The 57,671-nt window shown below is 72.1% G+C and carries 46 protein-coding genes, 2 tRNA genes and 1 pseudogene (2 of these 49 running past the window's edge); 25 read left to right on the top strand and 24 right to left on the bottom strand.

Translation table 11 applies throughout. The features are described from left to right. Positions 1-2,118, bottom strand: partial view of a Pls/PosA family non-ribosomal peptide synthetase gene (locus tag AC1DPN_RS15865; RefSeq protein WP_477085731.1) — the 5' portion only. It extends 1,731 nt beyond the left edge of the window; 2,118 of the gene's 3,849 nt are visible here — the first part of the coding sequence; it begins with the start codon at positions 2,116-2,118; the stop codon falls past the left edge of the window. A 179-nt stretch (positions 2,119-2,297) separates the two neighbouring features. On the opposite strand from AC1DPN_RS15865, the gene valS reads away from it, so the two are divergent. Then, positions 2,298-4,913: a valine--tRNA ligase gene (valS, locus tag AC1DPN_RS15860; RefSeq protein WP_477085730.1), complete on the top strand. Its 2,616-nt coding sequence runs from the start codon at positions 2,298-2,300 to the stop codon at positions 4,911-4,913. 53 nt (positions 4,914-4,966) lie between these two features. On the opposite strand, the gene AC1DPN_RS15855 is transcribed toward valS, so the two are convergent. The 8 genes from AC1DPN_RS15855 to AC1DPN_RS15820 all read right to left on the bottom strand — a co-directional run bounded on the left by AC1DPN_RS15855 (position 4,967) and on the right by AC1DPN_RS15820 (position 13,041). Then, positions 4,967-6,163 (bottom strand): baeRF2 domain-containing protein, encoded by a 1,197-nt coding sequence (locus AC1DPN_RS15855; protein ID WP_477085729.1) that lies wholly within the window; start codon positions 6,161-6,163, stop codon positions 4,967-4,969. A 125-nt stretch (positions 6,164-6,288) separates the two neighbouring features. Further along, on the bottom strand, positions 6,289-6,603 hold the full coding sequence (locus AC1DPN_RS15850) for a chorismate mutase (protein ID WP_477085728.1): 315 nt from the start codon (positions 6,601-6,603) through the stop codon (positions 6,289-6,291). A 42-nt stretch (positions 6,604-6,645) separates the two neighbouring features. After that, positions 6,646-7,926 carry an ATP-dependent Clp protease ATP-binding subunit ClpX gene (clpX, locus tag AC1DPN_RS15845; RefSeq protein WP_477085727.1) on the bottom strand — a complete coding sequence of 427 codons (1,281 nt, stop codon included), beginning with the start codon at positions 7,924-7,926 and terminating at the stop codon, positions 6,646-6,648. Between the two features lie 297 nt (positions 7,927-8,223). After that, positions 8,224-8,925: an ATP-dependent Clp protease proteolytic subunit gene (locus AC1DPN_RS15840; protein WP_477085726.1), complete on the bottom strand. Its 702-nt coding sequence runs from the start codon at positions 8,923-8,925 to the stop codon at positions 8,224-8,226. 58 nt (positions 8,926-8,983) lie between these two features. Further along, positions 8,984-9,601: an ATP-dependent Clp protease proteolytic subunit gene (locus tag AC1DPN_RS15835; RefSeq protein WP_477085725.1), complete on the bottom strand. Its 618-nt coding sequence runs from the start codon at positions 9,599-9,601 to the stop codon at positions 8,984-8,986. 236 nt (positions 9,602-9,837) lie between these two features. Next, positions 9,838-11,268, bottom strand: coding sequence for a trigger factor (tig, locus tag AC1DPN_RS15830; RefSeq protein WP_477085724.1), 1,431 nt, complete (start codon positions 11,266-11,268; stop codon positions 9,838-9,840). Between the two features lie 124 nt (positions 11,269-11,392). Further along, on the bottom strand, positions 11,393-12,685 hold the full coding sequence (locus AC1DPN_RS15825; RefSeq protein WP_477085723.1) for a glycosyltransferase: 1,293 nt from the start codon (positions 12,683-12,685) through the stop codon (positions 11,393-11,395). Between the two features lie 282 nt (positions 12,686-12,967). Continuing rightward, a tRNA-Pro gene (locus AC1DPN_RS15820) sits at positions 12,968-13,041 on the bottom strand. Positions 13,042-13,146: 105 nt separating this feature from the next. Between AC1DPN_RS15820 and AC1DPN_RS15815 the strand changes: the two genes are divergently transcribed. The 13 genes and pseudogenes from AC1DPN_RS15815 (at position 13,147) to AC1DPN_RS15755 (ending at position 23,898) form a co-directional block, all read left to right on the top strand. Beyond that, a tRNA-Gly gene (locus tag AC1DPN_RS15815) sits at positions 13,147-13,217 on the top strand. A 110-nt stretch (positions 13,218-13,327) separates the two neighbouring features. Beyond that, positions 13,328-14,110 carry an SDR family NAD(P)-dependent oxidoreductase gene (locus AC1DPN_RS15810; RefSeq protein WP_477085722.1) on the top strand — a complete coding sequence of 261 codons (783 nt, stop codon included), beginning with the start codon at positions 13,328-13,330 and terminating at the stop codon, positions 14,108-14,110. A 342-nt stretch (positions 14,111-14,452) separates the two neighbouring features. Next, positions 14,453-14,782 (top strand): annotated as a pseudogene (locus AC1DPN_RS15805) (carbohydrate ABC transporter permease); the annotation flags it as partial. Positions 14,783-15,120: 338 nt separating this feature from the next. After that, a complete protein-coding gene (locus tag AC1DPN_RS15800) occupies positions 15,121-15,540 on the top strand; it encodes a hypothetical protein (protein ID WP_477085721.1) in 420 nt (139 codons plus the stop codon). Between the two features lie 56 nt (positions 15,541-15,596). Continuing rightward, complete coding sequence (locus AC1DPN_RS15795) at positions 15,597-16,061, top strand: GyrI-like domain-containing protein (RefSeq protein WP_477085720.1); 465 nt, start codon at positions 15,597-15,599, stop codon at positions 16,059-16,061. A gap of 87 nt (positions 16,062-16,148) precedes the next feature. After that, a complete protein-coding gene (locus tag AC1DPN_RS15790; protein ID WP_477085719.1) occupies positions 16,149-16,568 on the top strand; it encodes a VOC family protein in 420 nt (139 codons plus the stop codon). An 839-nt stretch (positions 16,569-17,407) separates the two neighbouring features. Next, entirely contained in the window at positions 17,408-18,343 is a 936-nt protein-coding gene (cysK, locus tag AC1DPN_RS15785; RefSeq protein WP_477085718.1) for a cysteine synthase A, read from the top strand. An 82-nt stretch (positions 18,344-18,425) separates the two neighbouring features. Next, on the top strand, positions 18,426-19,010 hold the full coding sequence (gene epsC / locus AC1DPN_RS15780; protein WP_477085717.1) for a serine O-acetyltransferase EpsC: 585 nt from the start codon (positions 18,426-18,428) through the stop codon (positions 19,008-19,010). Between the two features lie 104 nt (positions 19,011-19,114). After that, positions 19,115-19,465, top strand: a complete 351-nt coding sequence (locus AC1DPN_RS15775) for a GntR family transcriptional regulator (RefSeq protein ID WP_477085716.1) — start codon at positions 19,115-19,117, stop codon at positions 19,463-19,465. Further along, on the top strand, positions 19,462-20,457 hold the full coding sequence (locus tag AC1DPN_RS15770; RefSeq protein ID WP_477085715.1) for a DUF1648 domain-containing protein: 996 nt from the start codon (positions 19,462-19,464) through the stop codon (positions 20,455-20,457). The genes AC1DPN_RS15775 and AC1DPN_RS15770 overlap by 4 nt, the downstream gene beginning before the upstream one ends. Before the next feature lie 45 nt (positions 20,458-20,502). Next, positions 20,503-21,537 (top strand): LLM class F420-dependent oxidoreductase, encoded by a 1,035-nt coding sequence (locus AC1DPN_RS15765; protein ID WP_477085714.1) that lies wholly within the window; start codon positions 20,503-20,505, stop codon positions 21,535-21,537. A 5-nt stretch (positions 21,538-21,542) separates the two neighbouring features. Further along, complete coding sequence (locus AC1DPN_RS15760; protein ID WP_477085713.1) at positions 21,543-21,872, top strand: MGMT family protein; 330 nt, start codon at positions 21,543-21,545, stop codon at positions 21,870-21,872. Between the two features lie 94 nt (positions 21,873-21,966). Continuing rightward, positions 21,967-23,898 (top strand): acyltransferase family protein, encoded by a 1,932-nt coding sequence (locus AC1DPN_RS15755; protein ID WP_477085712.1) that lies wholly within the window; start codon positions 21,967-21,969, stop codon positions 23,896-23,898. Positions 23,899-23,907: 9 nt separating this feature from the next. Here the strand turns inward: AC1DPN_RS15755 and AC1DPN_RS15750 are convergent, their stop codons facing one another. Further along, the gene (locus AC1DPN_RS15750; RefSeq protein WP_477085711.1) at positions 23,908-24,999 is read right to left on the bottom strand and encodes a PP2C family protein-serine/threonine phosphatase; all 1,092 of its coding nucleotides are present in this window, start codon (positions 24,997-24,999) and stop codon (positions 23,908-23,910) included. A gap of 77 nt (positions 25,000-25,076) precedes the next feature. Between AC1DPN_RS15750 and AC1DPN_RS15745 the strand changes: the two genes are divergently transcribed. Then, the gene (locus AC1DPN_RS15745; RefSeq protein WP_477085710.1) at positions 25,077-26,345 is read left to right on the top strand and encodes a GNAT family N-acetyltransferase; all 1,269 of its coding nucleotides are present in this window, start codon (positions 25,077-25,079) and stop codon (positions 26,343-26,345) included. Here AC1DPN_RS15745 and AC1DPN_RS15740 read toward each other — a convergent pair. Then, positions 26,342-26,791, bottom strand: coding sequence for a ribose-5-phosphate isomerase (locus tag AC1DPN_RS15740; RefSeq protein WP_477085709.1), 450 nt, complete (start codon positions 26,789-26,791; stop codon positions 26,342-26,344). The genes AC1DPN_RS15745 and AC1DPN_RS15740 overlap by 4 nt on opposite strands. A gap of 95 nt (positions 26,792-26,886) precedes the next feature. Between AC1DPN_RS15740 and AC1DPN_RS15735 the strand changes: the two genes are divergently transcribed. Further along, entirely contained in the window at positions 26,887-28,875 is a 1,989-nt protein-coding gene (locus tag AC1DPN_RS15735) for a M13 family metallopeptidase (protein ID WP_477085708.1), read from the top strand. A gap of 37 nt (positions 28,876-28,912) precedes the next feature. Here AC1DPN_RS15735 and AC1DPN_RS15730 read toward each other — a convergent pair whose 3' ends face one another. The 3 genes from AC1DPN_RS15730 to AC1DPN_RS15720 all read right to left on the bottom strand — a co-directional run bounded on the left by AC1DPN_RS15730 (position 28,913) and on the right by AC1DPN_RS15720 (position 31,759). Further along, positions 28,913-29,434, bottom strand: coding sequence for a hypothetical protein (locus tag AC1DPN_RS15730; RefSeq protein ID WP_477085707.1), 522 nt, complete (start codon positions 29,432-29,434; stop codon positions 28,913-28,915). 89 nt (positions 29,435-29,523) lie between these two features. Then, positions 29,524-30,135, bottom strand: a complete 612-nt coding sequence (locus AC1DPN_RS15725) for a mycothiol-dependent nitroreductase Rv2466c family protein (protein ID WP_477085706.1) — start codon at positions 30,133-30,135, stop codon at positions 29,524-29,526. A 70-nt stretch (positions 30,136-30,205) separates the two neighbouring features. After that, positions 30,206-31,759, bottom strand: coding sequence for a phytoene desaturase family protein (locus AC1DPN_RS15720; RefSeq protein WP_477085705.1), 1,554 nt, complete (start codon positions 31,757-31,759; stop codon positions 30,206-30,208). A 130-nt stretch (positions 31,760-31,889) separates the two neighbouring features. On the opposite strand from AC1DPN_RS15720, the gene pepN reads away from it, so the two are divergent. Then, positions 31,890-34,490: an aminopeptidase N gene (gene pepN / locus AC1DPN_RS15715; RefSeq protein ID WP_477085704.1), complete on the top strand. Its 2,601-nt coding sequence runs from the start codon at positions 31,890-31,892 to the stop codon at positions 34,488-34,490. A 66-nt stretch (positions 34,491-34,556) separates the two neighbouring features. On the opposite strand, the gene malQ is transcribed toward pepN, so the two are convergent. Further along, positions 34,557-36,686 carry a 4-alpha-glucanotransferase gene (gene malQ, locus AC1DPN_RS15710; protein WP_477085703.1) on the bottom strand — a complete coding sequence of 710 codons (2,130 nt, stop codon included), beginning with the start codon at positions 36,684-36,686 and terminating at the stop codon, positions 34,557-34,559. 113 nt (positions 36,687-36,799) lie between these two features. On the opposite strand from malQ, the gene AC1DPN_RS15705 reads away from it, so the two are divergent. Then, positions 36,800-38,944, top strand: coding sequence for a prolyl oligopeptidase family serine peptidase (locus AC1DPN_RS15705; RefSeq protein WP_477085702.1), 2,145 nt, complete (start codon positions 36,800-36,802; stop codon positions 38,942-38,944). Continuing rightward, entirely contained in the window at positions 38,944-40,035 is a 1,092-nt protein-coding gene (locus AC1DPN_RS15700) for a mechanosensitive ion channel family protein (protein ID WP_477085701.1), read from the top strand. Before AC1DPN_RS15705 ends, AC1DPN_RS15700 begins: the two co-directional genes overlap by 1 nt. Positions 40,036-40,038: 3 nt before the next feature. On the opposite strand, the gene AC1DPN_RS15695 is transcribed toward AC1DPN_RS15700, so the two are convergent. Together AC1DPN_RS15695 and AC1DPN_RS15690 are read right to left on the bottom strand one after the other, a co-directional pair. Then, positions 40,039-40,500 carry a PTS sugar transporter subunit IIA gene (locus AC1DPN_RS15695; protein ID WP_477085700.1) on the bottom strand — a complete coding sequence of 154 codons (462 nt, stop codon included), beginning with the start codon at positions 40,498-40,500 and terminating at the stop codon, positions 40,039-40,041. 22 nt (positions 40,501-40,522) lie between these two features. Then, the gene (locus AC1DPN_RS15690; protein WP_477085699.1) at positions 40,523-40,798 is read right to left on the bottom strand and encodes a PTS sugar transporter subunit IIB; all 276 of its coding nucleotides are present in this window, start codon (positions 40,796-40,798) and stop codon (positions 40,523-40,525) included. Positions 40,799-40,935: 137 nt separating this feature from the next. Between AC1DPN_RS15690 and ptsP the strand changes: the two genes are divergently transcribed. Genes ptsP through AC1DPN_RS15665 form a run of 5 tightly spaced genes read left to right on the top strand, consistent with a single transcriptional unit; the run spans position 40,936 to position 46,582 of the window. Continuing rightward, positions 40,936-42,636 carry a phosphoenolpyruvate--protein phosphotransferase gene (gene ptsP / locus AC1DPN_RS15685; RefSeq protein WP_477085698.1) on the top strand — a complete coding sequence of 567 codons (1,701 nt, stop codon included), beginning with the start codon at positions 40,936-40,938 and terminating at the stop codon, positions 42,634-42,636. A 48-nt stretch (positions 42,637-42,684) separates the two neighbouring features. Continuing rightward, positions 42,685-43,077: a globin gene (locus tag AC1DPN_RS15680; protein WP_477085697.1), complete on the top strand. Its 393-nt coding sequence runs from the start codon at positions 42,685-42,687 to the stop codon at positions 43,075-43,077. Beyond that, the gene (locus AC1DPN_RS15675; protein WP_477085696.1) at positions 43,077-43,934 is read left to right on the top strand and encodes an acyl-CoA thioesterase; all 858 of its coding nucleotides are present in this window, start codon (positions 43,077-43,079) and stop codon (positions 43,932-43,934) included. The genes AC1DPN_RS15680 and AC1DPN_RS15675 overlap by 1 nt, the downstream gene beginning before the upstream one ends. A 36-nt stretch (positions 43,935-43,970) precedes the next feature. Next, positions 43,971-44,945, top strand: a complete 975-nt coding sequence (locus tag AC1DPN_RS15670; protein WP_477085695.1) for a DNA topoisomerase IB — start codon at positions 43,971-43,973, stop codon at positions 44,943-44,945. 56 nt (positions 44,946-45,001) lie between these two features. Next, positions 45,002-46,582 carry an SDR family oxidoreductase gene (locus tag AC1DPN_RS15665; RefSeq protein WP_477085694.1) on the top strand — a complete coding sequence of 527 codons (1,581 nt, stop codon included), beginning with the start codon at positions 45,002-45,004 and terminating at the stop codon, positions 46,580-46,582. Here the strand turns inward: AC1DPN_RS15665 and AC1DPN_RS15660 are convergent. From AC1DPN_RS15660 to AC1DPN_RS15630, 7 genes are all read right to left on the bottom strand, one after another. Then, positions 46,579-47,058: an acyl-CoA thioesterase gene (locus tag AC1DPN_RS15660; protein ID WP_477085693.1), complete on the bottom strand. Its 480-nt coding sequence runs from the start codon at positions 47,056-47,058 to the stop codon at positions 46,579-46,581. The genes AC1DPN_RS15665 and AC1DPN_RS15660 overlap by 4 nt on opposite strands. Before the next feature lie 9 nt (positions 47,059-47,067). After that, on the bottom strand, positions 47,068-48,684 hold the full coding sequence (locus AC1DPN_RS15655; protein ID WP_477085692.1) for a GTPase: 1,617 nt from the start codon (positions 48,682-48,684) through the stop codon (positions 47,068-47,070). Beyond that, on the bottom strand, positions 48,660-50,486 hold the full coding sequence (locus AC1DPN_RS15650; RefSeq protein ID WP_477085691.1) for a GTPase family protein: 1,827 nt from the start codon (positions 50,484-50,486) through the stop codon (positions 48,660-48,662). The genes AC1DPN_RS15655 and AC1DPN_RS15650 overlap by 25 nt, the downstream gene beginning before the upstream one ends. 162 nt (positions 50,487-50,648) lie before the next feature. After that, on the bottom strand, positions 50,649-52,331 hold the full coding sequence (gene ettA, locus AC1DPN_RS15645) for an energy-dependent translational throttle protein EttA (RefSeq protein ID WP_477085690.1): 1,683 nt from the start codon (positions 52,329-52,331) through the stop codon (positions 50,649-50,651). A 143-nt stretch (positions 52,332-52,474) separates the two neighbouring features. After that, positions 52,475-52,996 carry a single-stranded DNA-binding protein gene (locus AC1DPN_RS15640; RefSeq protein ID WP_477085689.1) on the bottom strand — a complete coding sequence of 174 codons (522 nt, stop codon included), beginning with the start codon at positions 52,994-52,996 and terminating at the stop codon, positions 52,475-52,477. A 130-nt stretch (positions 52,997-53,126) separates the two neighbouring features. Then, positions 53,127-54,584 carry a GTPase gene (locus tag AC1DPN_RS15635; protein WP_477085688.1) on the bottom strand — a complete coding sequence of 486 codons (1,458 nt, stop codon included), beginning with the start codon at positions 54,582-54,584 and terminating at the stop codon, positions 53,127-53,129. Continuing rightward, a complete protein-coding gene (locus AC1DPN_RS15630; RefSeq protein WP_477085687.1) occupies positions 54,581-56,305 on the bottom strand; it encodes a GTPase in 1,725 nt (574 codons plus the stop codon). The genes AC1DPN_RS15635 and AC1DPN_RS15630 overlap by 4 nt, the downstream gene beginning before the upstream one ends. Positions 56,306-56,443: 138 nt before the next feature. On the opposite strand from AC1DPN_RS15630, the gene AC1DPN_RS15625 reads away from it, so the two are divergent. Beyond that, positions 56,444-57,671 carry the 5' portion of an MSCRAMM family protein gene (locus AC1DPN_RS15625; protein ID WP_477085686.1) on the top strand. It continues 488 nt past the right edge of the window, so the window shows 1,228 of its 1,716 coding nt (coding positions 1-1,228); it begins with the start codon at positions 56,444-56,446; its stop codon lies beyond the right edge, outside the window.

The following is a 57,671-nucleotide window of genomic DNA, read 5'->3' as shown; positions in this document are numbered from 1 at the left end:
CGCGCGGGCGTACGCGGCGGTCCACGGCGCGCACGACAGGTTCTCGGACCCGGCCGCGGCCGCCCAGGACTCGGTGAACCAGATCCTCAGGTGCACGGAGCCGCCGCGGGCGAACCAGCCGGGGCGCAGGTCGCGCAGCAGCCACCGCGCCATGAGCACCGTGGTCCCCATCCGGCCGAAGGGACTGATGAGCACGAGCCAACCGAGCGCGACCCACCACCAGACGCCCGGGACGACGGGGACCCAGGCCACCTCCGTCGTCGCGCGCAGGACGGCGTCGGCGGCCAGCAGCCAGGTGAGCCAGCGGAGCCCGACCAGCAGGGCGAGCGGCAAGGCGAGCATCGTCTGGATCACCTGTGCCCGCAGAGGCGTCGGGCGGACGATCCGCTGCGCCGCGACGCCCACCGGCTCGAACTCGTCGAGCGTGCGCGCGAGGTCCCCGATCCGCGGGTACTCGTAGACGTCGGCGACCGTGACGGTCGGGAAGCGCTCGCGCAGGGCGGAGACGAGCTGCGCGGCGACCAGGCTCCCGCCGCCCGCGTCGAAGAAGTCGTCCTTGGGGCCCGCGACGGCGACGCCGAGTGTCGCGGTCCACCGCTGCGCGACCCATTGCGCCGTCTCGGAGAGTCCGGCAGCAGGCGGAGTGTCGTCGTCGGCCCGCGCCAACGGCCACGGGAGCGCATCGCGGTCGACCTTGCCCGAGCCGCGGGTCGGGAACTCCTCGACCGGCGCGAGCAGCGGTACCAGGGCGGCCGGCAGGACGCCGCGCAGCACCTCCCGGCTCGCCGTAAGGTCGAGCTCCACGCCCGCCTCGGGCAGGAGGTAGCCGACGAGCACCGCGGTCCCGGCCGGGGTGCGGCGGACCGCCGCGGCGGCGTTGGCCACGCCGGGCAGGCCGAGCAGGGCAGCGTCGACCTCGCCGAGCTCGATGCGCCGGCCACCGACCTTGACCTGGTCGTCGGCGCGACCCTGGAACAGCAGCCCCTCGGCCTCGAACCGGACGAGGTCGCCGCTGCGGTAGGCCCGCTCCCAGCCGAGGGTCTCGACACCCGCGTACTTCTCGGCGTCCTTGACCGGGTCGAGGTACCGCGCCAGCCCGACGCCGCCGATGATCAGCTCGCCGACCTCGCCCTCGGCCACGTGCAGCCCGTCGGGTCCGACGACAGCGAGGTCCCACCCGTCGAGCGCGTGCCCGATCCGGATCGGCCCCTCGCCCGTCAGCAGCGCGCCGCACGCGACGACGGTCGCCTCGGTCGGGCCGTACGTGTTCCAGACCTCGCGACCGTCCCCGACCAGCCGCGCGGCCAGCTCGGGCGGGCACGCCTCGCCACCGAAGATGAGCAGCCGCACACCCGCGAGCACCTCGGGGCGCCAGAGCCCCGCGAGCGTCGGGACGGTCGAGATGACCGTGATCCGCTGCGCGACCAGCCACGGGCCGAGGTCCATGCCCGTCCGCACCAGGGCGCGCGGTGCCGGGACGAGGCACGCGCCGTGCGCCCAGGCGAGCCACATCTCCTCGCAGCTCGCGTCGAACGCGACCGACAGGCCGGCGAGCACCCGGTCGCCCGGTCCGAGCGGAGCGTCCTGCAGGAACAGGCGCGCCTCGGCGTCGACGAACGCGGCAGCCGACCGGTGCGTGACCGCGACGCCCTTCGGCGCGCCGGTCGAGCCGGACGTGAAGATGATCCAGGCGTCGTCGGTCAGCTCCGGCGCACGAGGCGGTGCCGACCTCTTGGTGAGGATCGCCAGGTCGCCCTCGGTGAGGACCCGCGCGACGCCCGCCTCGCGGAAGACCGTGCGGGCACGCTCGTCAGGGTCGTCGACGTCCACGGGGACGTACGCGGCACCGGCTGCGAGGACACCGAGGATCGCCGTGTAGAGCTCCGCCGAGCCGGACGGGATGCGCACACCGACGCGGTCGCCCGGACCGATCCCGGCGGCGGCTAGCCCACCTGCGGCCCGTTGCACGGACTCCCACAGCCGGCGGTACGACAGGCTGACGCTGCCGTCGTCGAGCGCGGGGCTCTCGGGGTGGGCGTCGACCGTGGCTCGCAGGACGTCGAGGAGGGTGCGAGGGTCGGCGGCGAACCCGGACCGGAGGAATCCCGCGGTCGTCATCGCCACCTCGTGTTCTTCGCGCGTGTGTGTCTCCTGATCATGGCCCCAGGACCGGCGAACGGTGATCCTGCCATCCCCGCGTACCAGGAGAGGCATCGTTCACGTGGTCGCCGCCTCCCGTTCACGCGTGCCATGGACGCGGACGCCGCGACCGCGCCGATCTGGGAAGATGTGGCCCCATGAGCTCTGAGTCCCCCCTGCGCATCACGGCCCCGCGACACGTTCCGGACAAGGTCTCCCTCGACGGCGTCGAGGACCGCTGGGATGCGGCGTGGACCGAGCAGGGTCTGCACACGTTCGACCGCACTGCCACGCGCGAGAAGGTGTACTCGATCGACACCCCTCCGCCCACCGTCTCGGGCTCGCTGCACGTCGGCCACGTGTTCTCCTACACGCACACCGACGTCGTGGCGCGATTCCAGCGGATGCGCGGCCGCGAGGTGTTCTACCCGATGGGCTGGGACGACAACGGCCTGCCCACCGAGCGCCGGGTGCAGAACTTCTACGGCGTCCGGTGCGACACGTCCCTCCAGTACGACGCGACGTTCGAGCCGCCGTTCGCGGGCGACGTCCCCAAGGGCGCCCAGCAGGTGCCCGTGAGCCGCCGGAACTTCATCGATCTCTGCGAGAAGCTGACGATCGAGGACGAGCGCCAGTTCGAGGTCGTCTGGCGTCGGCTCGGCCTGTCGGTCGACTGGGACATGACCTACCAGACCGTGTCCGCGGAGTCCCGGGCGGTCGCGCAGCAGGCCTTCCTGCGCAACCTCGCGCGCGACGAGGCCTACCAGGCCGAGGCACCCGGCCTGTGGGACGTGACGTTCCAGACGGCGGTGGCGCAGGCCGAGCTCGAGGCTCGCGACTACCCGGGTGCGTTCCACCGGGTCGCCTTCCACGGTGCGGACGGCCCCGTCTTCATCGAGACCACGCGTCCGGAGCTGCTGCCCGCCTGCGTCGCCCTGATCGCGCACCCCAACGACGAGCGCTACCAGCACCTGTTCGGCACCACGGTGCGCTCCCCCCTGTTCGGCGTCGAGCTGCCCGTGCTGGCCCACCCCGGCGCCGAGCCCGACAAGGGCGCGGGCATCGCGATGTGCTGCACGTTCGGCGACCTGACCGACGTGCAGTGGTGGCGCGAGCTCCAGCTGCCCACGCGCTCGGTCATGGGCCGCGACGGCAGGCTGCTCCGCGAGACGCCGGACTGGATCGTCGCTCCCGAGGGCCGGGTCACCTACGAGGAGATCGCCGGCAAGACGACGTTCTCCGCGCGTGAGGCCGTCGTCTCGGGCCTGCGCTCCTCGGGCGACCTCGATGGCGAGCCCGTGCCCACCCAGCGCAAGGCGAACTTCTACGAGAAGGGCGACAAGCCCCTCGAGATCGTGACCAGCCGGCAGTGGTACATCCGCAACGGCGGTCGCGACGAGTCGCTGCGCGAGGCTCTGCTCGCCCGCGGCGCCGAGCTCGGGTTCAGCCCCGACTTCATGCGCGTGCGGTACGAGAACTGGGTCGGCGGCCTGAACGGCGACTGGCTCGTCTCGCGGCAGCGGTTCTTCGGCGTGCCGTTCCCGGTCTGGTACGCGCTCGACTCCGACGGTGAGCCCGACTACGACGCCCCGCTGGTGCCGACCGAGGACCAGCTGCCGATCGACCCGTCCTCCGACGTTCCCGCCGGCTACACAGCCGAGCAGCGTGGCGTCCCGGGCGGCTTCATGGGCGACCCCGACATCATGGACACGTGGGCCACCAGCTCGCTGACCCCGCAGATCGTGGGCGGCTGGCGCACGGACCCCGACCTGTTCGCGCGCGTCTTCCCCATGGACCTTCGCCCGCAGGGCCAGGACATCATCCGCACCTGGCTCTTCTCGACCGTGGTGCGCAGCCACCTCGAGCACGGCTCGCTGCCGTGGTCCTCGGCCGCGATCAGCGGCTGGATCCTCGACCCCGACCGCAAGAAGATGTCGAAGTCCGTCGGGAACGTGGTCACGCCGCTCGGCCTGCTCGAGGAGCACGGCTCCGACGCGGTCCGCTACTGGGCCGCGTCCGCACGCCTGGGCACGGACGCCGCGTTCGAGATCGGGCAGATGAAGATCGGCCGCCGTCTGGCGATCAAGATCCTCAACGCCTCGAAGTTCGCGCTCTCCTTCGGCGGCGAGGACGCCCCGCTGTCGCTCGACCCGGCAGACGTGACCGCCGAGATCGACCGCGCGATGCTCGCCGGCCTCGCCGACGTCGTCGAGAAGGCCACCGCCGCCCTCGTCGCCTACGACCACACGCGGGCGCTCGAGCTCTCGGAGACGTTCTTCTGGACGTTCTGCGACGACTACCTCGAGCTGGTGAAGGACCGCGCGTACTCCGACGGGGCCGACGCCCGGTCCGCCCGGACGGCGCTCGCGCTCGCGCTCGACGTGCTGCTCCGTCTGTTCGCGCCGGTGCTGCCGTTCGCGACGGAGGAGGTCTGGTCGTGGTGGCGCGAGGGCTCGGTGCACCGCGCCGCGTGGCCGGACGCCGCTCCCCTGCGAGCCGCCGCCGGCTCGGCCGACGCGAACGTCGTGGGGGCCGCCGGGTCCGCGCTCGCCGCGCTGCGCAAGGTGAAGTCCGAGGCCAAGGTGTCGATGCGCACCGAGATCGCCGCGGTCACGCTCGCCGTGCCGGCCGGCCTGCGCGCCGGGGTCGAGATCGCTCTCGACGACGTGCGCTCCGCCGGACGGGTCACGGGCACGCTGGACCTGGTCGAGGGCGACACGGACGCCGTCGTCGCCTCGAACGCCGACCTGGTCCCCCCGACGCCGGCCCTCTGAGAACCGCAGCGTCCGCACCCGTGGGGTCCCACGGGTGCGGACCTCGGCGGGTGCTAGACGACCGTGCGCAGACGCGCCTGGTCTGCTGACTGGGTGGGGACCGCTTCGCTCGGGGTCGAACCGTCCGACCAGCGCAGGACCGCGCCGATGCCGTCGACCAGGTCCACGGAGCCGTTCTCCGCGAACGTGAGGCCCGCGTCCTGACCGATCGCCGCCCGGACGAGAGCGACGTCCGCAGGGAGCTGGCGCGCTCCGTCGCTCACGCCGATCGCCGCGAGGTCGGCCGACGACGACGCCAGCTGCAGCGGCTCGTCACCGACCCAGAGCTGCCGCTCGGAGAGCCCCTGCGCGAGTGCGTCGACGTGCAGCACCAGCTCGGACACCTGCCCGCGTCGCAGCACCTCGATGACGTCGTCCAGGGTCGTCACAGCTCCCTCTCCGCGCCCCTGAGCCTCCCGGAAGCGATCCAGGACCGCGTCACGGCGTCGGGTCCGGAAGCTCTTCAGAACACCCGCGACCCGCACATCGAAGGCGTCCTGGTTGACACCGTCCCCGCGCGCTCCGCCGGGCACCTCCACGAGCACCTCGCCCACGTGCTGCGCGACCGCGTCGCGGACGAGCCCGACGGCACGGCCGTCCCCGGTCAGCACCACGACGTCCGGGCTGCGCTCGGCCACCCGCTTGTCGAGCACGACGGCGACCGCCTCGGCGTTGCGCTGCCACGAGTCCTCCGCCCGCGTCTGGCTGCGCCGGTCGAGCCCACCCTCGCGGGTCTTGTGCACGTCGTCATGCCCACCCTCGACCGTCTCGACCTCCGGGCCACCCGAGGTCCGCACGCTCCCGCCCGACGCCCAGGTGAGGTCCGCTCCGTTGCGGTCCACCTCGACGAGCAGGTACGTGACGGTCTGGTCGGCTGCGCGCACCGCCGGCAGGAGCGCCGGGACGGGACCGTAGACGGCGTGCGCCTGCGCGGGCGGCTCAGCAAGGACCCGGTCGACGACGACCGAGTGCGCGTCCGAGACGATGACTCGACCGTGCGGGCCGCGCACGCCGGTCGGGGTGGCGACGAGCTCACCGATCTCGTCGAGCACGCCGGCGGGCGCACCGTCGCGCTCGAGCTGGCGTCGGACGGCCTTCCACCGATCGGCCGCCTCCGCCTCCCCTGCCGCGTCAGCACGGGTCACGTCCAGGTAGACGGTCGTGAACGGCGACGGGCGTCCGAGCAGGGGCTTGAGCCAGTGCAGGTCCATGGGCAGATCCTCCGGGATCGACGCTCCCCAGCGAACGCGGGATCCCCCCGTGCGTTCCGCCGGAGCTGACGCTGCCTACTTTCCGCCACCTGCGGACCCGGCGCTACCCAGGCGAACGATTCATCTCAGGATCGCGTCGCGTGGTCCTGCGCGATCTCCTCGTGGTGCCGGATGACCTCTTCGACGATGAACGCCAGGAACTTCTCCGCGAAGACCGGGTCGAGGTCCGCCTCGTGCGCGAGCTGCCGCAGACGGGCGACCTGCTGGACCTCGCGGCCCGGGTCCGACGGCGGCATCCCGCTGGTGGCCTTGAGCATTCCGACCTGCTGGGTCGCCTTGAAGCGCTCGGCCAGCATGTAGATGAGCGCGGCGTCGATGTTGTCGATGCTGCCGCGCAGCCGCGCAAGCTCGGCCGGGATCGGGGTGGGGAGGTCGCTCACGAACGCGATCCTAGGCGGTGGTCCACCCTGGACCGTCGACGGTCAGGCGCTCTTCTCACGCGGCGTGCGCTTCTCGCGCGGGCTCTCACGCGGGATGAGCGTCGGGTTCACGTTCTCCAGGACCACAGCGCGCGTGATGACCACGCGGGCGACGTCGTCGCGGCTGGGGACCTCGAACATGACCTGCTGCAGGACCTCTTCCATGATCGCGCGCAGGCCACGCGCGCCCGTGCCGCGCAGCAGCGCCTGGTCGGCGATCGAGGCCACGGCCTCGTCGTCGAACTCGAGCTCGACACCGTCGATCTGGAACATGCGCTGGTACTGCTTCACGAGCGCGTTCTTCGGCTCGGTGAGGATGCGGACCAGGGCGTCCTGGTCGAGCCGGGCGACCGCGGCGACCACGGGCAGGCGGCCGATGAACTCCGGGATCAGGCCGTACTTCTGCAGGTCCTCGGGGCGGACCTCGGAGAACAGGTCGCCCTCGTCGACCTGGTCCAGCAGCGGGGCACCGAAGCCGACGACGCGCTTGCGGGCGCGTGCCGCGATGATGTCGTCGAGACCCGAGAACGCACCCGCGACGATGAACAGCACGTTCGTTGTGTCGATCTGGATGAACTCCTGGTGCGGGTGCTTGCGGCCACCCTGGGGCGGGACCGAGGCGGTGGTGCCCTCGATGATCTTCAGCAGCGCCTGCTGGACGCCCTCGCCGGAGACGTCACGCGTGATCGACGGGTTCTCGCTCTTGCGGGCGATCTTGTCGATCTCGTCGATGTAGATGATGCCCGACTCGGCCTTCTTGACGTCGTAGTCAGCGGCCTGGATGAGCTTGAGCAGGATGTTCTCGACGTCCTCGCCGACGTAGCCGGCCTCGGTCAGTGCCGTGGCGTCCGCGATGGCGAACGGGACGTTGAGCATGCGGGCCAGGGTCTGCGCGAGGTACGTCTTGCCGGTGCCGGTGGGGCCCACGAGCAAGATGTTCGACTTCGCGATCTCGATCTGGTCGTCGGTCGACGTGCGACCGGCCTCGCCCGCCTGGACGCGCTTGTAGTGGTTGTAGACCGCCACCGACAGCGCTCGCTTGGCCGACTCCTGGCCGATGATGTACTGCTCGAGGAACTCGAAGATCTCCTTCGGCTTGGGCAGCTCGACCAGGCCGACCTCGGTGGCCTCCGCGAGCTCTTCCTCGATGATCTCGTTGCACAGCTCGATGCACTCGTCGCAGATGTAGACGCCAGGGCCGGCGATCAGCTTCTTGACCTGCTTCTGGGACTTCCCGCAGAACGAACACTTCAGGAGATCGGCCCCGTCTCCGATACGAGCCACGTCGATCCCCTTCCTCGTCTCGCCTCCGCCCGACGGGCGGTGCGTCAGCGCACCAACGACCGGTGCAGCCAATCAGTGCAGTCCAGCGTGCAGTCGAGCAGTGCAGTTCATCAGAGCGGTCGAGCAGCGCGGCGCGATCCAGAAGGGAGCGCGTCCTCCCCCATTGCACACCACACCGGCCGCGATGTCAGCCGAACACACGGGACGTGGTGCGCCGGGGTTGGAAAACTCCCCGGATGGTCCACGGACCGGGCAGCTCGACAGCCGCCCGGTCCTGGACACTCGTTCTACTGACTACTACTTCGGCTGAACCGTCGTCGCGATGACACCTTTTCGGCTCTCAAGAACCTGGTCGACGATCCCGTACTCCTGCGCCTGCTGCGCCGTGAGGATCTTGTCGCGCTCGATGTCCTTGCGAACCAGGTCGATGTCGCGGCCCGTGTGGTGCGCGATCGTCAGCTCGAGCCACTCGCGCATGCGGATGAGCTCGTTGGCGTGGATCTCGATGTCGGAGGCCTGCGCGTAGCCGCCGCCCTCCATCGCGGGCTGGTGGATGAGCACGCGCGCGTTGGGCAGAGCCAGGCGCTTGCCCGGCGAGCCCGCCGCGAGCAGCACGGCCGCGGCCGAGGCGGCCTGCCCGAGGCAGACCGTCGTGATGTGCGGCTTGATGTACTGCATCGTGTCGTAGATCGCCGTCAGGGCCGTGAACGATCCGCCCGGCGAGTTGATGTACAGCGTGATGTCGCGGTCCGGGTCGGTGCTCTCGAGCACCAGGAGCTGCGCCATGACGTCGTCGGCCGAGGCGTCGTCCACCTGCACGCCGAGGAAGATGATGCGGTCCTCGAACAGCTTGGTGTACGGGTCCTGGCGCTTGAAGCCGTAGGCGGTGCGCTCCTCGAACTGCGGCAGCACGTAGCGGGCCGCGGGCGAGGACGGCGCCAGGCCACCAGGCCCGGCGAGCATCCCCGCGCGGGACATGAACTGGGACTCCATGCTCACGAGATTCTCCTCAAGATGGTGAAGGCTGCACCAGGCGCGTGGCGCCCGGACGACTCGCTCAGTTGGTGCCGCCGCCGCCGGCGACGGAGTCGGCGCGCTCGACGACGTGGTCGATGAACCCGTACTCCAGGGCCTCGCTGGCCGTGAACCAGCGGTCACGGTCGGCGTCGCTGTTGATCTGCTCGACGTCCTTGCCCGTCTGCGCGGCCGTGAGCTCGGCGAGGACGTTCTTCATGTGCAGGATCAGCTGGGCGTTGATCCGCACGTCCGTGGCCGTGCCGCCGATGCCGCCCGAGGGCTGGTGCATCATCACGCGGGCGTGCGGGGTCGCGTACCGCTTGCCCTTGGCTCCCGACGACAGCAGGAACTGGCCCATGGACGCCGCCATGCCCATCGCGATCGTCGCGACGTCGGGCTGGATGAACTGCATCGTGTCGTAGATCGCCATGCCCGCGGTGATCGAGCCACCGGGAGAGTTGATGTACAGCCAGATGTCCTTGTCGGGGTCCTCCGCAGCCAGAAGCAGCATCTGGGCGCAGATCGCGTTCGCGTTGTCGTCGCGAACCTCCGAGCCCAGCCAGATGATGCGCTCACGCAGGAGGCGGTTGTAGATGGAGTCATTGAGGCCGAATGCCGGGGACTCGGCCCTGGCCAGCGTCGGCACGTGCTCGTTCACGAAGGCTCCCTCGTCTGACGGGTGACATCTGTCCTGCACCGCCGATGGGGCGCCCGGATCGACCGGTCCCACCTGTGCGATGCAGTGACCCTAACGCGCACCAACACCCCTCTACGTCCCCGCCGCGAGTGTTTTCGCTGACGGCAGAGCCTGGCGCCTGGATCGTGCCCGGATGCGCGAGGACCCCGCACCGAGCATCCGGTGCGGGGTCCTCGGACGGGCCTGTTCCAGGCCTGTCAGGCCTTGGCGTCCTCGGTGAACGCCGAGATGTCGGCCGCCGCGCTCGTGTTCGGCTGTGCCTCGCCTTCAGCGTCCGCCTCGGACTCGACGTCAGCCAGGACGGCCGCCTGCTGGGCGAGCTCCTCGGCCGCGTCGTCCTCGTCGGTACCGATGAAGTCGCTCAGGTCCACCGCGTTGCCCGCGGCGTCCTTGACCTCGACGCGGCGCAGCGCGACCGCGAGGGCCTTGGAGCGCGCGACCTCGGCGACCATGGTGCCGATCTGGCCCTGCTGGTCGATCGTCTGGATGAAGGTGTTCGGGTCCATGCCGTACTGGCGCGAGGCGCTGACGAGGTAGTCGAGCAGCTCGGGCTGGCTGACCTTGATCTCCAGCTGCTCCGCCAGGGTGTCCAGGAGGATCTGGTTGCGCAGCGCGGTCGTGGCCTGCTCGCCCACCTCGGCACGGTGCTCGTCGTCCTCGAGACGACCCTCGCCCTCGAGGTGACGGTGCACCTCGGCCTCGACGACGCCCTGCGGGATCGGGATCTCCGTGCCGGCGAGCAGCTGCTCGAGCAGCAGGTCGCGGGCCTGGACGGCCTGGTTCGAGATCTTCGTCTTCGACGCCTGCTCGCGCAGGTCCGCCGTCAGCTCCTCGAGCGTGTCGAACTCGCTCGCCAGCTGGGCGAAGTCGTCGTCGGCCTCGGGCAGCTGACGCTCCTTGACGGTGGTCGCCGTGACGGTCACCTGGGCGGTCTCGCCCGCGTGGTCGCCGCCCGCGAGGGCCGTCTCGAACGTCGTGGTCTCGCCGGCCGACAGGCCCGTGAGCGCCTCGTCGAGGCCCTCGAGCATGTTGCCCGAGCCGATCTCGTAGCTGACGCCGCTGACCTGGTCGACCTCCTCGTCACCGATCTTGGCGACGAGGTCCAGGACGACGAAGTCCTTCTCGGCGGCCGGGCGGTCGACGCCCACGAGGGTGCCGAAGCGCTCGCGCAGAGCGTCGAGGCGAGCGGCCAGGTCCTCCTCGGAGACCTCGACGTCGTCGACCGTCACCGCGATGCCGTCGAACGCGGGGACCGTGATCTCGGGGCGGATCTCGACCTCGGCGGTGAAGTGCAGCTCGCCCTCCTCGCCGGCGGGCGCGGCGGTCAGGCCGGGAACCTTGGTGACCTCGACCTCGGGCTGACCGAGCGGGCGCAGCTTGTTCTCGCGGACGGCCTCGGCGTAGAAGCCGGAAAGACCCTCGTTGATCGCGTGCTCCAGGACGGCCGGGCGGCCGACGCGCTGGTCGATGATCCGGGGCGGGACCTTGCCCTTGCGGAAGCCGGGGACGACGACGTCCTGCGCGATGTGCTCGTAGGCGTGCGCGATGCTCGGCTTGAGCTCGTCGTACGTCACCTCGACGGTCAACTTGACCTTGGTGGGGTCCAGGGTCTCGACGGCGCTCTTCACTTCGATGGTCTCCAACTGATCGGGTCCGGCGCCGGTGACTCCGGCGATCTCCGTGGTTCTCCGTTGATGCAGGCCGCGCGCAGGCCCGATCGACGGGCGCGCAATAGCGACCCTCGATCCTACGTCACGGCACGCGGTGGCCCAAAGCCAGCTCCTCGACCACGGCGGTTGCCCGCGCGACGCCGTCGTGACGTGCGTACTCGTCGGCGAGCTCGGCGGCCCGGCTGCGGTACGCAGGGTCGTCGAGGACCGTGAGGACACCCGCACGGACCGCGCCCGCGGTCGTCGCGTCGGTCGCACGGTGCGTCTTGAGGACCACGCCGACGCCGGACCACACGACGCGCGCGCCGACCTCGGCCTTGTCCTCGGTCCGCCCGGCGACGACCACGGGGACGCCCGCGGCGAGCGCCTGCTGGACACCACCGAACCCGCCGTTGGTGACCAGGACGTCGACCAGCGGCAGCAGCCGGTCGAAGGGCACGAACGGCTCCGCACGCATGTTGTCGGGCATCGCAGCGGCCGGCGCGGCGGTCGCGACGACGAGGACGTCCTCGAACTGCAGTCCTTCCGCCGCCGGCCACACGAGCGTCTCGGGGTCCGTCGCCACCGTCCCCTGCGTGACCAGCACGACCGGGCGGGCGAGCCGACGCGCGGTGACGACGTCGCCCCACCACTCCGGCGGGTCGAAGTCGTCGATCCCCGCCGGCAGGAACGGACCGACCAGCTCGACGTTCTGCGGCAGGTCGCTGCGCGGGTACTCGAACGAGGGCACCGACGTGTGCAGGACCTTCGTCGCGGAGGTCTGGGCCCAGTCCAGGAAGAACCCGGCCGGGACCTCGAGCCCGGCGTCCCGCACGACGCGCTGCGCCGCGTGCTGCGCCCTGCGGAAGAGCACCCGCCGCGTCAGGGCCGCGAGCGCCGCGTAGCGGATCCGCTGCGAGCGCGTCGTCGGCGGCTGCAGCCCCAGGCCGAACGGGGCGGTGTCGCGGCTCGAGAGCGACAGCGGCGTGACCGAGAACACCAGGGACGGGATGTCGTGAACGCGCGCGGCGATCCCACCGGCGATGAACGCGTTGTCCATGACGATGACGTCCGGGCGCTCGGCCGTGATGACGTCCTCGAGGTCCGTCAGGTACCCGGGCACCGGCGCGACGAACAGGTTCAGGACGTCCCACTGCAGTCGCCTGATGCCCGGCTTCGGAGCGCCGTTCTCCGCCGCCCACACGCCGGTGAGGTCCATGTCGCGACCGTCGACCATCGGCGACGCCTTGGCACCGACCTCCGAGATCGACGCCCTGAACGCCCGGCCCGTGTACACGACGACTTCGTGCCCAGCCTCGACGAGTGCGCGTGCCAGAGGGAGCGCCGGCCGCACATGGCCCGCGACGGGGGTAAGGGCGATCAGGATCCTGCTCACGTTCGGGTTCTCCCGGGTGTCGGAAACGTACCCACGTGAGGGGAGTCTGGCGCAGCTGGTGATACCCGGACCATCGAGTTTCCGTACCGGATCGCGCCACGCCCGCCCGCCTCACCCCCGGCGATAGGTCGTCCGGGCGTTGAGGAACGTGGTCTACGCAGCACTCGCGAGCTTCGCGACGTTCTTCCAGAACCTCACGTCATGACAGACGTCCGACCACGTGGCCGGCACACACCCGCGGGTGACGCACCCGACGAGACCGACGAGGTCCGAGCCTCTCTGTCGGGATGGCGGGATTCGAACCCACGACCTTCCGCTCCCAAAGCGGACGCGCTACCAACCTGCGCCACATCCCGGCGCACCCGATCGGGCCCGGGGGCCGACGGGTGCACGTTGCGCCCTCACACACCCGGTACCCTAGGTGCCGCGGTCCGGACTGCTCACACAGAGCCCGGACCAGTGCGGACGTAGCTCAATGGTAGAGCCCCAGTCTTCCAAACTGGCTACGCGGGTTCGATTCCCGTCGTCCGCTCACTCACTCGCTGTTCCCTACCCCGGCTCGTCGACGCCTCCGAGTCAGACCCGGCTCGAGGAGAAGATCGGGCGCGCCGGCCCCGCGACGGCCCGCTCTACGGTGGTGCCGTGGGTACCGCACTGATCACCGGGGCAGCCGCCGGGCTGGGGGCCGAGTTCGCCTGGCAGCTGGCCGCCGCGCGCCACGACCTGGTCCTCGTCGACCGGGACTCCGAGCGGCTCGGGCGGCTGGCCGGCCAGCTGAACGCCGCTGCGGGCGTCGACGTCGAGGTCCTCGTCGCGGACCTGTCGGTCCGCAGCGACGTGGAGCGCGTCGCCGAACGACTCCGGTCGACGGAACGCCCGGTCGGGCTGCTGGTCAACAACGCCGGAGCCGCTCCCGGGCAGCGGTTCGTGGGCGGCGACCTCGAGCGCGACGAGGCCGTCTTCGACGTCATGGTCCGCGCGGTCCTGGTGCTGTCGCACGCCGCCGTCGGGCAGATGACCGCGCGCGGGCGCGGCGCCGTCCTCAACGTCGCGTCGGTCGCCGCGCTCATCACACTCGGCACCTACTCCGCGCACAAGGCGTGGGTCCGGACGTTCACCGAGGGCCTGGCGGTCGAGCTGCGGGGCACCGGGGTCACGGCGACCGTCGTGTGCCCCGGGTTCGTCCACACCGAGTTCCACAACCGCGCCGGCATCGACATGACGTGGCTCCCGGAGATCGCCTGGCTGCACGCCGACAAGGTCGTCGCCGCCGCCCTTGCCGACGTGCGCCGCGGTGCGGTCATCTCTACGCCGAGCCTGAGGTACCGGATGGGGTCCGGAGCGGCCCGGGCGATGCCCCGCTCGGTCGTGCGGGCGATCGGGGCGCCTCGGTCACGAGCGCGATCTCGCGGCCTCCCGGGGTGACCACCGCCGCTCCGTCGAGTCCCCCGTGCAGGTCAGCGCGAAATGCTCCGGGTCGTCGAGAGCTGGCTGCGCGGGTTCGAATCCCGTCATCCGATCCCACACCCAGGCCGGCGATGGCGATCGTTCGGCATGCGTGGTGCGAGGCGAACAGCAGCCATCTGCGCCCGCCCCCGTCAGCGTAGGTCGGCGGGCACGAGCTCGAGCGCGGGCGTCGTCGCGCACGAGCGCTGCGATGCCGTCGGCTGAACCGACACCCTCGACGAAGTCCAGGTAGCGCATCTCCCCTAGGCCGCCGTGGGCGCCGCGCAGCAGGCGGCCGAGGCCCTCATGGTCGACGCGCCACAGCTCGAGGAGAGCGCGCGCCTCGACGGCGCCACGACGTGGATGGTGTTCCGGCACGTCGTGTTCCCGACGATGGCGCCGATGAGCGCGACGGTGGCGATCTTCGCGTTCCTCGCGTCGTGGAACGACTTCATGATGCCGTCGCTCATCACGGCGAACTCCACGCTGCAGACCCTCCCGGTGCTGCAGAACACCTTCCAGACCCAGTTCAGCAGCAACTACAACGTCGCGTACGCGTCCTACCTGATGGCGATGGCTCCCGCGATCATCGTCTACCTGTTCACGCAGCGCTGGGTGATGGCCGGCGTGACGCAGGGCGCGATCAAGTAGCGAGAGCGACGTACCCGCCTTCCCCCACTGCACCGCGTCGGACCGCCGTGGTGCAGTGGGGGATTCGTCACTTCCCGGCATCGACCGTCCTAGGGTCTTTGGCCCCTAGCGGGTCGCCCTGCCCGGCGAGACGCTGCATCTGGGAGGAGCCACGGGTGGACCCCGCGCCACTGCTCGCCAGCAGTCTCGCGCTCGTCCTCCGGGCCACGATCGGCCCGCTGCTGCGCCGACGCCACGGCGGAACCGATCCAGGCACGCTCCGTTCACCGCTGTGCCAGGGCTCTCGTACACGACGAGCCCAGGTAAACCGAGAGAGGGAGTGGCAGATGTTGCGCAGGATGCTTTTCGGACTCGTCACGCTGCTCGTCGCCGCGACAGCGGGGCTCGCAGCTCAACCGGCCGCAGCGGCGACAGGTCGGCCACCGGCTCACGTGTCGATCATCTCGACGACACATCTCAGCGGCGACGGGCGCTCGATCACCGTGCGACTGCTCGTCCAGTGCCGCCCGGTCGACGGCATCCAGTGGGAAGGCTTCATCAACGCGACCCAGGTCGGGGTCTTCGCCTGGGGGGAGCTGCCACTCGTCTGCGACGGACGCCCGCACATCGAGAACCTCACGCTCGACGGCACGGGGACGTTCACACCGGGCACGGCCGAGGTGAGTGCCGTGATCATGGACGAGAACACGCTCGACCAGTACGCGAGCGACGCGCGTACGGTGAAGGTGGTCGCGAGGCCGGTCCACGGCATCGCCTGAGTCGAGAACCCTCGCAGCGGTCGCCTGGGGTCGCCGCTCGACCCGAAGGAGAAGACGTGGACCTCACCGTGGAAGACCAGCCGACCGCGTTCGTCGCGGTGCTGCGCGAGCGCGTCGCCATGGACGCCCTGGCCGCCTTCTACGACCGGGCCTACCGGGCGGTCGCCCAGGAGGTCGCGGCTGCAGGGCTCGCCATCGTGGGTCCGGCATTCGGCTGGTACCGCGACATGCCGACGGACTCCGTCGACCTGGCCGCCGGCTTCTTCGTGGGCGCGGACACGGCGGACGTCCTCGGGGACGGAGTCGAGGTCGTCGAGCTTCCGGGTGGCCGGGCGGTGGTCGGGGTCCACGTCGGCAGCTACGACAGCCTCGCCGGTGCGTGGGGTGAGGTCCAGATGTGGCTCTCGAAACACCCAGCCCAGATGCGGGGCGACTTCCTCGAGGTCTACGTCACGGATCCCTCGGAGACAGCCGAGCCGAGCCAGAACGAGACGCGCCTGGTGCTGCCGATCATCGACTGAGCTCCCCCGCCTCCCCACTGCACAGTGTCGGACCGGCGTGGCAGGGTGATTTCGTCACTTCCGACAGTCGACGAAGGAGCCGAAGCCGTGCCCACGACCCTGAACCCGTACCTCAACTTCCGCAGCAGCGCCCGGGCCGCCCTCGAGTTCTACGGCGGTGTGCTCGGCGCAGAGCCCACGATCAGCACGTTCGGCGAGTTCGGCATGAGCGTCGAACCCACCGAGACCGACCTGGTGATGCACGGCCAGATCACCAGCCCGAACGGGCTCGTGATCATGGCCGCAGACACGCCGAGCCACATGGAGGTGGCGGACACGAGCAACATCTCGGTCTCGCTCAGCGGTGACGACCTCACCGAGCTCACTGGCTACTGGGAGAAGCTGTCCGACGGCGGCACGATCACCGTCCCCCTCGAGCCCGCACCGTGGGGCGACACGTTCGGGATGCTCGTCGACAAGTTCGGCGTGAGCTGGCTCGTCAACGTGACCGGCGCACCTGCGGCCTGAGGACGCGACGCCGACCCGCTCCCAGGAACGACAACGGCCCCGGTCCGGCTCCGCGACTCTCGTCGCGTGCCGTTCCGGGGCCGCTCGTCTGTCAGCACCTTTGAGCCATCGCCCACCGCGCCCGCTTGTCCTTGTTGCGCACGGCTTGAACCGCCTCCAGCGCCATTGGAGGCTGTCGATGACCAGCCACCCGGTCAGTGTCCGTCTGCCACTCTCGTAGCGGCGCGTTCCACTTCGGGTCGGTCGTTCGCGGCGGGATGCTGACACCGCCGCGCAGACCGAAGATCGATCGGTGACGACCGTACTACACATTCGGGCAGGTGTCCAGAACACCTGTGCGAACGGGGTTGCCTGCGGCTCTGCGCGACGGCGAGCGTGCGGAAGTCCGCGGTCGTCTGTCCGCCTGGTGGGGACCCTTTGCGCTGGCCCGGGCCCTGGCGCTAACGTCAACGCGATTGCGGTCTCGTCGCCTGTCCGGGCGCTCGAGCCGCCCGCCGAAGGAGTCCATGGGGCTCTGCCGGCCTCGAGTGCTCGGTTACGGAGGAAGCGATGCGCGCGCACACTGCCGCCCCCGCCGCCCTCCTGCGCGTCTGCGCGCCCGCCTGTTGTCGCTGTCTGTAGAGCGCTGGCTCTTCCCGAGCGCGAGGATGCCCTGATCCGGGGCTCTCCTCACGCCCCAGCGCTCGCCCCCGGAGTCAGCGACGGCAGCCCTGTCGTTCACTTCCCGCGTTGAGACTCAGCTGCCACCTGCAGTGCACCACCCGGGACACCCGGTGCCCCGGCGAAGTTCGCCAGTCCCCCGCCCGCCGCGACTGCGGCGGCTCGACCGAAGAGGAACCATGGCACGCATCTACGACGACGCGACGGCGCTCATCGGCAACACCCCGCTGGTCCGCATCAACAAGATCACCGACGGTGCGCCGGCCACCGTCGTCGGAAAGCTCGAGTTCTACAACCCGGCGAACTCGGTCAAGGACCGCATCGGTGTCGCGATCATCGACGCCGCCGAGGCCTCGGGCGCCCTGAAGCCCGGTGGCACGATCGTCGAGGCCACCTCGGGCAACACGGGCATCGCGCTCGCGTTCGTCGGCGCGGCCCGCGGCTACGACGTCGTGCTCACCATGCCCGAGACGATGTCCAAGGAGCGCCGCGCCCTGCTGCGCGCGTTCGGCGCCGAGCTCATCCTGACGCCGGGCTCCGAGGGCATGAAGGGTGCGGTCAACCGCGCCGACGAGATCGTCGCCGAGCGCGAGGGCGCCATCCTTGCTCGTCAGTTCGCCAACGAGGCCAACCCCGAGATCCACCGCCGCACGACGGCCGAGGAGATCTGGGCCGACACCGACGGCAAGATCGACATCTTCGTCGCGGGCATCGGCACGGGCGGCACCATCACGGGCGTCGGTCAGGTGCTCAAGGAGCGCAACCCGAACATCAAGGTCGTCGGTGTCGAGCCGGCCGAGTCGCCCATCCTCAACGGTGGCGCACCCGGCCCGCACAAGATCCAGGGCATCGGCGCCAACTTCGTCCCCGAGATCCTCGACACCACGATCTACGACGAGATCATCGACGTCGACGCCGAGACGGCCGTCGCGGTCGCCCGCCGCGCCGCCGCCGAGGAGGGACTGCTCGTCGGCATCTCCTCGGGCGCCGCGCTGCACGCCGCGACCCTGCTGGCCAAGCGTCCCGAGAACGCGGGCAAGCTGATCGTCGCGATCATCCCGTCGTTCGGCGAGCGCTACCTGTCCACCGTGCTCTACGCGGACCTGCTCGACTGACCGTCCTGCACGCACCCGGTGCCCGCCGTCCGCGGCGGGCACCGGTGTCCCCCCTCCGATCCCCACAGGACGAAGCCCCCCGATGTCCGCACGACACTCCCTGTTCGCGACGCTCCAGGAAGACCTCGAAGCCGCCCGGCACCGCGATCCCGCGGCCCGCTCGCTCGCCGAGGTCGCCCTGGGCTACCCCGGCGTGCACGCGGTCTGGGTGTACCGGCTCGCCCACCGGATGTGGCAACGTCCGGGCCTGCAGCTCCCCGCCCGTCTCGTCTCACAGCTCGCCCGGGCGCTCACCGGCATCGAGATCCACCCCGGGGCCCGTCTCGGGCGTCGGCTCTTCATCGACCACGGCATGGGTGTCGTGATCGGCGAGACCGCCGAGGTGGGCGACGACGTGGTCCTGTTCCACGGCTCGACGCTGGGCGGCAAGTCCATGCGGCACGGCAAGCGTCACCCGACGATCGGCGACGGAGTCGTCGTCGGTGCCGGCGCCAAGATCCTCGGTCCGGTCTGGGTCGGCGCCGGGGCACAGGTGGGCGCGAACGCGGTGGTCATCCACGACGTTCCTGCTGGCGCGATCGCGGTCGGGGTTCCGGCCCAGATCCGGCTGCGGCCCACCGCCGCCCCTTTCGACGCCGAGATCGACGACCCGGCGATCTACATCTGAGGTCCGCCTCGAGACTCGGGAGATCCGCGCGGCAGGAGCCGCGCGGATCTTCTGTCTGTCCGACGGACTTGTTCTAGTTGTAATCAAACAACTAGGCTGTGATCATGCTCCTGCGGATCGACCCCACCTCCACCGAACCGCTGTTCGCCCAGCTGGCCGGACAGGTGCGGGCGGCCATCGCGCGCGGCGAGCTCGGTGTCGGCGAGCGCCTGCCGGGCGCGCGAGAGCTCGCTGCCTCGCTCGACATCAACCTGCACACGGTGCTGCGTGCCTACCAGGACCTGCGCGACGAAGGGCTGATCGAGCTGCGCCGCGGCCGCGGAGCCGTCGTGACCGCCGCGCCGCAGGACAACGCCGAGCTGCACGCCGCGATCGGCGAGCTCGTCCGGGTGTCGCGCTCGCTCGGCGTCGCCCCCCAGACCACCACCGCCCTCGTCAAGGAGGCCCTCCGTTGAGCACCGTCCCGCACCGCGCCATGACGACCGTCCTCACCCTGGCGCTCCCCGCCGCGTTCGTCGGCACGACGCTCGCGGCCGCGGCGGCGTGGTCGGACGAGCTGCCCGACCCGGTCGCCGTGCACTTCGGCACCGACGGGCCCGACGGGTTCTCGTCGCTCGCCGGCCTGCTCTGGCCCTCGACGCTCACGACCGCACTCGTCGCGCTCGGCTGCTGGGCGCTCGCGTTCTTCTGGGGTCGCGCCTCGATCGTCCGGCGGACCGCGTCGGGCACCGCGGTCGGTCTCGCGGCGTTCCTGGCCGCGCTGGTCATCGGCATCCTCGACCTGCAGCGTGGCCTCGCCGACGCTGCGCAAGCCGGCGACGTCGGCACGGTGACCGGGGTCGCGATCGGCGTCGGTGTCGTCGCGGCGGCGATCGGTGCATGGCTCATGCCGGGCGACCCGCGCCAGCCGACGAGCGAGTCCGTCCCCACGGATGCACCGCGTCTCGCGCTCGGCGCCGAGGAGACGGCCGCCTGGGTCGCGCACGCGCAGAGCCGGTCGATGCTGGTCGCCGGCGGCGCCGCGACCCTCTTCGTGCTGGCCGTCGCCGTCCTGGTCGAGATCTGGGCGCTCGCGCTCGTCGCCGTCGCGCTGGCCGTCCTGATGCTGGCCATGGCCAGGTTCTCGGTCGTCGTCGACCGCCGCGGGCTCACCGCGCGCTCCGCCCTCGGCTGGCCCCGCATCACGGTCCCGCTCGACGAGGTGACGCAGGCCGAGGTGGTCGACGTGTCACCGTTCCCCGAGTTCGGCGGCTGGGGCTACCGCGTCGGTCGCGGCGGCCGGGTCGGCATCGTCCTGCGTTCCGGCCCCGCGCTGCAGGTCGAGCGCACCGGCGGACGCGCGTTCGTCGTCACGGTCGACGACGCCGCCACGGGCGCCGCACTGCTCAACACCCTCGCGGCGCGCGGCCGCGTCGACCCGACAAGCGATACCCGCGGTAGCAGGTAGCCTGACGCAGGCGTCGACGGCGACGCCGGACCGAGAGGACTGACGATGCGGCTGGGCTATCACACGGGCTACTGGTCGGCGGGTCCCCCGCCCGGTGCGCAGGAGGCGGTCCTCGGCGCGGAGCAGCTCGGGTTCGACTCCGTCTGGACGGCGGAGGCGTACGGCTCCGACGCGTTCACCCCGCTCGCGTGGTGGGGTTCGCGGACGTCACGGATCCGGCTCGGCACGGCGATCGCCCAGATCTCGGCGCGCACGCCGACGGCTACCGCGATGGCCGCCCTGACCCTCGACCACCTCTCAGGCGGCCGGTTCGTCCTCGGACTGGGTGCCTCTGGACCGCAGGTCGTCGAGGGCTGGTACGGCCAGCCGTACCCCAGGCCGCTCGCCCGCACGCGCGAGTACGTCGCGATCGTGCGCCAGGTGCTCGCGCGTGAGGCGCCCGTGACGTTCGACGGCCAGTTCTACCGGCTCCCCCTGCCCGCGGACGAAGGCTCCGGCCTGGGCAAGGCGTTGCGCTCGACCGTGCACCCGCTGCGCGCCGACCTACCGATCCACCTGGCTGCCGAGGGTCCGCGCAACATCGCGATGACGGCCGAGATCGCCGACGGCTGGCTCCCCCTCTTCTACTCCCCGCGCATGGACGGCTCGTACCGTGACCTGCTCGACGAGGGGTTCGCCAAGCGCGGGCGACCGGCGGACGGCTTCGAGGTCGTCGCGACGGTCCCGGTCGTGCTCGGCGACGACATCGAGTCCGCTGCCGACTCGGTGCGGCCCTTCATCGCGCTCTACGCCGGCGGCATGGGCGCCAAGGGGGCCAACTTCCACCGCGACGTGCTGGACCGCCTGGGATACGCCGAGGCGTGCGACGAGATCCAGGCGCACTACCTGGCCGGGGACCGCGCCCGCGCGACGGCCGCGGTGCCCCTGGAGCTGGTCCGCGACATCGCGCTCGTCGGCACGGCGGACGACATCCGCGAGCAGCTGCCGGCGTGGCAGTCGACGGCGATCACGACGATGCTCGTCCAGGCCGACCCGCGCACGCTGCCCGCGATCGGCGCCGTCCTGTCGTCGACCCCCTGACCCGGATGGACGACGACTACGCCGAGGCCGTGCTCGACCTCGTCGCCCAGATCCCGCCGGGCCGTGCGATGACCTACGGGCTGATCGCGGAGATCGTCGGGGACCGTTTCGAGGCGGTCGAAGGGCGACGTCGCGGCGGGCCGCGCCAGGTGGGCAACGTGCTCGGCCGGACGGGGTCCGACGTGCCCTGGTGGCGGGTGGTCAACACGAGCGGTCGACCGCCCGAGCGGCACCTGCAGCGGGCTCTGGAGGAGCTGCGCGCCGAGCGCACTCCCCTGTCCGCCGACGGCACCCGGGTCGCCCTGCGACAGGCTGTCTGGTTCCCCGACGACTGAGCGTGTCGTGTGAGGTCTCGTCCAGCGCCCGACGTAGCCTGGCTGCGCGCCGACGGCCGCGACCCGGCCCGCGCGAGGTACAGCTGGGGGTTCCATGATCACGACCGAGCAGGGCACGACGCTCGAGCGTCCGGCCTCCCTCGGTACCCCGGCACCACCGCGGATGCCCCATCTCCGCGGACTCGACGGCATCCGCGCGCTGGCCGTGGCCGGCGTGGTGATCTACCACCTCGGCGCGCCGTGGATGCGTGGGGGGTTCCTGGGAGTCGACGTCTTCTTCGTCCTCTCCGGCTACCTCATCACGACGCTGATCCTCGACGAGGTCGAGCGCACCGGGCGGTTCTCCTTCAGGAGCTTCTACGTGCGCCGCGCCCGTCGCCTGCTGCCCGCGCTGGGTCTCCTGCTCCTCGTCGTGGCGGGCGTCGGGTTGGTCTTCCGCAGCGAGGCGGCCGAGCTGCGCGGGGACATCGTGGCCGCGCTCGGCTACGCCTCGAACTGGTGGCAGATCGCGGCCGACCGCTCGTACTTCGAGCTCGTCAGCCGTCCGCCGCTGCTGCAGCACCTGTGGTCGCTCGCGATCGAGGAGCAGTTCTACCTCGTGTTCCCGCTGGTCGCGCTGCTCGCGATCCGGTGGGGTCGCGCCAGGGTCGGCCAGCTCGCCGCGGTGCTCGCGATCGGCTCGACGGTCGCGATGGGCGCCATCGCGATCCGGACCTCGACGCCCGTCCCGAACGACCCGAGCCGCGTGTACTTCGGCACCGACACCCACTCGATGGGGCTGCTCGTCGGCGCCGCCATGGCGTCCGTGTGGATGCCGTGGCGGACCTGGCAGCGTGCCGGCTCCTGGGCCCAGGAACGCGGAATGTCCGTGCGTCGGTTCGAGGCGGGCGTCACGGACGTCCTCGGCGTGCTCGCCCTGCTCGCCGTCGTGTCGGCCTTCATCTGGGTCGACGAGTTCAGCGCGGCTCTCTACCGCGGCGGGTTCCTCGCGTTCTCGGTGGTCGCGGCGATCCTGATCGGTGCGGTCGCGGACCCGGCGGGCGTCCTCGGCCGCCAGCTCGGCCGCCAACCGCTGCGCTGGCTGGGCGAGCGGTCGTACGGCATCTACCTGTGGCACTGGCCTGTGTTCGTGCTCAGCCGTCCGGGCATCGACGTGGAGGCGTCGCCGTGGCTCGCGACCCCCGTGCGCATCGCTGCCGTCCTCGCCCTGGCCGAGGTCTCCTACCGGTGCGTCGAGCTGCCGATCCGGCGCGGGGCCCTGGGCAGGGCGATGGCCGGTGCGCGCCGTACCGGCGCGGTGCACCGACGGGCGACCCTCCAGGTCGGAGCCGTCGCCACCGGGCTCGTGGTCGTCGCGGTCAGCGTCGCCGTCGCGCTCGCGCAGGTGCCCACCGCGACGGCCGCCGGCAACACGTGGCAGCCCGGGACCACGCCCGCGGTCCGCCTGACTCCGTCACCCACGCTCGCTGCCCCCGAGCGACCGCACCCGATGGCGCACCTGCCCGCGACGACGCCGTCCCCGGCGCCCGCACCTGCCGCCGCCCCGCCGCCGCCGCCCGACCCGATCGGTGGGGCGTCGGCGTTCGGCGACTCCGTGATGCTCGGCGCGGCTGCCGACCTCAACGCGCGCGGCATCGGCGTCGACGCGGCCGAGTCCCGGCAGTTCGGCGTCATGGCGGACCTCGTGCTCGCGGCCGCCGCGGCCGGAACGCTCGGGCACACCGTGATCGTGCACGGCGGTACGAACGGCCCGATCGACGAGGCAGCGCTGCGACGTCTGCTCGACAGCACGCGCGACCGACGGATGTACCTGGTCAACGTGCACGTCCCGCGCACCTGGCAGAGCTTCAACGACGACCTGTTCGCGCGCGTCGCCCCTGAGTACCCGAACGTGCACGTCCTCGACTGGTCCACGTTGGCGACGGCGAACCGCCCGTGGCTCTACGACGACGACATCCACCTGCGTCCGGGCGGCGGACGCGAGGGCTACGCGGCCTGGATCCTGGCGTCGATCCAGCCGTCGTGAGGGCGGTTCTCAGTCCCGACGGATCAGCACGACCGCACGGTCGTCGTCGTCCCCGGCCCGGACGCCGGTCAGGACCTGCGAAGCGCGGCCGCCGCCCGGGGAGAGCACCCGGTCAGCGACGCCCATGAGACGGTCGATGCCCTGGTCGAGGTCGCCGGCGCCGCCCTCGATCACACCGTCCGTGTAGAGCATGAGGACGTCGCCGCGGTCGAGCCGCCCGGCCCGAGGCTCGCAGACGAAGTCCTGGACGACGCCCAGCGCGGGGCTGCCGATGCTGTCGACGACGTCGAGGCGGCCCGAGCCGGCGTGCCGCTGGACGGCGGGTGGATGACCCGCCGAGGAGACCCAGTAGTCCCCGCTGGCCAGGTCGACCGCGACGTGGATCGCGGTGGCGAACCCTTCCTCCCAGTCCTGGTCGAGCAGGTAGCCGTTCGCCGCCCGCAGGAACTCGTCGCGCGGCATCGCCCCCAGGAGCCCGCCGAACGCGCCCGACAGCTGCAGCGAGCGCACGCCGGCGTCGAGCCCCTTGCCCGACACGTCGACCAGGACGAGCTCGAGGTACTTCCCGCCCTCCCGGCTGCCCGCGACCATGAAGTCGCCCGAGAACCCGTCGGCGTGGGCGGACCGGATCTCGCTGTCGACGCGCCACCCGTCGGGCAGCCGCGGGACGCGGCCGTGGGCCGCCAGACGGTCCCGAAGGTCGACCAGCATGAGGTCGCCGGGCGCGCCCTGCAGACCGAGGCGCTCCCGCTCGCGCGCGAACGCGATGACCGCGACGACCGAGACGGTGATGACGACGAGGAGCCCGGGGATCACGGTGCCCGGACCCTGCCACCAGAGCCACCAGGTGCTCGCGAGGACGGCCCCGCCGAGGATGACCAGGCTCCGCAGCAGCAGGAGGAACACCGCGACGAGCTCCAGCAGCAGGAACGTCGACGGCGGGACCCACTCCGGGAAGTTCACGACACCGACCACGATCAGGCCGGCACACGCGAGGAAGGACGCCGTGAGTCGGGTCTGCGACCGGAGGCTCCACCGGCGCAGCAGGATCGTGGCGCGCGTCAGCAGCCCCTGCGTCGGCGCCCACCCGCTCTCCCGCACGTCGTGAGCGTATCCGCAGGTCGAGCGCTCGACTATGGGGGTGACCCAGCGCCACTCCGTGTCGCACGATGGGGCCCATGAACCCACTCCCGTCCGGCTACCGCACCGTCGAGGTCACGCAGGACCGCAAGGACGAGTTCCTCGAGCTCGACCGTCTCGCGTTCGCGTTCACGAGCACCCCGGAGACCGACGCCCTCGTCCCGATCACCCTCACCTGGGACCGCACGATGGGCGTCGAGGCGCCCGACGGCTCCCTCGCCTCCGTGCACGGCTCCTTCGAGTTCGAGCTCCCCGTGCCGGGCGCGACGATCGACTGCTCGGGTCTGACGTGGGTGGGCGCCCGCCCGGACCAGCGGCGACGCGGCCTGCTGAACAGCATGATCGACACGCACTTCGAGAGGTCGCTCAGCCGCGGCGAGCCCGTCTCGGCGCTCTTCGCCGCCGAGCACGCGATCTACGGGCGGTTCGGCTACGGCTCGGCGTCGGACGACGTCCGCGTCACGGCTCCCCGGGGCGCGGCTCTGCGTGACGTGCCCGGTTCGGCCGACCTCACGGTGACCTTCGAGACCGTCGACGTCGAGCGGCACGCTCCGGTCGTCGACGCCGTGCACCGGGCGGCAGGCGCAGGTCGTCCCGGCTGGATCACGCGGGACACGCGGGAGCATCGCGAGCGCGCGCTCGCGGACCCGCCCGCCTGGCGGGAGGGTGGCGAGGCGCTGCGGATCGTCACCGTGCTCGACGGCGCCGGTTCGGTGCGCGGCTACGCGCTGTTCCGTCGCAAGAGCAGCTGGGGTCTCGGCGGCCCGGCGGGGACCGTGCAGGTCCGGGAGGCGGTGGCGCTCGACGCCGCTGCTACCCACCGGCTCTGGTCGTTCCTGCTGGACCTCGACCTGATGGCGACGGTCGAGGGCCCGATGCTCCCGGCCGACGACACCTTGCTGCTCCTGCTCGTCGACCAGCGAGGCACCTCGCCCCGGATCACCGACAACGTGTGGGTGCGGCTGCTCGACCTGCCCGTCGCCCTGGCCGGTCGCCGGTACAGCGCCCCTCTGGACGTGGTGCTCGACGTGACCGACACCCGGCTCCCCGCGAACGCGGGACGCTGGCGGCTCACCACGGGCGAGCGTGCTTCCGACGGCGCGTGGCCGGCCTCGGTGCAGCGGACCGACGACGACGCCGACCTGACGCTCGACGTGCGCGAGCTGGGGGCCGCCTACCTCGGTGGGCGCTCGATCGCGGCCCAGGCGCGCGCTGGGCTCGTCGCCGAGCTGACTCCCGGCGCGGTGCAGTCGACCGCGGCGGCTTTCGCCTGGTCGGTCGCGCCCGTGTGCAGCTGGGTGTTCTAGCGGGTCTGCTCGTAGGCCGTCAGGAGGTCGATCCGGCGCTGGTGGCGCTCACCCTGGCTGAACGGCTCGGCGACGAACGCGTCGACGAACGAGAGCGCCTCCTCGACGGTGTGCTGCCGTGCGCCGATCGAGACCACGTTCGCGTCGTTGTGCTGACGCGCGAGGCGGGCGGTGTCGAGGTTCCAGGCGAGGGCCGCACGGACACCGTCGACCTTGTTCGCGGCGATCTGCTCGCCGTTCCCTGACCCTCCGATGACCACACCGAGGCTGCCGGCGTCGACAACGACAGCCTCGCCCGCCTCGATGCAGAACGGCGGGTAGTCGTCGAGCTCGTCGTACGTGTGCGCGCCGTGGTCCACGACGTCGTGGCCGGCGGTGCGCAGATGCTCGACCACCGCCACCTTCAGGTCGTAGCCGGCGTGGTCGGAGGCGACATGGATCCGCATGGGGTCATCCTGCCGTACCTCAGGCGGCTCCTGCGTTCGCGATCAGCGGAGATGTCGGCGCTGGCGACGTCGGTGGTGATCCGTACGCTGTCACCATGACGCGCAGTGGCATCGACCTGACCGCACTCGACCCCGGCACCCGTCCCCAGGACGACCTCTACGCCCACGTGAACGGCCTGTGGGCCGCGGCGCACGAGATCCCTGCGGACCGCGCGATGGACGGCTCCTTCCGCGCCCTGCACGACCAGGCCGAGGAGCAGGTGCGGGACATCATCGTCGACGCGGGCGCCTCGGCGGCGGACGGTACGTCCACCGACCCGGTCGAGGCCAAGGTGGGTGCCCTGTACGCGAGCTTCATGGACACCGGCACGATCGCCGCGCTCGGGCTCGCACCGCTGCGCGTCGACCTCGCGCTGATCGAGGGCGCCACGTCGCAGGCCGAGCTGACCGGCGTGCTGGGCGCGCTGCAGCGCACCGGCGGCGCAGGCGGCGTCGACTTCGGGGTGGACAACGACTCCAAGGAGCCGACGCGCTACGTCGTCCTGCTCGCGCAGGGCGGGCTCGGCCTTCCCGACGAGTCGTACTACCGCGACGAGCAGTACGCCGGCATCCTCGCGGCCTACGGTCCGCACGTGGCCCGCATGCTGCTGCTCGGTGGCGTTGCAGCGGACCAGGCCGCCGCGGACGCCCTCGCAGCCCGGGTGGTCGGCCTGGAGACCAAGCTGGCCGCGGCGCACTGGGACGTGGTCAAGGACCGCGACGCGGACCTGACCTACAACGCGATGACGCTGACCGAGCTGGTCGAGCGTGCGCCGGGCTTCGACTGGAGCTCGTGGGTCCTTGCGCTCGGCGCGCCGGCGGGCGCGTTCGACCGGCTCGTCGTGCGCGAGCCCTCGTTCGCCGAGGCGTTCGCTGCGCTCTGGCAGTCCGAGCCGCTCGAGTTCTGGCAGGCGTGGCTGTCCTTCCACCTGGTCAGCAGCCGTGCGTCGTACCTCACGGACGAGCTGGTCGAGGCGAACTTCGACTTCTACGGCCGCACCCTCACCGGCGCCCAGGAGCTGCGGGACCGCTGGAAGCGTGGCGTCTCCGTGGTCCAGAGCGTGCTCGGCGAGGCAGTCGGCAAGGTCTACGTCGAGCGGCACTTCCCGCCCAGCCACAAGGCGCGCATGGAGGAGCTCGTCGGACACCTCGTCGAGGCGTACCGCGAGTCCATCACCGGGCTGGAGTGGATGGGCGAGGACACGCGCACCAAGGCGCTGGCCAAGCTCGACGCGTTCACGCCGAAGATCGGGTACCCCGTGCGGTGGCGCGACTACTCGGCACTCGTGGTCGAGCCCGACGACCTGATCGGCAACATCAAGCGCGCCTACGCGGCGGAGCAGGACCGCGAGCTCGCCAAGATCGGCAAGCCCATCGACCGCGACGAGTGGTTCATGACGCCGCAGACGGTGAACGCCTACTACAACCCGGGCATGAACGAGATCGTCTTCCCGGCCGCGATCCTGCAGCCCCCGTTCTTCGACGCCGAGGCGGACGCCGCGGTGAACTACGGCGGCATCGGCGCGGTGATCGGTCACGAGATCGGTCACGGCTTCGACGACCAGGGCTCCAAGTACGACGGTGACGGCCTACTCGAGGACTGGTGGACCGCGGACGACCGTGCGGAGTTCGAGACTCGGACCAAGGCCTTGATCGACCAGTACTCGGCGTTCTCGCCCGAGCAGCTGGGCGGCAGCCACCACGTCAACGGCGAGCTCACGATCGGCGAGAACATCGGCGACCTCGGCGGCCTGTCCATCGCCTTGAAGGCCTACCGCATCGCGCTCGGCACGCCGCTGTCCGAGGCTCCCGTGATCGACGGCCTCACCGGGGTGCAGCGCGTGCTCCTCGGCTGGGCGCAGGTCTGGCAGGCCAAGGGCCGTGACGAGGAGATCATCCGGCGCCTCGCGATGGACCCGCACTCCCCCAACGAGTTCCGCTGCAACGGCGTGGTGAGTAACGTCGACGAGTTCTACGAGGCGTTCGACGTCCAGCCGGGAGACAAGCTGTACCTCGCACCCGAGGACCGGGTCCGCATCTGGTGAGGACGCCCTCCTGAGCGGTGCTCGACAGAGGCGCCGCTCAGGGGAGCTCCTTCCAGCTGGCCCGGGCGAGCTGGAATCCCTTGCCCGAACCGTCGACGCACTGGACGCCGTCGGTCGCGCTCGTGCACGTGTAGTCGCCGACCGTCGTCGAGCTCCCGTACTCGAGCACGGACACGTCGTCACCTGCCGCCGCAGGCGGCGGGCCGCTGACGCACGAGAACGCGACGCCGTCGGCGTTCAGGACCAGCACGTGACCGGTGACCTCGGTGCACCCGGCGACCACCGGCGGCGCGTAGGTGTAGCTGGCGATCGTGCAGGTCACACCGTCGACCGACATCGCGCACGCGATGTTCCCGCTGGGTAGCGCGAACTGCGTGGCGTCGGTCGACGGCTCCGACGCGTTTCCCGACGCAGACGCCGCCCCGGAGCCGCCGGGGGTGCTCGCAGCCCCGTCGCCTCCGTCACCGTCGCCGCCACGGCTCAGTGCGATGCCGACCAGCAGCACCACGAGCAGGACGTCCACGACGACGAAGACGATGATGAGCGAACGCCGGGACATGCCACCTCCACGGGCCCCCACGGACCCGGTCGTCTGTCAGACCGGCGACCAGGATCACACGGGAGCAACCGGACAGGCGAACGCCCGGGTCAGAACGACGGGCCCGCGGTCCGCGTGCGCTTGAGCTCGTAGAAGCCGGGCACGCTCGTCATGAGCGCGAGCCCGTCGAACAGCCGGCCGGCGGCGTCACCCGTGGGCGAGGGCGTGACGACCGGCCCGAAGAACCCGACACCGTCGATCGCGACGACCGGAGTGCCGACCTCCTCGCCGACGAGCGAGATGCCCTCACCGTGGGACTCGCGCAGCAGCGCGTCGACCTCCTCCGTGCCGGCGACGTCCGCGAGCGACTCGGGCAGTCCGACCTCGGCGAGCGACTCCGTGAGGATCGCCGACCAGTCGTCGCGACCGCCGGGGTGGCGCCGGGTGCCGATCGCGTCGTAGAGCGGCTTGATGACCTCGTCACCGTGGTCGCGCGCGGCGGCGACGATCACGCGCACCGAACCCCAGCCCTCGTCCATGAGCTCCCGGTACCGCTGCGGCAGGTCGTCCTTCTTCTCGTTCAGCACGGACAGGCTCATGACGTGCCAACGCACCTCGATGTCCCGGATCGTGCTCACCTCGTCGATCCAGCGCGACGTCATCCAGGCCCACGGGCAGAGCGGGTCGAACCAGAGATCGACGACGGGACGAGGGGTGCTCACAGGGTCCTCCAGGAGGTTGTCGAGGGCGTGCCGTCATCGACAACCCCGATTGCCTCGGAGAACTTCCCGATCAGGTGCGCGAGACGACGACCATCGCTGCCGCGCGGCCGGGGATCGCGCTGACACCTCCACCGCGTCGTGCGCCCGCACCCGCCAGCAGGACGCGCGGGTGCTCGGTCTCGACGCCCCAGGCGCCGACGTCGTCGTCCCGCTCGGCCCACGGCCACGACAGGTCGCGGTGGAAGATGTGCCCGCCCGGCAGCGCCACGTCCGCCTCCAGGTCGACCGGGCTGCGCACCTCGAGGCAGGGGGCACCGTCGGCGTCGAGGAGCAGGCAGTCCTCGATCGGCTCGGCCAGCACGCTGTTCAGGGAGGCGAGCGTGGCCGCGAGCGCGTCGGCACGCGCACCGTCGGGATCCCCGACGAAGAGGCGAGCGGGCATGTGCAGACCGAACGCGGTGAGCGTGTGTGCGCCACGGGCGCGCAGCTCGGGGCCGAGGATCGTGTCGTCGGACAGTGAGTGGCAGTACGTCTCGACGGGAGGCAGCGTCGGGATGCGCCCGGCAGCGGCCTCGGCGTAGGCCCGCTCGAGCTGTGTCGCGGTCTCGTTGACGTGGAACGTCCCGGCGAACGCGAGCGCCGGGTCGATGCCCGAACGCAGTCGCGGGAGCCGGCTCAGGACCATGTTGACCTTGAGCTGCGAGCCCTCGGGCGCGGGTTCGCTCGGCGGGATGCCGAGCAGACGGTCGAGCACCGACGGGGCGCACGCGGCCAGCACGAACGTGGCGCCCACCCGGTGCTCGACGCCGTTCGCATCGCTCCACGTGACCTCGGCAGGTGACTGCGCGCTGCCCGGATCGACGTGCGTCACGGTCGCCGACGTGCGCACGTCGGTGCCCCACGCACGCGCGGCGTCCTCGAGCGCGCCCTCGACCGCCCCCATGCCTCCCACGGGCACGTCCCAGTCCCCGGTCCCCCCGCCGATCACGTGGTAGAGGTAGCACCGGTTGGCCGGACCGACGTCGTGCGGGCTCGCGAACGTGCCGATGAGCGCGTCCGTCAGGACGACCCCCCGGACGAGGTCATCGCGGAACGTGGCGTCGACGACGTCTCGCAGAGGGTTCTCGACGACGTCGCGCCAGTCGTCCTCACCCAGCAGCGCTCGCGCTTCGGCACGCGACAGGAGCGGCTCGGTCATCGTCGGGAAGAGACGTGCGGCCAGCGCGCCCGTGCGTGCACCGTGCCCGCGCCACGCCGCGAGGTCGCCGGCCGCGCCGACCGCCTCGAACGAGCGGGCTGTCGCTGCGTCGTCGCCGGTGTCCACGAGCAGGCCACGGGACGGGTCGTCGGGCAGCGGCGTGTACGACGAGATGCGCCGTCGACGCAGCTCGACCGACAGTCCCAGCTCCGAGCGGACGCGTCGCGGCAGGAGCGAGACGAGGTAGGAGTAGCGCGAGACCCGGGCGTCGACGCCGGGGAACGCCAGCTCCGAGCGCGTCGCGCCCCCGAGGTGCTCGCCCCGTTCGAGGACGAGGACGCTCTGGCCCGTCCGGGCCAGGTACGCGGCGGCGGTCAGGCCGTTGTGGCCGCCGCCGACCACGACCGCGTCATAGGTCGCATGCACGCGACGACCCTAGGCCAGCGCGTCCACAGGCTCGGCCTCGGCTCGCCCTTGCGTGCGATGATCGGGCAGGCCCGACCCGCGCCCACACCCCAGGGCGCCACCTGCGACGACCACGACCCAAGGAGTCTGCGTGCCTGGAGAGAACCTCACCCGAGCCGAGGCGCGCGAGCGTGCGTCCGTCGTCCGGACCGAGTCGTACGAGGTCACTCTCGACCTGACGACCGGTCCGACGACGTTCACCTCGCGCACCGTGGCGCGGTTCGCCGCCACCGCGGGGGCGAGCACCTTCATCGACCTGATCGCGCCGACCGTGCACGAGGTCACGCTCAACGGACGTCCACTCGACGTCGCCGCCGTGTTCGCGGACTCGCGGATAGCGCTGGACGGGCTGGCCGAGAGCAACGAGCTCGTCGTCGTCGCCGACGCCGCGTACATGAACACGGGCGAGGGTCTGCACCGCTTCGTCGACCCGGTGGACGACGAGGTCTACCTGTACTCGCAGTTCGAGGTCGCCGACTCCCGGCGCGTGTTCGCCGTGTTCGAGCAGCCCGATCTCAAGGCGACCTTCGCGTTCGCCGTCACCGCGCCGGCGCACTGGACCGTGGTGTCCAACTACCCGCAGGTCGGCGCGCCCGAGCCCGTCGAGGACGGCACGAACCGGAACGGCGGCGCCGACAAGGGCACCGCGACCTGGACCTTCGAGCCGACGCCGCGCATCGCGTCGTACATCACGGCGATCATCGCCGGGCCCTACCACGGCGAGCACCAGCGGCTCACGAGCTCGGACGGCCGCACCATCCCGCTCGGCGTCTACTGCCGCGGGTCGCTGGCCGAGCACCTGGACACCGACAACATCCTCGCCGTGACGCGTGCCGGGTTCGAGTTCTTCGAGAGCACGTTCGGCGTGCCCTACCCGTTCGCCAAGTACGACCAGCTCTTCGTCCCGGAGTTCAACGCCGGTGCCATGGAGAACGCGGGCGCGGTGACGTTCCTCGAGTCGTACGTGTTCCGGTCCAAGGTCCCCGAGGCCACGATCGAGCGACGCGCCGTGACGATCCTGCACGAGCTCGCGCACATGTGGTTCGGCGACCTGGTGACCATGCGCTGGTGGGACGACCTGTGGCTGAACGAGTCGTTCGCCGAGTACGTCTCGACGCTGGCCACCGCGAACGCGACGCAGTGGACCAGTTCCTGGACCACCTTCTCCTCGCTCGAGAAGAACTGGGCCTACCGCCAGGACCAGCTGCCGTCGACGCACCCGATCGTCGCGGACATGCGCGACCTCGAGGACGTCGAGGTCAACTTCGACGGCATCACCTACGCCAAGGGCGCGAGCGTGCTCAAGCAGCTCGTCTCCTGGGTGGGGCAGGACGAGTTCTTCGCGGGGGTGCGCGCCTACTTCGCCAAGCACGCCTGGGGCAACACCGAGCTGCGCGACCTGCTGACCGAGCTCGAGACCACGAGCGGCCGCGACCTGTCCGCATGGTCGGGGCTCTGGCTCGAGAAGGCCGGCGTGACGCTGCTGCGCCCGGAGATCACGGTCGACGACGCGGGCGCCATCACCTCGTTCGCGGTCCTGCAGGAGGTTCCCGACGACTACCCCGTCCAGCGGCCGCACCGCCTCGCTGTCGGCGGGTACGACCTGGACGCCACGACCGGCCGCCTCGTCCGGACGGCACACGTCGAGCTCGACGTGGACGGCCCACGGACCGAGGTGCCCGCTCTCGTGGGTGTGCCGCGCCCGTTGCTCGTCCTGGTCAACGACGACGACCTCGCCTACGCCAAGATCCGCCTCGACCCGCAGTCGCTCGACGCCGCGATCGAGCACCTCGCCAAGTTCGACTCGTCGCTGCCCCGCACGCTCGTGTGGACCGCCGCCTGGGACGCCACGCGTGACGGCGAGACTCCCGCGGGCGACTTCGTCGACCTCGTGCTGCACAACCTGGCGCACGAGACCGACTCGTCGGTCGTGCTCGTGCTCCTGCGGCAGCTGTCGACCACGCTCGACCTGTTCGTCGCTCCGGAACGCCGGGCGGCATCCCACATTGCCGCGGCGGATGCCCTCCTCGGGCTGGCGCGCGCCGCCGAGGCCGGGTCCGACACCCAGCTGCAGCTGGTCAAGTCGTTCGCGGGCCGGGCCGCGACGCCCGAGCAGCTGGATGCGGTCCGCGACCTGCTCGACGGGCGCAGCACGCTCGACGGGCTCTCGATCGACACGGACCTGCGCTGGGAGCTGCTCACGTCGCTGGTTGCGGGTGGCCGCGCCGTGGGGACCGACGTCGCGGCACAGCTCGCCGCGGACCCGACCGCCACGGGACAGCGCGCCGCGTCGGCCGCACGCGCCGCGGTGCCGACGGCGGATGCCAAGGCGACCGCCTGGGCCGCCGTGGCCGAGGGCGAAGGTCTGCCGAACGCGATCCAGGCCGCGACGATCGCCGGCTTCGGCAGGGTCCACGACCTCGGCCTGCTGCTGCCGTGGGTCGGTCCGTACTTCGAGGGCCTCGAGCGGATCTGGGAGACGAAGACGAGCGAGATGGCGCAGAACATCGTCGTGGGCCTCTACCCGTCGGACCTCGCAGGCGACGACCGCGTGGACGTCCTCGGCCTGACCGACGCGTGGCTCGACGCACACCCCGACGCCCCGCCGGCGCTGCGCCGCCTGGTCCTCGAGTCGCGCGACGGCGTCCGCCGCGCTCTGGCCGCCCAGGCCGCAGACCGCCGCCGAGGCTGACGGCACACGCAGGGGCGGCCCCGCTCACCTTCGGGTAGGCGGGCCGTTCGCGACGGAGCACCGCCTTCAGCTGTTGAGCACCGCAGCGAGCGAGCGCAGGCGCGCGTTCGTGAACAGGTCCTCCACCAGGACGACCTGCCCCGAGCTGTCGGCCAGCGGCACCTTCCAGTTCGGGTACTCCTGGTCGGTCCCGGGCTGGTTCTGGGCGCGCCGCTCCCCCACGGCGTCGGCCAGGGAGACGCCGACCAGCACCGACGGGGTCGCCAGCACGTAGGAGTGCAGCGCCTCGACGATCTCGCGCTCGGACGCGTCGTCGCCGATCAGCCCGCGGTCACGCAGCACGCCGAGCATCTGGTCACGCTCGGCGAGCGCCGCCGCGCGCACGACGTGCACCGGCTCGGTCAGCAGCCCCAGGCGTTCGCGGATCGACACGTGCTCGCCCGCCAGGTAGCCGGCGCTGGGCGGCAGGTCGTGCGTGGTGACCGTGGCGAGCACCAGCGGGCGGTAGTGCTCGGGCGCCAGCGGTGCGCCGTACATGTCCCGCTCGAACCAGAGCACGCTCGTGCCCAGGATCCCGCGGTCGGACAGGTAGTCGCGGACCCACGGCTCGACGACACCGAGGTCCTCCCCGATGACGACCGCGCCCGCACGGTGGGCCTCGAGCGCGAGGATCCCGACGAGCGCCTCGTGGTCGTAGCGCACGTAGGCGCCGTCGCCGGCGTCGGCCCCCTCGGGGATCCACCAGAGGCGGAACAGCCCGATCACATGGTCGATGCGGATGGCTCCGGCATGCCGCAGCACCGTGCGGAGCATGTCGCGATACGGCTTGTACGCGGCACGGGCCAGGGCGTCCGGGCGCCACGGCGGCTGCGACCAGTTCTGGCCCTGCTGGTTGTACATGTCCGGCGGTGCGCCCACGGTCGCGCCGCTGGCGAGCACGTCGCCGAGCGCCCACACGTCCGCACCCTCGGGGTGCACGCCGACGGCGAGGTCGTGCATGATCCCCAACGCCATGCCGCCGTCGAGCGCCGCACGTTGCGCCGCGGCGAGCTGCTCGTCGGCAAGCCACTGGAGCCACATGTGGAACTCGACGCGGTCCGCGAGCTCGTCGCGTGCAGCGGCGACGAGGGCCGACGCCGGGTCGCGCGCCTCGAGCGGCCACTCGGCACCCTCGTACCTCTCGGCGAGCGCGCACCACAGCGCGAAGCTCTCCAGGCCGGCGCCCTCGAGCTCGACGTAGGCGTCGAAGGCCGCCTGCCGCGCGGTCGAGCGCGGTGCCGCGAACACCACCTCGAGCGCGGCTCGCTTGGCGGTCCAGGCTGCGTCGCGATCGATCGGGCCCGAGTCGCCGACGGTGGCCAGCACGGGCTCCGCCGCCCACTCGACGAGCGTGCGGTCGGCGGCGGACAGGTAGCCGGCCTCGCGGACGTCCTCGACGCGGATGTACAGGGGGTTCACGAAGCGGCGGGTCGTCGGCAGGTACGGCGACGGGGTCATCGGGACGGTCGGCTCGGCCGCGTGCAACGGGTTGATGAGCAGGAAGTCGGCGCCCAGCTCACGTCCGGCGAGCCACCCGATCTCGGCGAGGTCTGCCAGGTCCCCGACGCCCCACGAGGCCTTCGACCGCACCGAGTAGAGCTGGGCCATGAGGCCCCAGGACCGGTGGGTCCTGATCGAGTCCGGCACGTCGAGATGGGTCGGCGTCACCACGAGCGGGCTGTGCGCTTCGGCGGACGGACCGCTCGCGACGATCTCGTGCCAGCCGAGCGGCAGGTCGTCGGGCAGCGTGAAGGTCGCGCGGCCGACCAGCCGTCCGTCGACCGTCCGTGGAGGGATCGGCACGTCTGCCTGCACGACCTCACGCCGACCGCCGCCGGCCTCGGGGTCGAGCTCGACCCACACCTCGACCGGGTCGCCGTGCTGGACGTGCACCGCGACCCGCGCGTGCCTGCCCTGCCGGACCACGACCACGGGTGGCAGGACGCGACGCCAGGGCATGTCGTCGACGTGGGCGATCGCCAGGTCGATGCGCTCGGGCGACGAGGCGTCCACCCCGAGCGCACCGAGCACACCCTGCAACGTCGCGGAGCTCGCACGGCGGTTCTGACCGTGGAAGTCCCAGTGGTCGGGCACCACCCCGTAGGCCGCAGCGAGGCGTAGCAGGGCGTCGGACGCAGGTACCGGGTCGTCGGCCACGCATCGATCCTGCCAGAGGCTCTCCGCCGCACGCAGGACGTATGTCGGCGGGTGCGCCGACGGATGCGTCACACGCGGTCCGTTCACGGGTGGCCGTCGTAACCTTGCGGACCATGACGGCACGCGCCCTTCCCCCCTACCCGCCGACGACACGCCTCGATCTCGTCGAGGATCTGCACGGCCACGCTGTGGCCGACCCGTACCGCTGGCTCGAGGACGAGTCCGCCGACGAGACGCAGGCGTGGTCGAGCGTGCAGGACGAGCGCTACCAGGCCTACCGCGCGGGTCTGCCGACGGACGGCCCGCTGGCCTCCGCAGCCCTGGGCGAACGCCTGCGCGAGCTGCTCGGCGCGGGCTTCGTCAGCCCGCCCGCGTGGCGCGGCGACCGGCGCTTCTTCTCCCGTCGATCGGGCGACCAGGAGCACGCGGTGGTCGTCGTCGCCGACGGTGACGACGAGCACGTGCTCCTCGACCCGATGCAGATCGACCCTGACGGCACGACGACGCTCGACTCGTGGCAGCCGTCGAAGGAGGGTCACCTGGTGGCCTACCAGATGTCGACGGGTGGGACGGAGGAGAGCATCCTGCGCGTGCTGGACGTCGAGACGGGCGAGGTGGTCGACGGTCCGATCGACCGTGCGCGCTACTCCCCGGTCGCCTGGCTGCCCGGCGGCGAGGCCTTCTTCTACGTGCGGCGGCTGTCGCCCGACGGGCTGCCTGCGGACGAGGTCCAGTACCACCGGCGCATCTGGCTGCACCGTCTGGGCACCCCGGCGGACCAGGACGTCGAGGTGTTCGGCGACGGGCTCGACCTGACCAACTACTACGGCGTCTCGGTGTCCCGCGACGGTCGCTGGCTGATCGTGTCGGCGTCGGCCGGAACGGCGCCGCGGACGGATGTCTGGATCGCCGACCTGGACTCGTCCCCGGTCGACGACCCGACCTTCGCGGAGGTCGCCGTCGGGCTCGACGCCGAGACCGGCGCCTGGGTGGCCCGCGACGGGCGCCTCTACGTGCACACCAACCTCGACGCGCCGCGCGGTCGCATCGCGGTGACCGATCCGACGACGCCCGGCGTCGAGCACTGGACCACGCTTCTCGACGAGGACCCGACCGCGGTGCTCGAGGACGTGGCGTTCGTCGACGGCGGCGGCGACGACCGCACGCCCACGGCCCTGTTCGCATCGTGGCGTCGGCACGCGGTCTCCGAGGTCACCGTCCACGACCCGGCCACCGGCGTGCGCACCGACGCGGTCACCCTGCCCGGGCTCGGCTCGATCTCCGGCCTGGTCACCAGGCCCGAGGGCGGCCAGGAGATCTGGTTCTCGTACACCGACCACACGTCGCCGAGCAGCGTCCACCGGCTCGACGCGACCACACGCACGACGACGCTGTGGGCGGCTCCCCCGGGTCTGGTCGCCGACCTGCCCGACGTCCGGGCGCAGCAGATCGAGGTCACGAGCAAGGACGGCACGATCGTGCGCGCGTTCGTGGTCGCCCGTGCCGACGCGCTCGGGGCCGACGGTGCACCGCTGGCCCCCGCACCCGCGGTCCTGTACGGCTACGGCGGCTTCCAGATCTCGCTCGAGCCGGCGTACTCGGCGTCGACGCTCGCGTGGGTCGAGGCGGGCGGCGTCTACGTCGTCGCGAACCTGCGCGGCGGCGGCGAGGAGGGCGAGCAGTGGCACCGCGACGGCATGCGGGGCAGCAAGCAGAACGTGTACGACGACTTCCACGCCGTCGGTGAGCACCTGGTCGAGCACGGCTGGACGACGCCCGGCGAGCTCGCGTGCTGGGGCGGTTCGAACGGCGGCCTGCTGGTCGGCGCCGCGGTGACTCAGCGACCCGACCTGTTCGCCGCGGCCGTCTGCTCGGCGCCCCTGCTCGACATGGTCCGCTACCAGCTGTTCGGCCTCGGCGTCACGTGGACCGAGGAGTACGGCGACGCCTCGGACCCGACCGAGCTCGGCTGGCTGCTCGGGTACTCGCCCTACCACCGCGTCGTCGAGGGCGCGAGCTACCCGGCCACCCTGTTCACCGTGTTCGAGGGCGACACCCGCGTCGACCCGCTGCACGCGCGCAAGCTCGCTGCGGCCCTGCAGGCCGCGACGTCGGGCGACCCGACGACGCACCCGATCCTCGTGCGCCGTGAGACCGGCGTCGGGCACGGAGGACGGTCGCTGTCCCGCAGCATCGGGCTGTCGGTCGAGCAGCTCCAGTTCGTCGCGGACCGCACCGGCCTGTGGAACCGCGCGTGATGCCGGCGGTCGCAGGCGAGGTCGAGCCGGCCCCGTCGCCGAGCAGCAGCAGCATCGCCGACCTGCTCACCGGGCAGGCGAAGCCTGAGACGTGGGGCCAGTGGTTCGTCGGCATCCCGCTGCGCATCATCCTCATCATCGGGATCAGCTCGATCACGCTCTGGCTGGTCCGGCGCTCGATCCGTACGATCACGAACCACGTCGCGGACGGAACCCCGTGGCTCGAGCGCGGCGTGCTCAAGCCCCTGGGCGAGACAGCGGTGGGTGCCGTGCTCGACAAGGCCAACCCGCTGGCCAACGCCCGCCGAGCCCAGCGCGCCCGCACCATCGGCTCCGTCCTGCGATCGAGCGCGACCATCGTCATCGGCGGCATCGCGTTCTTCCTGATCCTCGACGTGCTCGGCATCAACCTCGCCCCGTTCATCGCCTCGGTCGGCATCGTCGGCGTCGCGCTCGGCTTCGGCGCGCAGAGCCTGGTCAAGGACTTCCTGACCGGCCTGTTCATGCTCATGGAGGACCAGTACGGCGTGGGCGACGTGATCGACGTGGGACCGGCCACCGGGACGGTCGAGGCCGTGTCGCTGCGGGTCACGAAGATCCGCGACGCCGACGGCACCCTCTGGTACGTCCCCAACGGCACCATGCTGCGGGTGGGCAACAAGACGCAGGGCTGGGCCACGGCGGTCGTCGAGATCGACGTCGACTACTTCGCCGACCTGGACCAGGTCCGCTCGCTCCTCTCGGAGGCGGCGGCCCGCGTGGTCGCCGACCCGATCACCGGCTCGCACATCCTGGGCGAGCCGACGATCACCGGCATCGAACGGCTCAGCGCCGAGGCGGTCACGCTGCGGCTCAAGGTCAAGACGTCACCGGCGCAGCAGTGGGAGGTCGCGCGCGAGCTGCGGATCGCGACGCGCGGGGCCCTCGAGGCGGCGCACGTGCCGCTGGCCGGGCAGCGGGACCTCATGGCGACGCACCGGGCGCACGTGGCCGAGCGCGAGGCGTCGGACCCGCACGACACCCCGCTGGACGACCTGGTCAACGAGCGGGACGCCCGCGCCGCGGCGACCGAGGGCTCGACGGGCGACTGAGCGTCAGGCCCAGTCGAGCAACGGATCGCCCGCGTGCACGCTGGTGCCCTCGGGCACCAGCATCGTGAGCAGGTCCGCGTCTGCCTGGAGCGCGACGACCGGGCAGATCGTGGCGAGCCCGCCGGCGTGCACGTCGAGCGGCGACCAGGTGACGAGGTGGTCGCCGGCGTGCACCGGCTGCCCACCCTGGACGTGCAGAGTGAAGCCGGAGCCCGCGAGCCCGACGGTGTCGATCCCGAGGTGGACCAGGATCGTGCGTCCTTCGGTGAGCTCGAGTGCGAACGCGTGCGGATGCAGCGCGCCGACCACGCCGTCGGCCGGGGCGAGGACGGTCTGCGTCTGGGTGCGCAACGGCTCGATCGCGAGGCCCGGGCCGACCATGCCGTCGGCGAACACCGGGTCCGGCACCGCGGTGAGCGGCAGCACGACCCCGGACAGCGGGCTGATCAGACGCAGGACGGCCATGCGCGGGGCCCCTGGCCGGGGTTCAGCGCAGCGAGTCGAGCTCGGCGGCCAGGTTGTCGGCCTCCGGGCCGACGATCACCTGGACGATGCGGCCCGAGCGCACGACGCCGAACGCGCCGCTCGCCTTCAGGGCGACCTCGTCGACGAGGTGGGCGTCCGTGACCTCGACGCGGAGCCGGGTGATGCACGGCTCGAGGTCGACCACGTTCGAGTCCCCACCCAGCGCCGCGAGGATCTGCTCTGCCTTGCTCATGAATCTCCTCGGACTCGTCTGGCGAGCGCGCGTCTGCGAGCGCACGACGCCAAGAGTAACCCTGCGGGGCGTTCGGACGAGCGCCGGTGCCGGTTTCTCCCGACTGGCGGGCGGCGGGCCGGACTGGCGTCGGGAGAGGTCGAGGCCCCAGACTGCGGTAGGTCGACAAGGAGGTCACGCCGGTGAGTGCCGTGCAGCCTGAACACCCCACGGTCATCACCGGGATCGGTGTGAGCCCGGGACGCGTCGTGGCGCCCGCCGTGCTGATGCCGGACCCCGTCGCCGAGCCACCGTCGGGCCGCCGGCTGCCGCCCGGCACGGACTACGCCGCCGAGGCGACCCGGATCTCGCAGGCCTCCGAGGTCGTGCGCGTCGCGCTCGACGCCGCCGCGGACCGCGCCGAGGGCGACAGTGCCGACGTGCTGCACGCGACCGCGGCCATCGCGGCCGACCCGAGCCTCGTCGAGGACGCCGAGCAGCGTGTGGTCAACGACAGGCTGGTGCCCGAGCGCGCCGTGTGGGAGGCCGCCGAGGCGGTGGCCGAGCAGTTCGAGGCGCTCGGCGGCTACTTCGCCGAGCGGATCCAGGACATCGCCGACGTCCGCGACCGGCTGGTCGCGCACCTGACCGGGCGCCCGGCGCCGGGCGTGCCCGCGCACGAGGAGCCGTTCGTTCTCGTCGCGGCCGACCTGGCGCCTGCCATCGTCGCGACCCTGGACACGACCCGCGTGCTGGCGATCGTCACGGGCACCGGCGGCCCCACCTCGCACACCGCGATCCTCGCGCGAGCACGTGGCATCCCGACCGTCGTCGCGGCCCGGGGTGCCGAGGCGGTCGTGCACGCCGAGGGGCTCGTGCTCGTCGACGGCTCCGCCGGGACCGTGACGGTCGACCCGACGGACGAGCAGGTCCGTGCGGCCCGGGCGCTAGCCGACACGGTCCGGACGTTCGACGGCCACGGACGCACCTCCGACGGCCACGCCGTCGCACTGCTCGCGAACGTCGGAGACCCGTCCGACGCCGCACCCGCCGCCGCGGCCGGGGCCGAGGGCGTCGGGCTCTTCCGCACGGAGTTCGGGTTCCTCGGTCGCGCCGAGGCTCCGACGATCGAGGAGCAGGTCGCCGCGTACCGCGAGGTGCTCAGCGCCTTCCCCGACCGCAAGGTCGTCATCCGGACGCTCGATGCGGGCGCGGACAAGCCGCTGCCCTTCCTCACGGACGAACCCGAGGTGAACCCGGCACTGGGCGTGCGTGGTCTGCGGACCGCGGTCCGCCATCCCGAGGTCCTGGAGGACCAGCTCACCGCGATCGCCCGCGCGGCCGAGCAGGAGCGGGCCGAGGTGTGGGTCATGGCTCCGATGGTCTCGACCGTCGACGAGGCCGAGCAGTTCGTGGCGTCCTGCACCAAGCACGGGCTCGACGTGGCAGGCGTGATGATCGAGGTGCCGTCCGCGGCCCTGCTGTCCGGACCGATCCTGGCGCACGCCGCGTTCGCGAGCATCGGCACGAACGACCTCACGCAGTACACGATGGCGGCCGACCGGCTCCTCGGCGCCGTCGCGGAGCTGTCCGATCCCTGGCAGCCGGCAGTGCTGCACCTGGTGGCCGCGGCGTGCGCCGGTGGCGCGCAGCAGGGACGCCCGATCGGCGTCTGCGGCGAGGCCGCAGCCAGCCCCGCGCTCGCGGCCGTCCTCGTCGGGCTCGGGGTGTCGTCGCTGTCGATGACGCCGCGTGCGCTGCCCGACGTCGCCGCGCTGCTCGCCGCCACGTCCTACGACGAGTGCCGACGCCTCGCGCAGCTGGCGCTGGCGGCGCCCGGGGCGGCGGACGCACGCGCGATCGTCCGGGCCGAGCTGCCGGTGCTGCAGGAGCTGGGCCTGTAGCGCCCGTCACTGCGCGATCGACCGGAGCCGTTCACCCAGCGTGTGAGGATGGTCGCCGTGAGAGCCGACTCCTTCTATGCCGCGGTGGGCGGGCACGAGACGTTCGTCCGGCTGGTCGACGAGTTCTACCGGGGCGTGGCAGAAGACCCGGTGCTGCGGCCCATGTACCCCGAGGAGGACCTCGGCCCCGCCGCCGAGCGGTTGACGCTGTTCCTCGAGCAGTACTGGGGCGGACCGACCACCTACTCCGACCAGCGCGGACATCCACGGCTGCGCATGCGGCACGCGCCCTTCAAGGTCAACCCGGACGCGCGTGACCGCTGGCTCGTGCACATGCGGGCCGCAGTCGACAGCCTCGACCTGGCTCCCCTGCACAAGGCAGAGCTGTGGGACTACCTGGAACGTGCTGCCCACTCGATGCTCAACACCTTCGAGGACTGATGACGACTGACCCGATGGGGCCCGTGCTCGACATCCTGCGACTCGGGGGCGGCGCGGACGACGTCTTCACGGGCGGTTCGCTGCCTCAGCCAAGCGGTCGGGTGTTCGGCGGCCAGGTGCTGGCCCAGGCACTGCTCGCCGCCGGCGCGACCGTGCCCGACGGCCGACTCCCCCACTCGCTGCACGGCTACTTCCTGCGCGCAGGGGACGTCGCCGAGCCCACCACGTTCGCGGTGGAGCGGCTCCGCGACGGCCGGTCCTTCACGGCACGCCGGACGCACGCGTTGCAGGGCGGATCGGCGATCCTGTCGATGATCACATCGTTCCAAGAAGAGCAGCCGGGCGTCGACTACGCCGACCCGATGCCCGCCGGGATCCCCGCGCCCGAGGACGTGCCGTCCGCGCTCGAGGTGCTCGGTGCGATCGACCACCCGGTCGCGAAGTTCTGGACGCAGGAGGCCGCGTTCGACGTGCGGCACGTGAACGGGCAGATCTACCTCGGCGCCGCCCCCGACGTGACCGGCCAGCAGTCGGTGTGGTTCCGGTCCCGAGGCGCGCTGCCCGACGACCAGCTCCTGCACCGCGCGCTCCTCGCGTACGCGTGCGACCAGGTGATGCTCGAGCCGATCCTGCGGCGCTCGGGCAAGTCGTGGGTCACGCCCGGGCTGTCGATCGCGTCGCTGGACCACGCGATGTGGTGGCACCGGGATGTACGAGTCGACGACTGGCTCCTGTACGTGCAGTCGTCGCCCAGCGCGCAAGGCGGTCGCGGCCTCGGTGCGGCCCGGGTGTTCAGCCGCGACGGGACCCTCGTGGCCTCCATCGCGCAGGAGGGCATGGTCCGCTTCCCCGACTGAACGGGCGGGCCGTCGCGGTCCGGGTGACACTGCCGCATGGTCCGACTGCGCCGCGTCAGCATCGACTCCCCCGGCTGGTCGCGACGTCGCGCCGGCCGGGGCTTCGTTTACCTCGACCTCGGCCGTGAGCGGATCTGCGACGACGACGAGGTGAGCCGGATCGTCGCGCTCGCCATCCCGCCGGCCTGGCGGGACGTCTGGATCAGCCCGTGGCCGAACGGCCACATCCAGGCGGCCGGGCTCGACGACGCCGAGCGACGGCAGTACCTGTACCACCAGCAGTGGCGTGTGCGTCGCGACCGCCTCAAGCACGACAAGGTGCTCGAGATCGCGGCCCGGCTGCCGGCCGCCAGGCGACGCGTCCGACGGGACCTGAGGCGCGACGGCATGCCGCGCGAACGCGTCCTCGCCCTCGCGTTCCGGCTGCTCGACCTGGCGTACCTGCGCGTCGGCGGCGAGGGCTACGCGGCCAAGCACGGCTCGTACGGGCTCGCGACGCTCCTCCGGTCGCACGTCACCGTGACCGACGACCGCGTGCACCTGCTCTTCCCCGCAAAGTCCGGCCAGGTGCGCGACGCGATCGTCGAGGACGAGGAGGCCGCGGCCGCGATCCGGTCGCTCAAGCGTCGCGCCGACGAGGGCGCGGAGCTGCTGGCGTGGCGCGACGGCGACCGATGGCACGACGTCACGAGCGCCGACATCGGCGCCTACGTCAAGGAGCTGCTCGGACCGGACGCGACGCCCAAGGACTTCCGCACCTGGCACGCGACCGTGCTCACCGCGCGCGGCCTCGCCGACGCCGGACCGCCGCCCGCCTCGGAGCGTGCCCGCAAGCGCGTGGTCACCCAGGTGGTCCGGGACGTCGCCGACGAGCTCGGGAACACCCCGGCGGTGTGCCGCGGCTCCTACATCGACCCGCGCGTCATCGACCTCTGGGCGCAAGGGCAGGCGATCACACCGACCCGCTCCCAGGCGGTCGCCGAGCGCGAGACGCTGGCACTGCTGACCTGAGGGCACGCTCAGCCGTCCCGGGTGCGGGGCCCCGCGATACACCGCAGACTGCCCAGATGACCGCCCCGGACGACCTGCTGCCAGCCCCGGTCGCCGACACGCTCCCGGGGCTCGTCCCGGGGCTCGCACCGGACGGACGCGCACGCCCGGACGCACCGCTCGTCGCGGTCACGGGCGTCACGGGGTACGTCGGCGGCCGGCTGGTGCCCGAGCTGCTCGCCGCGGGGTACCGCGTGCGCGCGATCGCGCGGAACCCCGACCGCCTGAGGGGCCGGCCCTGGTACGACCAGGTCGAGCACGCGCGCGCCGACGCCTCCGACCCCGGCCAGATCCGGGCCGCGCTCGCCGGCACCCACGTCGCCTACTACCTCATCCACTCGCTGGGCTCGGGCCGGAGCTTCGAGTCGACCGACCGTCGCACAGCACTGATGTTCGCGCAGGCGGCGCGCTCGGAGGGCGTCGGCCGGATCGTCTACCTCGGCGGCCTCTACCCCGAGGGCGAGGACCTCTCACCGCACCTCGCCTCGCGCACCGAGGTCGGCGAGATCCTGCTCGCGTCCGGTGTGCCCACGACCGTGCTGCGCGCCGCGGTGATCCTCGGGTCGGGCTCCGCGTCGTTCGAGATGATGCGGTACCTGACCGAGCGACTGCCGGCCATGACGGTGCCGCGCTGGGTGGAGAACCGCATCCAGCCGATCGCGATCCGCGACGTCCTGCGCTACCTGGTCGGCTCGGCCGTGATGCCTGGCGACGTCAGCCGAGGGTTCGACATCGGCGGCCCGGACGTCCTGACCTACCGCCAGATGATGCAGGGCTATGCGGCCGCGGCCGGCCTGCGACCTCGGATCATCGTCGGCGTGAAGGTCCTCACTCCGAAGCTGTCGAGCCTGTGGGTCTCGCTCGTGACGCCTGTCCCCGCCGGACTGGCCCGGCCGCTGGTCGAGTCGCTCGTGCACGAGGTGGTGTGCGACGAGCACGACGTCGCCGCCTACGTGCCCGACCCGCCCGGCGGGCTGATCGGCTTCGACCGCGCGGTCCGCCTCGCGCTGCAACGCGTGCACGACGCCGCCGTCACCACGCGGTGGTCGTCGGCAGCCGTGCCCGGAGCCCCGAGCGACCCGCTGCCCAGCGACCCCGACTGGGCGGGCGGATCGTTGTACGTCGACGAGCGGTCCATCTCGGTCGACGCCTCTCCCGCGGCGCTGTGGCGCGTCCTCGAGGCGGTCGGCGGCGAGCGCGGGTGGTACTCGTGGGGCCTCGCGTGGCGCGTCCGCGGCCTTGCCGACCGCCTCGTCGGCGGGCCCGGGCTGCGGCGGGGTCGTCGCGACCCGATGACGCTGCTCGTGGACGACGCGGTCGACTTCTGGCGGGTCGAGGCCATCGAGGAGGGACGGCTCCTGCGGCTGCGGGCCGAGATGCGCGTACCAGGCCTGGCCTGGCTCGAGCTGCGTGTCGACGACGAGGACGACGGGGCCCCCACCACGTTCACCCAGCGGGCCCTGTTCCACCCGAAGGGCCTGCTCGGCCAGCTCTACTGGTGGTCGGTCTACCCGTTCCACGGGATCGTGTTCGGGGGCATGCAGCGCAACATCGGACGTGCGGCGCAGGCCGCGGAGCGAGCGCGCATCAGGCGCTAGCGCCGACGACGGATGACCACCGGCTCCTCGACGTACGGCTCCCACGCGGCGCGCTGCTCCGGGCCGATCCGGACGGGCTTTCCCGTCGCGGTGCTGACCAGCACGACCGTCGTCGCCGCACGCGCGTACACGACCGGCGCCTCGCCCTCGACCAGCGGGTCGCGCATCTCGTAGCAGACGTCCAGGCTCGCCCCGCCCAGGTGACCCAGCCACATCTCGACGATCACGGGGGTGCGACGGTAGCTGAGTGGCCGCAGGTACTCGATCTCCTGCCGGGCGACGAGGGTGGACATCTGGGCGGCGGGGCCGGCGTCGAGGACCGCCGTGGGCCAGGGTGCCTGGTCGCCCGACGGAGCCCTCCAGAACGCGGTGATCCGCGCCTCCTCGAGGAGCGTGAGCATCGCCGCGTTGTTCACGTGCTGGTAGGCGTCGAGGTCGGACCAGCGGAGCAGGACGGGGACCTCGAGACGCGCCATCCCTCGATCCTAGGAGGCGGCACGGGCGGCGGCCGCCCTGCACCGCGCGAGCGCGTCCATCTCGGCCGCGATCGGTCGGGCGACGTGCTCGTCCACGGCCCGCGCGACCGACTGCCCGAGCCGGCGTCGCACCGCGGCGGCGCGGCGACGACCCGTGAGCCCACCGAGCAGGCGACCGAGGCCCGCCACGAGCAGCCCCGCCACGACGCCCCCGAGCAGCAGGAGCGTCGGGACCGGCATGCCCCACTGCATGGGCGTCTCCGGCTGCGGGAGCTGGAGCAGTCCCATGCCCGCCAGAAGCAGGAGCCACACGAGGCCGACGCCCGCGACAACGAGCAGCACCCACTGCGCGAACGTCAGCACCCGCCAGGTCCAGGGGACACGGGGCGTGCCGACGGGCACCCGGACCACCGTTCGGTCGAGCACGTCGTCGAGGTCGACGGCACCGGCGCGCACCCGCGACGCGAGCACCCAGGCGTCGGGTGCGCCGGTCGTCGCGGCGTCGACGTAGCCCCGCAGAGTGCTCACCGCCGTCGCGCGCGCGCCGGCGGAGGGAGCCGGACGCGAGGACCGGACGAGGTCGTCCCCGGCACCGGTGCGCCCGAGGCCCAGCCGGCGCAGCGGATCGGGGCGGAGCTGCGCGAACCACCTCGTCAACGGCCACCCGGTCGCCGTGCGGGCCGACCGCCGCGTCGAGCGACGCACCGCCTCGGCCACCTCGTCGAGCCCCGCGGCCGAGCCCCACGCCCGCACGAGCTCCCCACGGGCCGCGGCCTCTCGGCCCGAGCTGGGCGGGTTCCCGCACGCCGTGAGCAGGTCGTTCGCCGATGCCCGGACGTCCGCGGTCAGCCGCTGGGTCGCGGCGAGCCGGCGCCGCGCCGCCTCGGCGAGGAGGTCGCGCAGCTCGCCGATCCCGGCACCCGTCGTCGCGCTCGCAGCCAGCACCGTCGACGCCGCCAGGCCGTCCTGCGCAGCGAGCCTGCGCAGGTCCGCCAGCATGGCCCGCTGCTCGTCGAGGGTGAGTCGGTCGGCCTGGTTGAGCACCAGGACGACGACGCTCGCGTGGTCGCGCAGTCCCGTCAGGTAGCGCGTGTGCAGCGCCGCGTCGGCGTACTTCTGCGGGTCGACCACCCAGACGAGCAGGTCGACGCGGTCGTACAGACGCTCCGCGATCGCCCGGTGCTCGGTGACCACGGAGTCGTGGTCGGGCAGGTCGAGCAGGACCAGACCGGTGGCCGAGGACCCGAGGGCCGGGCTGGACGAGACGTGCCGTTCGCGCACGTCGAGCCAGTCCAGGAGGTCGTCCGCCCCGGCCCGCTCCTTCGTCGGCACGATCACCGCCACGGGCTGCCCGGTGGTGGGTCGGGTGACGCCCGGCTCGGCGACGTGCGCGTCCGCGAGGGCGTTGAGCAACGACGACTTGCCCGACCCGGTCGCACCGGCGAGCGCGACGACCGTGTGCTCGCCGGACAGCGCGAGCCGTCGCTGGGCTCGCTCGACCACCTCGTCGGCAGGAGCCAGCACGGCATCGGCGAGGCGCCCGCGCGCGAGGCCGACCGCCTCGTCGAGCGCAGCCACGCGCGCCCGGAGATCGATGGCGCTCACCCCCGCCGCCAGCGCTTCCACCAGGGAACCGTCGGGGGGTCCGACGCGACCGCCTCGCTCCGGAGCGCGCCCGCGCCCCGCAGGCTCCCTCGGCCGCCCGCCGGGCGCTCCGGGACCGACCAGCCGGCGTCTCGTGCGGCGGCACCGGCGCTGACCGCCGTTGCTGCGGACCGCAGGTCGGTCCCGTCCTGGCCCGCCGCGCCCGTCGCGTCGAGCTGGACCGTGAACCGTGCGGCCTCCTCGTCCAGGAGCCCCTGGACGCGTACGGCCAGGTGCTCGTGCGCCTCGTGAGTCAGGCGCCGCACCGCGTCGTCGCCGAAGACCGCCTCCAGCAGCCGCTGGGCGAGCACCGCAGCACCCGCCGTGATGCCGATCTCGGCGCCGGTGACCCCACCCGTCGTCGAGAACACCGCGACCATGAGCACCGCACCCAGCGCGTTCACGCCGTAGGACAGTGCGCGTGCCGTCGTCCGCCTGCCCGAGCCCTCGGTCTCGACGAGCGCCAGCACGTCCCCCTGCCAGCCGCGCACCTGCTCGGCGATCCGTGAGCGCAGGTCCGCCGACGCACGCGACAGCGCCAGGCCGTCGAGCAGCGGGGCGCCTGCCGGATCGTGGCGCCACGCAGCGTGCGCGGTCTCGGCGGCGGCCTCCGCCGCGTCCTGGATCACCGCGGACAGCCCGTGCGCGACCGCCTCGACGAGTGCCGGCTCCGGCGTCCGCTGCCCGCGCACGAAGCTGACGACCCGGTCGCGCAGCCGCGAGACACCCTGCTCCAGCGAGCGGAACAGCTCGCTCGTCCCGACGACGTCCTGCCAGCGGGCCAGCACCTCGCCCCGCAGCAGCGACCCGTCGGACGTCGCTCGCGCCACGTCCCGTGCTGCGGCGGCGTAGGCGTTCGCGACAGCGGCTCGGAGGCGCAGATCGGCCGCCCGCTGCTCGTCCGCGACCGCCGCGACGTCGAGCGTGCGCCGCACGACGTCCGCCACCGCCCCGTCCCACGTGGCCGCGAGCGCCGCCGACCGGGTCTCGGGATCGGTCGCCGTCACCGTCAGGAAGTCCGCGATCGGGCCGATCGACTGCTCCGGGAGCAGTCCACCCTCCAGCTCCGTCTCCGGCACCAGCAGCACCCGCGCGTCCGCGAGGCCCGCGTCGTCGAGCATCCGACGCAGGTCGTCGCCCACCGCTTGCTCGGTTCCGGCGTCCACGCGGTCCAGCACGATCGCCACATGCGTGCCGCGGCGCGCCGCGTCGTCGAGGAGCTCCCACGGGACCGCGTCGGCGTACCGCGCCGCCGTCGTGACGAACAGCCAGACGTCCGCCGCTGCGAGCAGCTGTGCGGCCAGGACGCGGTTGGCCTCCTCGACGGAGTCGACGTCGGGCGCGTCGAGGATCGCCAGACCGGCGGGAAGGACGTCCGAGGCGACGAGTCGCAACCCGGGAGCCGCACCTGCGCCGTCACCGCCGATGACCCGTGCGAGCGAGGGCAGCACGCGGTCGGTGCTGAACCAGCGGGCGTCGATCGGGTGGTGCACCAGGACCGGCCAGCGCGTGGTCGGCCGGAGCACGCCGGGTGCGCTGACCTCGGCTCCGACGAGCGAGTTGACGACCGTCGACTTCCCGGCGCCCGTCGATCCGCCGACGACGACGAGGACCGGGGCACCCGGGTCGCGCAGCCGCGGGAGCAGGTAGTCGTCCAGCTGGTCCAGCACACGCGCGCGGTCGGCGCGTCCGGTCTCGGCGGTGGCGGTCTCCAGGGGAAGGCGCACGTCTGCGACACGTCCGCGCAGGGTCAGCAGGGCGTCGGCGAGGTCGTCGTGCGCCATCGCTCCACCTCCTGACCCGTCGGAACCGCTCACCAACCTCGTCTGACCACTCGTCCGACCACTCGTCGGACCCTGACTCTGTCGTGACGGGCGAGGCTCCGCTACCCGGCAGGTACACGAACGGCCCGCCCGACGCGTGGTCGAGCGGGCCGTCGAGCGTGATCAGTCGCGGCGCAGCTTGCGGTACGTCACGCGGTGCGGGCGGGCGGCGTCCGCACCCAGCCGCTCGACCTTGTTCTCCTCGTACGAGGCGAAGTTCCCCTCGAACCAGTACCAGCTGGCCGGGTTCTCCTCGGTGCCCTCGTACGCCAGGATGTGCGTCGCCACCCGGTCGAGGAACCACCGGTCGTGGGAGACCACGACGGCGCAGCCGGGGAACTCCAGGAGCGCGTTCTCGAGCGAGCCGAGCGTCTCGACGTCGAGGTCGTTGGTGGGCTCGTCGAGCAGCAGCAGGTTGCCGCCCTGCTTGAGCGTGAGCGCGAGGTTGAGACGGTTCCGCTCACCACCCGAGAGGACGCCGGCCGGCTTCTGCTGGTCGGGACCCTTGAAACCGAACGCTGCGACGTAGGCGCGGGACGGCATCTCGACGTTGCCGACCTTGAGGAAGTCGAGCCCGTCGGACACGACCTCGAAGAGCGTCTTCTTGGGGTCGATCCCGCCGCGCGACTGGTCGACGTACGAGATGTTGACCGTCTCGCCGACCTTGAGGCTGCCCGCGTCGAGCGGCTCGAGCCCGACGATCGTCTTGAACAGCGTGGTCTTGCCGACGCCGTTCGGGCCGATCACGCCGACGATGCCGTTGCGCGGCAGCGTGAAGCTCAGGCCGTCGATGAGCACGCGGCCGTCGAAGCCCTTCTGCAGGTTGGCGGCCTCGAGGACGATCGCACCCAGGCGCGGGCCCGGCGGGATCTGAATCTCCTCGAAGTCCAGCTTCCTGGTGCGGTCCGCCTCCGCGGCCATCTCCTCGTAGCGCGCGAGACGCGACTTGGACTTGGTCTGGCGGCCCTTGGCGTTGGACCGCACCCACTCCAGCTCCTCCTTGAGGCGCTTGGCGAGCTTGAGGTCCTTCTTGCCCTGGATGGCCAGGCGCTCGCCCTTCTTCTCCAGGTAGGTGGAGTAGTTGCCCTCGTACGGATACAGGCGGCCGCGGTCGACCTCACAGATCCACTCCGCGACGTGGTCGAGGAAGTACCGGTCGTGGGTGACCGCCAGGATCGCGCCCGAGTAGTCCTTGAGGTGCTGCTCCAACCAGAGCACGCTCTCGGCGTCGAGGTGGTTGGTGGGCTCGTCGAGGAGCAGCAGGTCGGGCTTCTCGAGGAGCAGCTTGCACAGGGCGACCCGGCGGCGCTCACCACCCGACAGCACGGTGACGTCGGCGTCCGGCGGCGGGCAGCGCAGCGCGTCCATCGCCTGCTCGAGCTGGGCGTCGAGGTCCCACGCGTCGGCGGCGTCGATCGCCTCCTGCAGCACGCCCATCTCGGCCAGCAGCGCGTCGAAGTCCGCGTCGGGCTCGCCCATCAGCACGGAGATCTCGTTGTACCGGTCGAGCTTGCCCTTGATCTCGGCGACGCCCTCCTCGACGTTGCCGAGGACCGTCTTGGCCTCGTTCAGCGGTGGTTCCTGCTGCAGGATGCCGACCGTGTAGCCGGGGCTCAGTCGCGCCTCGCCGTTGGACGGCTGGTCGAGGCCGGCCATGATCTTGAGGATCGTCGACTTGCCGGCTCCGTTCGGCCCGACGACGCCGATCTTCGCGCCCGGCAGGAAGTTCAGGGTGACGTCGTCGAGGATGACCTTGTCGCCGTGCGCCTTGCGCGTCTTGTACATGGAGTAGATGAACTCAGCCACTGGCTCTTCGTCCGCCTCGGTGCTCGTGGAGGTGCCCGTCGACGGGCACTGCTGTCCGGCAGCCGCGACGCGATCGGCCGCGCCACCCGTGAGGGCGCGGACCGACCAGCGTCGTCGGGCTGCCGGTGGCCCAGCCTAGGCGATCACCTGACTGCGGCCAGTGCGAGACCCACCTCCTCGTCGTCCGCGACGTGCTCCGCCGGCACCAGGTTCTCGTCGACGGCCTCGGTCGCGGCCTCGGCGAAGCCTGTGACGTCGACCGGCTCCTTGGCCTCGTCGGCGGCGCTGGCCGCGGTGCTCAGGGTCCGAGCGAAGTGGCTGCTGCCGAAGGCCAGGTCGTGCCCGAGTGCGCTCGCGTCCAGGACGAGGGACGTGCGTGGACCCTGCTCCGAGATCCACTCCTCCGTCGACAGCCGACCCTGCACGATCACGGGGTCACCCTTGCGCAGCGAGCGCGCGACGTTCAGCGCGGTCGTGCGCCACACCTTGACGTTGAACCACTCCGTCTGCCCGTCCTTCCACGCGCCCGTCTGCTTGTCGAACCAGCGGCGCGTGCTGCCGAGCCGGAACGTGGTGAACGGGGTGCCGCCGTCGTTCTCGTGGAACGTGCGGACCTCCGTGCCGATCCAGCCGACGACGGTCAGGTCCAGGGACTGCGTGCTCATCGATGCCTCCAGTGCCGAACGCCCCGACGAGTGCGGGGCTCGTGCGGTCAGCCTCGGCTCGCGGGAGGCTCGGGGGCGACGAGCGTCGCGATCTGTGGAGAACGCTCGGTCGAGGCGGGCTGTGGGCGGGTCAGCCGCGAGCGGACGCGACGAGCTCTCGCGCCGTGCGGTGCTCCGCCAGCACCTGTTCGGTCGGCACCGCGAGACGCGCCCGGGCGACGCTCTCGAGCACGGACCGCCCGTCGCTCAGCACCCGCTCGGAGCGCCGGCGAACCGCAGCCGACCGCGCCGTGCGACTGGCCAGGAGTGCGACGACGGCTCCGACGACGGCTGCCCCGGCAACCCAGGGCGCCCACGTGTTCGCGGTCCCGGTGCCGAGCGCGGACCCGACCACGACCGAGCCGACCACGAGTGCCACCCCCGCGAGAACCACCGCCACGACGACCAGCGACAACGCCAGCGCGGACCGGCGCGCCGTCACGCTCAGCTCGGACATCGCGTCGGCCACCGCGAGTCGGAGCTCAGCCGTCGTGGCGATCCGTGAGGCGACGTCCTTCGCCCACCGCTTGGGCAGCCCCTGCGTGACGTTCTCGAGCCAGGCCCCCCGCGCGAGATCGACGACGTCCTCCTGCACGGCGCCGAAGCCCGACGCCGCGGGCGACGCCCCGCGAACCACCGCGGCGACCGACCCCGCCACGGCGGACAGGCCCACGGCGCGGGAGAGCGTGTCGACCGTCTCAGCCACGGACAGCCCGGTGGGCTCACGCGTGGCGAACTGCGGGTCCAGCGCCGCCACGGCGTCGTTCAGCTCGGAGCTCGCGTGCCGGGCAGCCAGCGACTGCGACGCGACCACCGTCGCCAGGGACTGCCGCAGCGAGCTGATCCCGATGCCGGCGGTCGCCGACGCCGACGTCACGGGCACACCGGTGAGCCCGTCGTCGACGAGCAGCCGCTCGATGTCCGCGATCAGCGCGGGCCGGACCTCGGGAGAGACGGTGTCGACCTGGTTGAGCACCACGACCATGGACGACTCATGCCCGACGAGCTGTCGCAGGTAGCCGCTGTGCAGCGCGTCGTCGGCGTACTTCTGCGGGTCGACGACCCAGACGAGCAGGTCGGCCTGCGGGATCAGCCGGTCGACCACGGCGCGGTGCTCGGGTGCGACCGAGTCGTGGTCGGGCAGGTCCAGCAGCACCAGCCCGCGCAGCGACGCCTCGGACTCGCCGTCGAGCAGGCTCTCGCGCTCGATCCGACGCTCCGGCACCACCCCGAGCCAGTCCAGCAGGGCCGCGGCGCCGTCGCCCCAGACGCACGCCGTGATTTCCGAGGTCGTGGGCCTGCGGACACCGACGTCGGCGAACTGCAGCCCGCTGATCGCGTTGAACAGGCTCGACTTGCCCGACCCGGTGCCGCCGACGAGCGCGACGACCGTGTGGTCGACCCCGAGCGCGAGACGCTCGCGGACGCCGCCGATCGTCGCCGCGGCGCGCGCGACGGCCTGGGGAGCGATCCGACCGTCGGCGATGGCGAGAGCCCGGTCGAGCGCGTCCACGCGAGCGCTCAGGGCGGCGGTCTCGTCAGTCGTCACGTGAGCCCCTTGAGGACGGCCAGCCGCAGGCGCAGGCGCGACGCCGCGTCGTCGGCAAGATCGGGGTCGGCGAGTACCTCACCGACCGCTGCGCGTTCGAGCGCGGCCTGCGCGGTCGCCCGCTCGACGAGGCCGGAGCGCAGCTCGTCGACCGCACGTTCGCCCGCCTCGTCGATGAGCTGCACGAGCAGGTCGCGCGCGTCGTCGACCCCTGCGGCCGCCGCGAGGGCGATCGCGGCGAGCCCGTCGTCACCCAGCGCCTGCTGGGCCTTGCGCCGCCGACGAGCGCGCCGTGCGGCGTCGGTGCCGGGCTCACCGGCGAGCGCCGCCCGCACGACCCGGACGCCCTGAGCCGTCCACGAGCGTGCTGCCTGGTCGGCGGCCGACCTCCGGCCCACCGACGGCGCCCACGCCGCGTCGACCGACACGCCCCCGTCGGGCCCGTCGGCCGCCGTGAGCGTCGCACGCAGCGCCCTCTCGGCCTGCGCACCGGCGGCCGTCAGCGTCGCGGTCGCCGAGTGCACCAGGTCGTCGACGAGCGGCGCGACCCCGGCCGAGCGTGCCCGGCCGTCGCGCGTCGACCCGCGGATCCGGCCCTTGGTGGACACCACGCGGTCGAGCGGACCGCGCGCGGTCGTCAGCTCGGACCAGCGGGCGCGCACGGCCCCGTCGGCGACGGTCCCTGCCCGGATCGACGCGCTCGCCTGCGCGACCGGTGCTGCGATCGCCCCGTCGAGAGCGACCCCGATCGCCGAGGCTGCGTCGGCCTGCGCCTGCACCGCGTCCGCGAGCTCGTCGACCCACTCCCGCAACGCCGCGAGCGAGCCGCGCAGGGTGCGACCGATGACCGTGCGTGCCTTGTCCGGGCCGGCCAGCATCGCGAGCCAGCGCTGGATCGGGGCCACGGACGACGCGGACAGCAGCCCGTCGTGCGGCCCCATGTCCGGCACCACGAACAGCGGCGAACCCTGCAGCCCGTTCTCGCGCAGCCGCCCGAGCAGGTCGCCGCGCACGGTCGGCAGGGAGTCCGGAGGGACCCGGTTGAGCACCATCGCGATCGACGCGCCGCGATCGACCGCACCCTGCAGCACCTGCCACGGCAGCGCGTCGCCGTACCGGGCGGCGGTCGTCACGAACAGCCACAGGTCGGCTGCCTCGAGCAGTCGGTGCGCCGACGCACGGTTCGACTCGAGGACCGAGTCGAGGTCCGGTGCATCCAGGAGCGCGATCCCGCGGACCATGTTCTCGTCGGCGACGACGGTCACGGACTCCAGCACGGGATGGTGCGAGAGCAGCTCGGTGTCGAGCGGATGGTGCACCAGGACCGGGCGGCGGGTCGTCGGTCGCAGCACGCCCGCGGTGCTCACCTCGGAGCCCACCAACGAGTTCACGATCGTCGACTTGCCTGCCCCGGTCGACCCCGACACGACGACGACCGCGGGCGCCGACAGCTCCGTGATGCGCGGGACAAGATGCTCCCCGAGCTGGTCCACGAGACGGTCACGAGACGCTCGCGCGACCTCGATCCCCTCGATCTCCAGCGGGAAGCCGGTCTTCTCGACGTCGCGACGCAGATCCTTGACCGCATCCAGCAACGAGGTCTGGGCGAGGGGCCTGGCGAGGATGTCCCGTGGGTCCGAGGCGGCGTGGCGCGCCGAGCCGACCAGTGGCTGCGCATACTGCGCTGGCTGCACTGGCGCCGTGCCGGGCTGCGCGCTCACGCGCCCATTGTCCCGGTGCGATCTGACCTGGCAAAACGCCACGCGGCACCGAAGCCGGACGGTTCGACGACATCGGAGCGAGATCCTGCCCTGAACGGCGGATGAAAAGCCGCACGGCGTGATGCGACCATCAATGCCATGGACCGCACACGTTCGCTCGCGTTCGTCGCCGGCCTGGCCCTTCTCGTCGTTCCGCTCGCCGCGGCTCCCGCCCTCGCCGTCGACAACGTGACCGTCACCGGGACTGTGACCGTCAGCGGCGCGCCGCTGCCGGGCTCCCCGGTCGGCGTCGGCTGGTTCGAGCCGGCGACGGGACGAGTCGGTGAGGTCGAGACCGCCGTCGGCGGGGCGTACTCGCTCGACGTCCCGCTGGACCTCGGTGGCTGGGTGCTCTTCGCCAACGCCCACGACCTCAACGGAGGCGCTGGACCGGCACCCAGCTTCCAGCCGTCGAACAGCACGTTCACCACCCTGTTCTCCGGCGCGGACGATGTCATGGACTACGCGTGGCAGGCGCTCACGCCGCGCCCGTCCCCGAGCGAGGACCTCACGGTGGATGTGGACCTGTCCCGCGGGGGGAAGGTCCAAGGCACCGTGCCTGCGTTGGCGGGCCTGACCGTCTACCTGCTCAACGCGGCCCTCCAGCCCGTCTACTCGGCAAACGGGCGCATGTACGTGAAGACAGCCGGGGCGGACGGGGCCTTCAGCTTCGAGAAGCTGACGCCGGGCCGCTACCGCGTCCAGGGCTCGCCCACCGCGAACCCGCGCTACACCTCCGAGATCGTCACCGTCAGCGCGGGTTCGACCGTCACGGTCACGAGGCCCGCACCGGTGGGTGCGACCATCGAGGGAGTGGTGCGGTATCACGGCGTCCCCAAGGCCGGAATCGTCATCCGGCTCGGCTACGGCTCCCTTTCCGCGACGACCGACGCGCAGGGGCGCTACCGCTTTACGGGCCTGACACCGGGGGTCATCAAGATCAGCGAGCAGGGCGCGCACGACGGCTGGACCACCGGCGTCGCCACGGTTCGGACGACGGCGGGTGCCACCACCGTCCGCGATCTGAGCCTCGTACGCCAGGGCTCGGTCACGTTCACGCTCTCGCGCGGTATCCCGGATACGTCCATGGCCCACGAGGACGGGCAGGGGATCGTCCAATCCCAGTCTGGCGAGAACGTCTACACCGTCGACCCGGGCACGTACTGGTTGTACGGCGCCACGCTGGACCGGTCGGGCTGGACCCGCAAGCTCGTCGAGATCACGGCCGGCCATATGACCGACGCTGGTGTCCTGCGGGCCACCTCGTCCTCGATCACGGTGAGCGGCACGGTGAGTGGTGGCGACTCTGCGCACCCAAAGACGGTCT

The organism is Cellulomonas sp. P4_H4, assembly GCF_056400865.1.
This window is presented reverse-complemented; position numbering and strand designations above follow the sequence as displayed.

Excerpts from the sequence above, each read along its gene's own strand:
- valS (WP_477085730.1), top strand. The coding sequence starts at position 2,298 with ATGAGCTCTGAGTCCCCCCTGCGCATCACGGCCCCGCGACACGTTCCG.
- AC1DPN_RS15855 (WP_477085729.1), bottom strand. The coding sequence starts at position 6,163 with ATGGACCTGCACTGGCTCAAGCCCCTGCTCGGACGCCCGTCGCCGTTC.
- AC1DPN_RS15800 (WP_477085721.1), top strand. The coding sequence starts at position 15,121 with ATGCTTTTCGGACTCGTCACGCTGCTCGTCGCCGCGACAGCGGGGCTC.
- cysK (WP_477085718.1), top strand. The coding sequence starts at position 17,408 with ATGGCACGCATCTACGACGACGCGACGGCGCTCATCGGCAACACCCCG.
- epsC (WP_477085717.1), top strand. The coding sequence starts at position 18,426 with ATGTCCGCACGACACTCCCTGTTCGCGACGCTCCAGGAAGACCTCGAA.
- AC1DPN_RS15775 (WP_477085716.1), top strand. The coding sequence starts at position 19,115 with ATGCTCCTGCGGATCGACCCCACCTCCACCGAACCGCTGTTCGCCCAG.
- AC1DPN_RS15765 (WP_477085714.1), top strand. The coding sequence starts at position 20,503 with ATGCGGCTGGGCTATCACACGGGCTACTGGTCGGCGGGTCCCCCGCCC.
- AC1DPN_RS15760 (WP_477085713.1), top strand. The coding sequence starts at position 21,543 with ATGGACGACGACTACGCCGAGGCCGTGCTCGACCTCGTCGCCCAGATC.
- AC1DPN_RS15755 (WP_477085712.1), top strand. The coding sequence starts at position 21,967 with ATGATCACGACCGAGCAGGGCACGACGCTCGAGCGTCCGGCCTCCCTC.
- AC1DPN_RS15745 (WP_477085710.1), top strand. The coding sequence starts at position 25,077 with ATGAACCCACTCCCGTCCGGCTACCGCACCGTCGAGGTCACGCAGGAC.
- AC1DPN_RS15740 (WP_477085709.1), bottom strand. The coding sequence starts at position 26,791 with ATGCGGATCCATGTCGCCTCCGACCACGCCGGCTACGACCTGAAGGTG.
- AC1DPN_RS15735 (WP_477085708.1), top strand. The coding sequence starts at position 26,887 with ATGACGCGCAGTGGCATCGACCTGACCGCACTCGACCCCGGCACCCGT.
- AC1DPN_RS15730 (WP_477085707.1), bottom strand. The coding sequence starts at position 29,434 with ATGTCCCGGCGTTCGCTCATCATCGTCTTCGTCGTCGTGGACGTCCTG.
- AC1DPN_RS15705 (WP_477085702.1), top strand. The coding sequence starts at position 36,800 with ATGACGGCACGCGCCCTTCCCCCCTACCCGCCGACGACACGCCTCGAT.
- AC1DPN_RS15700 (WP_477085701.1), top strand. The coding sequence starts at position 38,944 with ATGCCGGCGGTCGCAGGCGAGGTCGAGCCGGCCCCGTCGCCGAGCAGC.
- AC1DPN_RS15695 (WP_477085700.1), bottom strand. The coding sequence starts at position 40,500 with ATGGCCGTCCTGCGTCTGATCAGCCCGCTGTCCGGGGTCGTGCTGCCG.
- AC1DPN_RS15680 (WP_477085697.1), top strand. The coding sequence starts at position 42,685 with ATGGTCGCCGTGAGAGCCGACTCCTTCTATGCCGCGGTGGGCGGGCAC.
- AC1DPN_RS15675 (WP_477085696.1), top strand. The coding sequence starts at position 43,077 with ATGACGACTGACCCGATGGGGCCCGTGCTCGACATCCTGCGACTCGGG.
- AC1DPN_RS15670 (WP_477085695.1), top strand. The coding sequence starts at position 43,971 with ATGGTCCGACTGCGCCGCGTCAGCATCGACTCCCCCGGCTGGTCGCGA.
- AC1DPN_RS15665 (WP_477085694.1), top strand. The coding sequence starts at position 45,002 with ATGACCGCCCCGGACGACCTGCTGCCAGCCCCGGTCGCCGACACGCTC.
- AC1DPN_RS15660 (WP_477085693.1), bottom strand. The coding sequence starts at position 47,058 with ATGGCGCGTCTCGAGGTCCCCGTCCTGCTCCGCTGGTCCGACCTCGAC.
- AC1DPN_RS15650 (WP_477085691.1), bottom strand. The coding sequence starts at position 50,486 with ATGGCGCACGACGACCTCGCCGACGCCCTGCTGACCCTGCGCGGACGT.
- AC1DPN_RS15640 (WP_477085689.1), bottom strand. The coding sequence starts at position 52,996 with ATGAGCACGCAGTCCCTGGACCTGACCGTCGTCGGCTGGATCGGCACG.